The 57,671-nt window shown below is 70.2% G+C and carries 41 protein-coding genes (2 of these 41 cut by a window edge); 20 read left to right on the top strand and 21 right to left on the bottom strand.

Features of this window, described 5'->3' with window-relative positions; genetic code table 11:
• Positions 1–1,113: the 3' portion of a M18 family aminopeptidase gene (locus D7X30_RS14245; RefSeq protein ID WP_120563460.1), read on the top strand. It extends 198 nt beyond the left edge of the window; 1,113 of the gene's 1,311 nt are visible here — the last part of the coding sequence; its start codon lies off the left edge, out of view; its stop codon occupies positions 1,111–1,113.
• 78 nt (positions 1,114–1,191) lie between these two features.
• On the opposite strand, the gene D7X30_RS14240 is transcribed toward D7X30_RS14245, so the two are convergent.
• Complete coding sequence (locus D7X30_RS14240; RefSeq protein ID WP_120563459.1) at positions 1,192–3,324, bottom strand: M4 family metallopeptidase; 2,133 nt, start codon at positions 3,322–3,324, stop codon at positions 1,192–1,194.
• Positions 3,325–3,695: 371 nt separating this feature from the next.
• Between D7X30_RS14240 and D7X30_RS14235 the strand changes: the two genes are divergently transcribed.
• Positions 3,696–4,280 (top strand): DUF2378 family protein, encoded by a 585-nt coding sequence (locus D7X30_RS14235; RefSeq protein ID WP_120563458.1) that lies wholly within the window; start codon positions 3,696–3,698, stop codon positions 4,278–4,280.
• Between the two features lie 22 nt (positions 4,281–4,302).
• Here the strand turns inward: D7X30_RS14235 and D7X30_RS14230 are convergent, their stop codons facing one another.
• The gene (locus D7X30_RS14230) at positions 4,303–5,316 is read right to left on the bottom strand and encodes a serine protease (RefSeq protein ID WP_120563744.1); all 1,014 of its coding nucleotides are present in this window, start codon (positions 5,314–5,316) and stop codon (positions 4,303–4,305) included.
• 168 nt (positions 5,317–5,484) lie between these two features.
• Here D7X30_RS14230 and uvrA point away from each other — a divergent pair, with 168 nt between their 5' ends.
• The 3 genes from uvrA to D7X30_RS14215 all read left to right on the top strand — a co-directional run bounded on the left by uvrA (position 5,485) and on the right by D7X30_RS14215 (position 12,613).
• A complete protein-coding gene (gene uvrA / locus D7X30_RS14225) occupies positions 5,485–10,788 on the top strand; it encodes an excinuclease ABC subunit UvrA (RefSeq protein WP_120563457.1) in 5,304 nt (1,767 codons plus the stop codon).
• A gap of 121 nt (positions 10,789–10,909) precedes the next feature.
• A complete protein-coding gene (locus tag D7X30_RS14220) occupies positions 10,910–11,383 on the top strand; it encodes a glutathione peroxidase (protein ID WP_120563743.1) in 474 nt (157 codons plus the stop codon).
• A gap of 84 nt (positions 11,384–11,467) precedes the next feature.
• Positions 11,468–12,613, top strand: a complete 1,146-nt coding sequence (locus D7X30_RS14215; RefSeq protein WP_120563456.1) for a chemotaxis protein — start codon at positions 11,468–11,470, stop codon at positions 12,611–12,613.
• Between the two features lie 8 nt (positions 12,614–12,621).
• On the opposite strand, the gene D7X30_RS14210 is transcribed toward D7X30_RS14215, so the two are convergent.
• From D7X30_RS14210 to D7X30_RS14190, 5 genes are all read right to left on the bottom strand, one after another.
• Entirely contained in the window at positions 12,622–13,197 is a 576-nt protein-coding gene (locus tag D7X30_RS14210; protein ID WP_120563455.1) for a DUF4136 domain-containing protein, read from the bottom strand.
• A gap of 129 nt (positions 13,198–13,326) precedes the next feature.
• Positions 13,327–13,815 carry a hypothetical protein gene (locus D7X30_RS14205; protein ID WP_120563742.1) on the bottom strand — a complete coding sequence of 163 codons (489 nt, stop codon included), beginning with the start codon at positions 13,813–13,815 and terminating at the stop codon, positions 13,327–13,329.
• 5 nt (positions 13,816–13,820) lie between these two features.
• The gene (locus tag D7X30_RS14200; protein WP_120563454.1) at positions 13,821–14,360 is read right to left on the bottom strand and encodes a zf-HC2 domain-containing protein; all 540 of its coding nucleotides are present in this window, start codon (positions 14,358–14,360) and stop codon (positions 13,821–13,823) included.
• Positions 14,360–14,932, bottom strand: a complete 573-nt coding sequence (locus D7X30_RS14195) for an RNA polymerase sigma factor (RefSeq protein WP_120563453.1) — start codon at positions 14,930–14,932, stop codon at positions 14,360–14,362. Before D7X30_RS14195 ends, D7X30_RS14200 begins: the two co-directional genes overlap by 1 nt.
• Before the next feature lie 150 nt (positions 14,933–15,082).
• Positions 15,083–15,559: a peroxiredoxin gene (locus tag D7X30_RS14190; RefSeq protein ID WP_120563452.1), complete on the bottom strand. Its 477-nt coding sequence runs from the start codon at positions 15,557–15,559 to the stop codon at positions 15,083–15,085.
• A gap of 121 nt (positions 15,560–15,680) precedes the next feature.
• On the opposite strand from D7X30_RS14190, the gene D7X30_RS14185 reads away from it, so the two are divergent.
• The 4 genes from D7X30_RS14185 (at position 15,681) to D7X30_RS14170 (ending at position 21,362) form a co-directional block, all read left to right on the top strand.
• Positions 15,681–16,835 (top strand): YcaO-like family protein, encoded by a 1,155-nt coding sequence (locus D7X30_RS14185; RefSeq protein ID WP_120563451.1) that lies wholly within the window; start codon positions 15,681–15,683, stop codon positions 16,833–16,835.
• 74 nt (positions 16,836–16,909) lie between these two features.
• Complete coding sequence (locus D7X30_RS14180; RefSeq protein ID WP_120563450.1) at positions 16,910–18,079, top strand: TfuA-like protein; 1,170 nt, start codon at positions 16,910–16,912, stop codon at positions 18,077–18,079.
• A gap of 377 nt (positions 18,080–18,456) precedes the next feature.
• On the top strand, positions 18,457–20,331 hold the full coding sequence (locus D7X30_RS14175) for a serine/threonine-protein kinase (protein WP_120563449.1): 1,875 nt from the start codon (positions 18,457–18,459) through the stop codon (positions 20,329–20,331).
• A gap of 122 nt (positions 20,332–20,453) precedes the next feature.
• Positions 20,454–21,362 (top strand): DUF2381 family protein, encoded by a 909-nt coding sequence (locus D7X30_RS14170; protein WP_120563448.1) that lies wholly within the window; start codon positions 20,454–20,456, stop codon positions 21,360–21,362.
• A gap of 14 nt (positions 21,363–21,376) precedes the next feature.
• Here D7X30_RS14170 and D7X30_RS14165 read toward each other — a convergent pair whose 3' ends face one another.
• Complete coding sequence (locus D7X30_RS14165) at positions 21,377–22,249, bottom strand: DUF3396 domain-containing protein (protein WP_120563447.1); 873 nt, start codon at positions 22,247–22,249, stop codon at positions 21,377–21,379.
• Between the two features lie 92 nt (positions 22,250–22,341).
• On the opposite strand from D7X30_RS14165, the gene D7X30_RS14160 reads away from it, so the two are divergent.
• Positions 22,342–23,115 (top strand): DNA methyltransferase, encoded by a 774-nt coding sequence (locus tag D7X30_RS14160; protein WP_120563740.1) that lies wholly within the window; start codon positions 22,342–22,344, stop codon positions 23,113–23,115.
• On the opposite strand, the gene D7X30_RS14155 is transcribed toward D7X30_RS14160, so the two are convergent.
• On the bottom strand, positions 23,094–23,732 hold the full coding sequence (locus D7X30_RS14155; protein ID WP_120563741.1) for a hypothetical protein: 639 nt from the start codon (positions 23,730–23,732) through the stop codon (positions 23,094–23,096). The genes D7X30_RS14160 and D7X30_RS14155 overlap by 22 nt on opposite strands.
• A 71-nt stretch (positions 23,733–23,803) precedes the next feature.
• Here D7X30_RS14155 and D7X30_RS14150 point away from each other — a divergent pair, with 71 nt between their 5' ends.
• From D7X30_RS14150 to D7X30_RS14140, 3 genes are all read left to right on the top strand, one after another.
• Positions 23,804–25,081: a dicarboxylate/amino acid:cation symporter gene (locus tag D7X30_RS14150; RefSeq protein ID WP_120563446.1), complete on the top strand. Its 1,278-nt coding sequence runs from the start codon at positions 23,804–23,806 to the stop codon at positions 25,079–25,081.
• Between the two features lie 74 nt (positions 25,082–25,155).
• Positions 25,156–25,638: a peptidylprolyl isomerase gene (locus tag D7X30_RS14145; protein WP_120563445.1), complete on the top strand. Its 483-nt coding sequence runs from the start codon at positions 25,156–25,158 to the stop codon at positions 25,636–25,638.
• Between the two features lie 69 nt (positions 25,639–25,707).
• Complete coding sequence (locus tag D7X30_RS14140; RefSeq protein WP_120563444.1) at positions 25,708–27,603, top strand: OPT family oligopeptide transporter; 1,896 nt, start codon at positions 25,708–25,710, stop codon at positions 27,601–27,603.
• 10 nt (positions 27,604–27,613) lie between these two features.
• Here D7X30_RS14140 and D7X30_RS14135 read toward each other — a convergent pair whose 3' ends face one another.
• The 3 genes from D7X30_RS14135 to fusA form a co-directional block, all read right to left on the bottom strand.
• Positions 27,614–28,528 (bottom strand): flagellar motor protein MotB, encoded by a 915-nt coding sequence (locus D7X30_RS14135; RefSeq protein ID WP_120563443.1) that lies wholly within the window; start codon positions 28,526–28,528, stop codon positions 27,614–27,616.
• Positions 28,529–28,637: 109 nt separating this feature from the next.
• Entirely contained in the window at positions 28,638–30,560 is a 1,923-nt protein-coding gene (locus tag D7X30_RS14130; protein ID WP_120563442.1) for an ABC-F family ATP-binding cassette domain-containing protein, read from the bottom strand.
• A 104-nt stretch (positions 30,561–30,664) separates the two neighbouring features.
• On the bottom strand, positions 30,665–32,782 hold the full coding sequence (fusA, locus tag D7X30_RS14125) for an elongation factor G (protein ID WP_120563441.1): 2,118 nt from the start codon (positions 32,780–32,782) through the stop codon (positions 30,665–30,667).
• 157 nt (positions 32,783–32,939) lie between these two features.
• Here fusA and D7X30_RS14120 point away from each other — a divergent pair, with 157 nt between their 5' ends.
• Together D7X30_RS14120 and D7X30_RS14115 are read left to right on the top strand one after the other, a co-directional pair.
• Positions 32,940–33,302 carry a nuclear transport factor 2 family protein gene (locus tag D7X30_RS14120; protein ID WP_014398450.1) on the top strand — a complete coding sequence of 121 codons (363 nt, stop codon included), beginning with the start codon at positions 32,940–32,942 and terminating at the stop codon, positions 33,300–33,302.
• 10 nt (positions 33,303–33,312) lie between these two features.
• On the top strand, positions 33,313–33,651 hold the full coding sequence (locus D7X30_RS14115; RefSeq protein ID WP_120563440.1) for a hypothetical protein: 339 nt from the start codon (positions 33,313–33,315) through the stop codon (positions 33,649–33,651).
• A 13-nt stretch (positions 33,652–33,664) separates the two neighbouring features.
• On the opposite strand, the gene sthA is transcribed toward D7X30_RS14115, so the two are convergent.
• The 4 genes from sthA to D7X30_RS14095 form a co-directional block, all read right to left on the bottom strand.
• A complete protein-coding gene (gene sthA / locus D7X30_RS14110) occupies positions 33,665–35,068 on the bottom strand; it encodes a Si-specific NAD(P)(+) transhydrogenase (protein ID WP_120563439.1) in 1,404 nt (467 codons plus the stop codon).
• Between the two features lie 45 nt (positions 35,069–35,113).
• Positions 35,114–35,908 carry a pseudouridine synthase gene (locus D7X30_RS14105; RefSeq protein WP_120563438.1) on the bottom strand — a complete coding sequence of 265 codons (795 nt, stop codon included), beginning with the start codon at positions 35,906–35,908 and terminating at the stop codon, positions 35,114–35,116.
• 45 nt (positions 35,909–35,953) lie between these two features.
• Entirely contained in the window at positions 35,954–36,172 is a 219-nt protein-coding gene (locus D7X30_RS14100; protein ID WP_233591584.1) for a hypothetical protein, read from the bottom strand.
• A 101-nt stretch (positions 36,173–36,273) separates the two neighbouring features.
• Positions 36,274–37,005 (bottom strand): RNA methyltransferase, encoded by a 732-nt coding sequence (locus D7X30_RS14095; RefSeq protein ID WP_120563436.1) that lies wholly within the window; start codon positions 37,003–37,005, stop codon positions 36,274–36,276.
• Positions 37,006–37,277: 272 nt separating this feature from the next.
• Here D7X30_RS14095 and D7X30_RS14090 point away from each other — a divergent pair, with 272 nt between their 5' ends.
• Positions 37,278–42,992: an Ig-like domain-containing alpha-2-macroglobulin family protein gene (locus D7X30_RS14090; RefSeq protein ID WP_120563435.1), complete on the top strand. Its 5,715-nt coding sequence runs from the start codon at positions 37,278–37,280 to the stop codon at positions 42,990–42,992.
• Positions 42,993–42,997: 5 nt separating this feature from the next.
• Positions 42,998–45,358, top strand: a complete 2,361-nt coding sequence (gene pbpC / locus D7X30_RS14085; protein ID WP_120563434.1) for a penicillin-binding protein 1C — start codon at positions 42,998–43,000, stop codon at positions 45,356–45,358.
• 3 nt (positions 45,359–45,361) lie between these two features.
• Here the strand turns inward: pbpC and D7X30_RS14080 are convergent, their stop codons facing one another.
• Positions 45,362–47,200, bottom strand: a complete 1,839-nt coding sequence (locus D7X30_RS14080) for a CotH kinase family protein (RefSeq protein ID WP_120563433.1) — start codon at positions 47,198–47,200, stop codon at positions 45,362–45,364.
• Between the two features lie 358 nt (positions 47,201–47,558).
• On the opposite strand from D7X30_RS14080, the gene D7X30_RS14075 reads away from it, so the two are divergent.
• Positions 47,559–48,029: a hypothetical protein gene (locus tag D7X30_RS14075; protein WP_120563739.1), complete on the top strand. Its 471-nt coding sequence runs from the start codon at positions 47,559–47,561 to the stop codon at positions 48,027–48,029.
• Positions 48,030–48,074: 45 nt separating this feature from the next.
• On the opposite strand, the gene D7X30_RS14070 is transcribed toward D7X30_RS14075, so the two are convergent.
• Complete coding sequence (locus D7X30_RS14070) at positions 48,075–51,662, bottom strand: PD40 domain-containing protein (protein ID WP_120563432.1); 3,588 nt, start codon at positions 51,660–51,662, stop codon at positions 48,075–48,077.
• Between the two features lie 184 nt (positions 51,663–51,846).
• Between D7X30_RS14070 and D7X30_RS14065 the strand changes: the two genes are divergently transcribed.
• On the top strand, positions 51,847–53,295 hold the full coding sequence (locus D7X30_RS14065; protein ID WP_158619262.1) for an LVIVD repeat-containing protein: 1,449 nt from the start codon (positions 51,847–51,849) through the stop codon (positions 53,293–53,295).
• Positions 53,296–53,310: 15 nt separating this feature from the next.
• Positions 53,311–54,399, top strand: coding sequence for an EAL domain-containing protein (locus tag D7X30_RS14060; RefSeq protein WP_120563430.1), 1,089 nt, complete (start codon positions 53,311–53,313; stop codon positions 54,397–54,399).
• Here the strand turns inward: D7X30_RS14060 and D7X30_RS14055 are convergent.
• From D7X30_RS14055 to D7X30_RS14045, 3 genes are all read right to left on the bottom strand, one after another.
• On the bottom strand, positions 54,389–55,789 hold the full coding sequence (locus D7X30_RS14055; protein ID WP_120563429.1) for a hypothetical protein: 1,401 nt from the start codon (positions 55,787–55,789) through the stop codon (positions 54,389–54,391). The two genes, D7X30_RS14060 and D7X30_RS14055, sit on opposite strands and share 11 nt — an antisense overlap.
• Positions 55,790–55,874: 85 nt before the next feature.
• Positions 55,875–57,200: an NAD(P)/FAD-dependent oxidoreductase gene (locus D7X30_RS14050; RefSeq protein WP_120563428.1), complete on the bottom strand. Its 1,326-nt coding sequence runs from the start codon at positions 57,198–57,200 to the stop codon at positions 55,875–55,877.
• 132 nt (positions 57,201–57,332) lie between these two features.
• A protein-coding gene (locus D7X30_RS14045; protein ID WP_120563427.1) for a hypothetical protein crosses the window boundary here: on the bottom strand, positions 57,333–57,671 show its 3' portion. 246 nt of this gene lie beyond the right edge of the window; the window shows 339 of its 585 coding nt (coding positions 247–585); its start codon lies off the right edge, out of view; it ends in the stop codon at positions 57,333–57,335.

Genomic DNA, 57,671 nt, shown 5'->3' with positions numbered 1-57,671 from the left:
GCGTTCCAGCTGGGCACGAAGCCCGTGGACACCACCGGCTTCCGGCTGGTGGGCTCGCACACGGACTCGCCCAACCTGCGCCTCAAGCCCAACGCGCCCGTCAACCGCCACGGCTACCAACAGCTGGGCGTGGAAATCTATGGCGGGGTGCTGCTGCACACGTGGACGGACCGCGACCTGTCGCTCGCGGGCCGCGTGGTGACGTTGCACAACGGCCGCCCCCAGCACCACCTGGTGGACTTCCGCCGGCCGCTGTTGCGCGTGCCCAACCTGGCCATCCACCTGAACCGCGGCGTCAACACGGAGGGCCTGAAGCTCAACGCCCAGGAGCACATGGTGCCGGTGCTGGGCCTGGAGAGCGCGGGCCCCGCGGAGCTGAAGGGGCTGCTGGTGGAGGAGCTGGGCCGCTCGGGCGTGAAGGCCGCCGCGGACGACCTGCTGGGCTATGACCTGTGCCTCTACGACCTGCAGCCGTCCACGCGCTCCGGCCTGCACGGTGAGTTCCTCCACGCGCCCCGCCTGGACAACCTGGCCAGCTGCCACACCGGGCTCACCGCGCTCTTGAAGGACACTGGCCCGCGCGAGGCCACGGTGGGCGTGGTGCTCTACGACCACGAGGAGTGCGGCAGCCGCAGCGCGCAGGGCGCCGCGTCGCCGTTCCTGAAGGATCTGCTGGAGCGCATCGTCCAGGCGCACGCGGATGGGCGCGCGGACGCGTTCCACCGCGCCATCCGCCGCTCGTTCATGGTGAGCGCGGACATGGCGCACGCAGTGCACCCCAACTACTCCTCCATGCACGAGCCCAAGCACCAGCCGCAGCTGGGCGGCGGTCCGGTCATCAAGACCAACGTGAACCAGTCCTACGCGACGGATGGCGAGTCGTGGGCGCACTTCGCGGCGCTGTGCAAGGAGGCGGGCGTCACGCCGCAGCACTTCGTCACCCGCACGGACCTGGGCTGCGGCAGCACCATTGGCCCCATCACCGCGGGGCAGCTGGGCATCCGCACGGTGGACGTGGGCAACCCCATGCTGTCCATGCACTCCATCCGCGAGCTGGCCGCCGCGTCCGACGTGGCCCGCATGGTGGCGGTGCTGACGCGCTTCTTCGCCTGAGCGGGCAAAAGGAAGAGGCGGGCCCGGTGGTGACACCGGACCCGCCTCGGATGTTTCAGGAAGCTTTCAGCGCTGGAACTAGTTCACGCCCACCGCGGTCCAGGCGTCCTTCACCTTCTGCACCTGGACGGAGTCGGCGCCGTGCAGGTCCGTGGCGGCCTTGATGGTGGCCTCGCGGGCCTGGGCGAACGTCGTGCGCGGCGTCATGTACGTGGTGAGGGCGCGGGTGAAGATCTTCAGGCCGTCCTCCATGCCGATGCCGCCCTTCACTTCCAGGCCGGACGTCTTGTTCTTGCCGCCCTCGACCAGCAGGTAGAAGGCGTTGTTGGAGATGCCGCTGGAGCCGTGCACCTCCGTCTGCTTCGGGTAGTTCTTGTAGTTGTCGACCGAGTAGTTGTCCTTGGTCGGGTCGTTCATGTAGCGCAGGCCGTCCTCATCGCTGCCGTTGTTCGGCGTCCAGGCGGCCTCGCCCACGGTCCAGTTCCACTTGGCCTCGGGGTTGTTCTGCGCGGCGTACCACTCCACGCCCGTGCCGATGATGTCGGAGAAGGACTCGTTCAGGCCGCCGGACTCGCCGCTGTAGATGAGGCCCGCGGTGCGCTCCGTGAGGCCGTGCGCGATCTCGTGGCCCGCGATGTCCAGCGTGGTGAGCGGGCCGGACTGCTTCCCGTCGCCGTCGCCGTAGCTCATCTTCTCGCCGTCCCAGAACGCGTTCACGTAGTTGTTGCGCACGTGCACGTAGCTGGTGAGCTTCTCGCCCGCGCCGTCGATGGAGTCACGACCCATGATGTTCTTCATGAAGTCGTAGGTCATCGCCGCGCCGTAGTGGGCGTCGACGGCGGCCTTGGCGCGCGCCGGGTCGGTGGCCTCGCCCCACTTGTCGTTGTCGTCGGTGATCTTCGTCTGGCCGGACGCGGTGGTCTTGTTGTTCGCGTCGTAGGTCACCACGCCCTTGCCGCGCGTCGAGTCCTCCAGCGAGTACGTGCCGTCCGCTTCCTTCTTGGTCTTCAGGTCCACGTGGCCGCTGTACATGGACAGGTCGTCCGCGGTGCCCGCGGGCGGGTTCTGCGGATCCGTCGGCGGAGGCGTGGTCTCCTTCGCCTGGATGTTCAGGCTCCAGTTGTTGAGGGTGCCCACGTCACGCGCGGCCTTGTCCTCGACCTTGAGCGTCCACTCGCCCTTCGTGTTCTCGCCCGCGAACGCGGCGGACAGGTCGAAGGAGCCGGCGATGTCGTCCTTGGAGCCGCCCTTGCGGTCCTGCACCACGGCGGACTTGCCGGAGGGGCTGGTCAGCGTGACCTTCAGGTCGCCGCTGAAGGTGTGCTTGATGTTCAGGTCGAGCGACAGCTTGTCGACCGTCACGTTGTCCGGGAAGGTGATCTTCGACTCGACCTGGCCCTTGTCCGGGATGGACGCGTTGGGGCTGGCGGTGCCGTTGACCTGCATCGGCGCGGCGGCCTTCTTGCTCCAGCCGCCAATCTTGTTGAAGCTCTCCAGCACCGCGCCGGTGTTGGCGTCGATGATGTAGTTCTGCTTCTTGGGCTTCTCCTGGCCGGCGATCTGCGTCACTTCCACCTGGAAGGCGGCGCGGTACTTGCCGTCCGCGTCCTGGTAGACGACGCGCTCGGAAGAGGGCTGCTTGTCGGCCTTGCCGCCCAGCTCCTTCTTCGCGATGTCGATGGCCTGCTGCGGCGCCAGCTTCGTCTTCTGGGTCCCCAGGCCCGCGGGGATGGCGTTCTGCTCACCGGTGACGCTGGACACCTTGCCGTCCGTGCCCAGGTGGCTGATGACCTGCTCGCCGAAGACCTTCACGCCCTCGTGCATGCGGTCCAGGCGCACGTGGGTCATGCCCAGCTCGTCGCGCTCCACGCTCTTGGGAGCCAGCGTCGGGCCGGTCTTGTTCGCCGCCAGCAGCGACGAGGCCGTCATCGGCGGGGTGAGGTGCTTCAGGGACGTCTGGATGGCCTGCTGCGCCTCCTTGCTGTCCAGGGCGAGGCGGCCGGTCTGCGCGGAGGTGGCCCCCGTCGTGGACGCCTGCGACGTCGCCGCGGCGGCGGCCGTGGGCTGCGCGCCCGCGGCGGCGCCCGTGCGGGAAACAGACTCGAAGCCGTCCTTCACGCGAAGGACGTTCTTGGCCTTCGCCGGCGCGGAGGTGTCGGTGGTGGGACGGAGAGAAACGGGCGTCGAACCTTCGGTGCGGCGAATGGTCATGGATCACTCACGCTGCAAGGGGGATGAACAATTCTCGCACGATGAACACCGAGAGTTTCCGATGGGTTGAAGAAGATAACGCGGCAGCCCAGGAATCAGGGGATAGCGCCAGTGGACTTCCTGTGAATTCAACGGTTGACACTGAATTTTTGCTTTCAGTAAGGGTCTATTGTGACCCGAATTCCTGAAATCCCCGACGCGGGCCGTCATGGAGCAGCGCGGGCCGGGCGGGAAAATGCCGGAGAAATTGTTGGAAAAGTCCACAACAGCGGCAACCAGGCGGGCAGGCCCGGCGCGTGGAGGCTGATACAATGAGACACGGTTTCCCGGCCGGGATGGTGCGGGGGCTGGACCCTGGGGGGGTTGAAGACATGGAGCCGTGGATTCATCCGGAGACGCGGGAGGCGCCTGGCCTGCCGCTGCTGATGGTGCGGGTGCCGCGCCGGAACTTCGAAGGTCTGTTCGAGCACTCGCTGAGGCCGTCGGGCCCGTTCGCGCAGGCGCTGCGGGACGTGGGCTACGACCCGGACACGGTGGAGGAGCGCCTTCCCTTGGAGGTGTGGCGCGCGTCGCTGGCGGTGGCGCGGCGGCATGCGTGCCCGGGCCTTCCGAGCGAGGACGCCAACCGCGTGCTGGGTACGCACTACGTGGAGGGCTTCGCGCAGACGCTGGTGGGGCGCATCTTCGCCACGGCGGCGCCGCTTTTGGGCGCGGAGCGGTGCCTGGCGCGGCTGCCCACGTACCTGCGCGCGGGCCGCGAGGACATGAAGCTGATGCTGGAGCCGGTGCGCGCGCGGGAGTGGCGGGCGCGGGTGGTGGACGCGGATCCGCTGCCGGACTTCGTGGCGGGCGTGATGGAGCAGGTGCTGCGCCGCACGCGGGTGCTGCCGCGCGTGGACGTGCTGGAGCGCGCCGAGCACGCCTATTCGCTGCGGATCCGCTGGGACGAGGCCTGAGCGGCCCGCGCGTCCCCCGCCGCTAATTGAGGTACGTCTTCGGCGGGGGGCGCTTGTGGGCGGGGGTGAGCGGCGCCGGGCGCGCCTGGCGCCACCGGCCGATGACGTCCATCAACCCGTCGAACGTGTCGCGCAGGGCCCAGGCCCGGTCCTCCACGTCCTTCAGGCCCTCGCAGCGCAACAGGCCGTCGCGCAGCGCGCGCTGGACACCGGGGCAGTCGTCGCGCTCGTCGATGAGCTGTTCGGCGGTGTGCGCGTAGAGCCGGTAGCAGCCCTCCACGTCGCCCCGGTTGTAGGCGGGAGCGCCCACGTTGATGGCCTGGCCCAGCAGCGAGGCCACGGACTCCACGGCCGGCGTCGCGCAGCCCTCCAGCAGGCCCACGGGATGCTGCGGCACGTGACGCACGCGGGTGGCGCGCTGCCGGGGCGCGTCCAACGCGGACAGCGGTCGGGGCGGGCCGGGCGTCTTGAGGAGCGGCGCGATGTAGCGCACCGGGATGACCAGCCCCAGCGCGCGGCCGTTGGCGAGCGCCGCGGTGGCCAGCCCCACCACCTGCCCCCGCGTGTCCAGCACCGGCGAGCCCGACGCGTCCTCGGGCAGCGTGCGGGACAACTCCAGCAGGGTGAGCCATTCGCCCAGCACCTGGACCGCGCGGACCTCCAGGACCCGCCCTTCGGGGGGGCGGTCCGCGTGGGCCTGGATGATGTGCAGGGCCTCGCCTTCCGAGGGCAGCGTGGCCGGGCCCAGCGGGAGGGCGGGCACCAGCTCCGGGACGGACAGGCACAGGAGGGCCAGGTCGCGGCGCTCGTCCACGGCCGCCACCTGGACCACCGGGGAGCGCAGGCCGTCCGGCAGCACGGCGGTGATGGCGCGCGCGCTGGCCACCGCGTGGAGGCTGGTGACGACGTGGCCTTCGGAGGAGATGACGAACCCCGTGGCGGTGTGGCCGCCCAGGTCCAGCAGCACCAGGGAGGCACTCGTGCGCCGAAGGGCCTCTTCGGCCCGCGCACGGCGTGCCTGGACGTCGTCGGACATGGCCACCCCCGTTCGGCCGGCATTCCCACCGGGATACGTTCCATGTGACCGGCCGCGGCACGTTGTATCAGCCTGCCCGCCCCCCACCCAACCCACCCGGGCGGGGCGATGTTGGCCTTCATGTTGTGATTGGCGCGCGAGTGTCCGGTCGTTAAACCTCCGGCCGGCATGCACAAGACCCACCTCGTCGGCGCCCGTACCCACAACCTCAAGGATTTGTCCGTCGATCTCTCCGAAGGGGAGTTCGTCTGCGTCACCGGCGTGTCCGGAGGCGGAAAATCGAGCCTCGCGCTCGACACGCTCTACGCGGAGGGTCAGCGCCGGTTCGTGGAGAGCTTCAGCCCGTACGCCCGGCAGTTCCTCGAGCGGCTGGAGCGGCCGCCCATGGACGCGCTGGAGCCGGTGGCCGCGGGCGTCGCGGTGGACCGTCGCGCGCCGGTGAAGAGCTCGCGCTCCACGGTGGCCACGCTGGCGGACGTGGAGCCGTACCTCTCCGCGCTCTTCACCCGCGAGGCGATGCCGGTGTGTCCGGACTGTGGCCTGGAGGCGGTGCGCACCGACGCGCGCGTGGCCGCCCGGGCGGCCCTTCGTGAGCACCCGGACGCGCAGGGCGTCTTCACGTACCCGGTGCGCATCCCCGACACGTCCGCGTTCATCGACGCGCGGGCCCGCCTGCTGAAGGACGGCTACCACCGGCTGATGGTGCAGGGCGAGGTGAAGGAGCTGGAGACGCTCAAGCCGGGCGAGGCCACCGACCCCGCGGGCGTGGCGCAGGTGGTGGTGGACCGGGTGAAGCTGACGGACGCGAACCTGTCCCGCGTCACGCAGGCGCTGGAGGACGCGTGGGCGCGCGCGGACGGCGAGGCGCTGCTCTTCATTCCGGAGGTTGCACCGAAGCGGCTGCGCCGGGGCCTGGTGTGTCCCAAGTGCGCGCGGGAGTTCGAGCTCGCCCGGCCGGGCCTCTTCAGCTACCAGAGTCCGGTGGGCGCGTGCGCGCCGTGCCGTGGCTTCGGGCGCACCATCGGCATCGACTGGGGGAAGGTGATCCCCAACCCGACGCTGAGCCTGGCGGAGGGCGCCATCCGCCCGTGGTCCGGCCAGTCCACCACCTGGGAGCGGGAGATGCTCCAGCGCTTCTGCCGGCAGAAGAACATCCCCTTCGACAAGCCGTGGGAGAAGCTCACCGCCGCCCAGCGCGAGGCGGTGCTCCAAGGCGAGGGCGACTACGACGGCGGCCGCGTCTATCCGGGCGTGCGCGCGTGGTTCCGGTGGATGGAGGGTCGTACGTACAAGATGCACGTGCGCGTGCTGCTGGCGCGCTATCGCGCGTACACGCTCTGCGAGAGCTGTCATGGCGCGCGCCTCAACGAGCAGGCCCGCGCGTGGCGCGTGGGCGGCATTGATTTGCCGGCCTGGCACGGGCTGGAGCTGACGGACGCGCTGGCCCGGCTGGACGGATTGAAGACGCTGACGGGGCAGGGGGACCTGGCGCGGCGCGAATTGGCCGCGCGCCTGCGCTATCTCCAGCGCGTGGGCCTGGGCTACCTCACGCTGGACCGGCCCGCGCGCACGCTGTCGGGCGGCGAGGCGCAGCGCGTGTCGCTGACCGCGGCGCTGGGCACGTCGCTGACGGGCGCCCTCTTCGTGCTGGACGAGCCCACCGTGGGCCTGCACCCGGGGGACGTGCCGCCGCTCACGGAGGCCATCGCGGAGCTGGCGGACCGGGGCAACATCGCGCTGGTCATCGAGCATGATCCGCTGATCATTCGCTCCGCGCACCGTGTGCTGGAGCTGGGCCCGGGCGCGGGACGCCAGGGTGGCAAGCTGTGCTTCGACGGCACCCCGGAGGCGCTGGCGAAGCGGCAGGACCTGCCCACCGGCCGCATGCTGTCCGGGGGCGCGGAGGCGCCGCGCACGCCGCGCACCCGCACGGGCGAACTCGTCATCCGCGAGGCGCGCGAGCACAACCTGAAGGACGTGTCCGTGCGTGTGCCGCTGGGCGTGCTGTGCGCCATCACCGGCCCCAGCGGCTCCGGCAAGAGCACGCTGATGGACGAGGTGCTCTACCGGCACTTGGCGCGCGGGCTGGGCGTGAAGGACGTGGAGGCCCCCGGCGACGTGGCGGCGGTGGAGGGCGGGGCGCAGGTGGAGGCCATCACCTTCGTGGACCAGTCCCCGCTGGGGCGCACGTCGCGCGGCAACGCGGCCACGTACACCAAGGCGTGGGACCGGCTGCGTGAGCGCTTCGCCTCGGAGCCCGACGCGGAGGTGCGGGGCCTGACGTCCGCGCACTTCTCCTTCAACGTGGACAAGGGCCGCTGCGAGGCCTGCTCCGGTGAAGGCTACGAGACGGTGGAGATGCAGTTCCTCGCGGACGTGGCCCTGTTGTGCGCGGTGTGCCGGGGCCGGCGCTTCAAGGAGGAGGTGCTCGCCGTCCGTCACCAGGGCTTCAGCGTGGCGCAGGTGCTGGAGATGACGGTGGACGAGGTGCTCCAGCACTTCGGCGACGACTCCGCGCTCAAGCGCACGCTGGGGCCGGCGCAGCGGCTGGGCCTGGGCTACCTGCCCCTGGGCCAGCCCCTGTCCACGCTGTCCGGCGGCGAGGCGCAGCGGCTGAAGCTGGCGCGCGCGCTGGCGAGCGACGCGAAGGGCACGCTGTTCCTCATCGACGAGCCGAGCGCGGGCCTCCACGCGGAGGACGTGCGCCACGTGATGGCGTCGCTGCACGCGCTGGTGGACCGGGGCGCGAGCGTGCTCGTGGTGGACCACGACGTGTCGGTGATGAAGGGCTCGGATTGGATCATCGACCTGGGGCCCAAGGGTGGCCGGGACGGTGGCCGGCTGGTGGCGGAGGGCACGCCCGCGGACGTGGCGAAGGCGCAGGGCAGCGCCACCGCCGCCGCGCTCCGGGGCGAGGGCAAGCCGCTGGCGAAGGCGGTGAAGCTGCGCCGCCCGGGGAAGGAAGCGCCGCCCGCCATCGAGGTGGAGCACGCACGCGAGCACAACCTCAAGGACGTGTCCTGCCGCATCCCCCTGGGGAAGATGACGGTGGTGACGGGGCCCAGCGGCTCCGGCAAGAGCTCACTGGTGTTCGACGTCGTCTTCGCGGAGGGCCAGCGCCGCTTCCTGGAGACGCTGACGCCGTACGCGCGGCAGTTCCTGCCCACGCTGCCGCGACCGGACGTGGAGCGCATCAGCAGCATCCCGCCCACCGTGGCGCTGGAGCAGCGTACGTCGCGCGCGGGGTCCACCAGCACCGTGGCCACCGTCACGGAAGTGGCCCACTACCTGCGGCTCATGTACGCGAAGATTGGCGAGCCGCACTGCCCGCATGACGACACGCCCATCGGCGCCACCACTCCGGCCGCGCTCTTTTCGCAGGTGCTGGCGACGAAGGGCGACGGTCAGGTGCTGGCGCCGGCGGTGCGTTCACGCAAGGGCACGTACCTGGACGTCTTCACCGCGGCGGCGCGCGCGGGCATCACCCAGGCCATCGTCGACGGGGAGCTGGCGTCCACGGACGACCCGCCGCGCCTGGCGAAGACGAAGGAGCACGATATCGACCTCGTGATGTACGAGGGCAAGCTCGCGAAGCTGCCTCGCGAGGTGTTCGAGGCCTCGCTCAACTGGGGCAAGGGCGCGGTGAAGCTGCGCACGGGGAAGGCGGAGACGCTCCTGTCCAGCGAGCGCACGTGCCCGAAGTGCGGCACCGCCGTGCCGGAGTTGGATCCGCGCTGGTTCTCCTTCAACACGAAGCAGGGCCGCTGCGAGTCGTGCGAGGGCACCGGCGTGCAGGGCGGCGCCGCCGCGATGGCCGAGGGCGAGACGGCCCCGTGCCGCACGTGCGAGGGCACCCGCCTGTCCCCGGTGCCGCGCGCGGTGCGGCTGGAGGGCGCGCGCTACCACGAGGTGGTGCAGGCGTCGGTGACGGCCACGCTCGCGCGCGTGCGCACCTGGAAGCTCAAGGGCGACCGGGCGCTGCTGGGCGAGACGGCGCGGCAGGAGATGCTGCGGCGGCTGGAGTTCCTGGAGCGCGTGGGCCTGGGCTACCTGTCCCTGGACCGCAACGCCGCCACGCTGTCCGGCGGTGAGATGCAGCGCTTGAGGTTGTCCGCGCAGCTGGGCGCGGGCCTCACCGGCGCGATGTACGTGCTGGACGAGCCCACCATCGGCCTGCACCCGCGCGACACGCACCGGCTGCTCGACAACCTGCGCGCGCTGGTGGAGACGGGCTCCACGGTGCTGGTGGTGGAGCATGACTCGGACACCATCCGCGCCGCGGACCACCTGCTGGACCTGGGGCCCACGGGCGGCCGGGGCGGCGGTCACATCCTGGCGGAGGGCACGCCGGACGTGGTGCTGGAGTCGGACTCGCCCACCGCGCAGGCGCTGCGGGCCGCGCAGGTGCGGCCTCCGTCGGGCAGGGGTGAGCCGAAGGCCTGGGTGGAGCTGAAGGGCGCTCGCGCGAACAACCTCCAGCGCGTGGACCTGCGGCTGCCGGTGGGTCGGCTCAATGTCGTCTCCGGTGTGTCGGGCTCCGGCAAGAGCACGCTCATCCGGCAGGTGCTGTTCCCGGCGCTGCGCGACAAGCTGGGGCTCGTCACCGCGAAGGCCGGCGCGTTCGACGCGCTCAAGGGCACGGAGTCCATCAAGCGGGTGCTGTCGGTGGACCAGTCGCCCATCGGGCGCACGCCGCGCTCGGTGCCGGCCACGTTCCTGGGCATCTGGGACGAGCTGCGCCGCGTGTTCGCGGCCACGCCGGAGGCGAAGATCCGCGGCTTCGGGCCCGCGCGCTTCTCCTTCAACACGGCGGCCGGTGGCCGCTGCAAGGTGTGCGAAGGGCAGGGCGCCATCTCCCACGAGATGTCCTTCCTGCCGGACGTCGTCACGCCGTGCGAGGCCTGCAACGGAGCGCGCTTCGACGCCGCCACGCTGGAGGTGCGCTACCACGGGCTCACCGTGGGCGATGTGCTGCGCCTGTCCGCGGACGAGGCCAAGGACGTCTTCCGCGCGCTGCCCAAGGTCGCCGCGCCGCTGGAGTGCCTGGCGGACCTGGGCGTGGGCTACCTGCAGCTGGGCCAGGGCTCCAACACGCTGTCCGGCGGTGAGGCGCAGCGGCTCAAGCTGGCCGCGGAGCTGACGGCCACCTCCCGCCACGAGCCCACGCTCTACGTGCTGGACGAGCCCACCACCGGCCTGCACCTGGGCGACGTGGAGAAGTTGATCACCTTCATGGGCCGGCTGGTGGACCGGGGCGACACGCTGGTCGTGATCGAGCACCACCCGTCGGTCATCGCCGCGGGGGACCACGTGGTGGAGCTGGGGCCGGAGGGCGGCGAGGGCGGTGGCCGCATCGTGGGCGAAGGCACGCCGCGCGAGGTGGCGAAGCTCAAGACGCCCACGGGCCGCGTGCTCAAGTCGGTTTTTTCCACTGAAGAACCCAAGGCGCGTGTCGCCTCACGGGGACGGTGAATCCATGCGCTCCTTCCGGCATCCTGCGCCCGCCATGAGAACCTCCCTGCTGTGCACCGTCGCGACGGTGGTCTCCCTCTCCACGGTGGCCTCCGCCGCGGACAAGACCGAGAAGAAAGCCATGTCCCTCCACCAGCTCTCCGCCAACCGGCTCGACGGCAAGCCCGAGAAGCTGTCGGACTTCCAGGGCAAGGTCGCCCTCGTCGTGAACACCGCGTCCGAGTGCGGCTACACGCCGCAGTACAAGGGCCTCCAGTCGCTCTACGACAGCTACAAGGACAAGGGCGTGGTCGTCCTGGGCTTCCCGTCCAACGACTTCGGCGGCCAGGAGCCGGGCACCTCCGAGCAGATCGCGAAGTTCTGCGAGCTGCGCTTCAAGGTCTCCTTCCCCATGTTCGAGAAGGTGAAGACCAAGGGCGAGGGCCAGTCCCCGGTCTACGCGTTCCTCGCCAAGGACCATGGCGAGCCCAAGTGGAACTTCCACAAGTACGTGGTGGGCAAGGACGGCCAGGTGAAGGCCGCCTTCCCCAGCAGCGTCACGCCCGACAGCCCGGAGCTGAAGGCCGCCATCGACAAGGCGCTCGCGGAGAAGTGACGGACGTCGGACGTCCGACGTTGGCTCCGCCCCGGGGGACTGCTCGGCGGCGGGGCCGGGCGTGCGCAGCTTGGGTGCCGGCCCATGGTTCCGGCTCTCTTCCCCGTACGTGTCGTGACCGTGGTGCTGTTCGCGGTGCTGTGCGGTGGATGCGCGTCGCTGGCGCCGCAGCGCTCGGAGCTGACCACGCGTGTGGGACGCTCCGACCTGTCCGTGGCGGTGATGCGCACGCGGGTGCGGGACCTGGCCCGGCGCTTCTCTGGACTCATCGAAGCCCTGGCGGACGACCTGGCCGCGCGCTCCGGTTCGCCGCACGTGGCCTCGGCCATGCTGCGCTTCAAGGCCAACGCGGTGCCCGCCGTGCAGAGCGCGCTCTTCCAGCCGGATCCGGTGGCCGCCCTCATCGACACCTGGACGCTGCTGGCCCAGCTCGAGGACTCGCTGCCTCATACGGCGGTGGACGCATCGCCGGAGCTGCTGGCGCGCGCCCATGACACGCTCGTGGACCTGGAGTCCCAGGTGGAGGCCGAGTGGCGCGTGGTGACGGGCCTCGAGGATGTGACCGAGGCGCGCGACAAGGTGCACGCCTGGGCCGCGGCGCACCCGCTGACCGGGCCGCTCGTCACGCGCGAATCCACCACGGCCCTGCTGGCCTCCCTCACGGAGGTGACGGGCGGAGGACTGCGCTCCACGGCCGCCAACCTGGTCGAGGACACGCGCGACCTCACCGCGCGGGTGGACCTCTACGCGACCAGCCTGCCCCGGCAGGCGCGCTGGCAGGCGGAGCTGGTTGCGACGGATGCCATGCAGGCTCCCACCGTCCAGGCCGCGCTGGCGGAGTTGGGGCGCACGGTGGACCTGCTGGACAGGGTGGGTGCGTTGGCCGCGAACTCTCCCGCGCTCATCGAACGCGAGCGCCGCGCGGTGCTGGACTCGGTGCACGCCGAACGCCTGGGCCTCCAGGAGTTCGTCAACGGCGAGCGGCAGGCGGTGTTCGCGGACGTGGGACGGGAGCGGCAGGCGCTGGTGGACGCGCTGCACGCCGAGCGCGTGGCCACGCTCCAGCAGCTGGACGGACTGGCGCGCGGCTGGGTGGACCACGCGTTCGACCGGCTGGGCCCGTTGGTGGACCGCGTGTTCCTCTGGCTCACGCTGCTGACGGTGCTGCTGGGCGTGGGTGGCCTCCTGGGAGGCCTGCTGCTCACCCGGGCGTGGCGGCGCGCGCGCTGAAAGAGCGCCTACTTCTTCTCCTTCGGCTCGGGCGGGAAGTCCTTCAGCATCTTGTTCACGCCTTTTTCAATCTTGCCGCTGTCGGTCTGGGCGCTCGGGCTGTTGCCGATGTCCGACTTTGCCGTGCCGCGCCAGACGAGCTTCTTCTCCTTCGCGTCCACCACGTCGAGGATGAGCGTGCCCTCGTCGTACTCGCGCACGTACGTCTGCGAGGGCCCGTAGTACGAACCCCAGAACGGATCCCACGGGTAGCCCCAGTAGTTGTCCACCGTCTCCGCGGACAACCGCTTGTTGATGGCACCCTGCCACCCGATGAGGAAGTCCGGGTTCGCGCTCGCATCCACCCTCTGGTAGCCGCGGGCCTGGAGGTCTTGGTCCACCGCCCCGGTCACCTGGCTATTGGTGATGTCGTTGTTGATGCGCGTGTCCTTCGTCTGCTGGGGATGCGTCAGCCACGCATAGGTGTGGAACTGCTGGATGCGCTGGACGGCGGCGGGGTCGTAGTTGGTGCCGACATCGACGCCCGCGCAGGACGCGAGCCCAAGGCCCACGAGCACGGGAAGAACACGGGACAGCAGACGCATGGCGGACTCCAGGAGGAGGGGCGCATCCCTTGGGGAAGGGGCGCGGTCAACGCCATGACGTTGGGGATGTCCCCCGGGGATGCCCGTCCGTGCCCGCCCGTCCGCCTCCGACCGTCGGGAGGGACGTCCTCAGTCGCCGCGCGATTCCTTCGGTCCCTTGGTCTTCAGTCCCTTCATGCCCTCGGAGCGGGCCATGACCACGGCCAGCCGCGCGCGCTTCTCCGGGCTCAGGTCCCTGGCGAGCGCCTGGTACAGCTCCCGGTCCAGCGCGGCGATCTGCGCGCGGGCGTCGAAGACCTTCTGCGCCGCCGCGTCCACCTGACCCAGCGCCGCGCTGTCGCCCCGCGACGCCAGGTGGAGGATGCGCGCCGAGTCCCGCACCTGCTCACGCAGCGGGCGGCGCCGGTCCTCGAAGCGGCGCAGCGTCTCATCCATCTTCAGGGCCTGCGCGCTGTCCAGCTCCAGCGTGTCCGCCAGCTCCAGCACCTGCCGCAGCCGCTGCCGTTGCTCGGCGCGGGCCATGCGGTCGGCGTCACGCGCGCCCGGCGCCCTCGGCCCGGGCTGCGCAATCGCCATCATTGGCAGCGCGAACACGAGCGCCCAGGTCATCCGCTTCATCGTCTTCACAGTGTCTCTCCCAGGTCGAAGTCCCCGTCCAGGTCGGAGTCGTCCCACGACAGGTCCTCATCCACGCCGTACCCCGAGCCGTCGTCCTCCAGCGGATCCAACCCGGCCCAGGCCTCGAAGGCGGCCAGCGTCTCCGCGTCCACGTCGTCGCGGGCGCTCGCGGACGGCACGGAGGCCGGCGCCGTCACCGGTCGGGGCGCCTTGAGCCGCTCCAGCGCGGACGGTCCCAGCATCAGCGCCACCACCGCCGCCACGGCCGCGAGCGACCCCAGCGCCCGGCGGCCCATCCCCCGGCGCGTCTGCTCCCGGCGCCACGCCGCCAGCGTCCTGGCGCCCAGGCCTTCCTGCGCGCGCACCTCCACGGGCGTCTGGGGCGGCAGCGCCACCAGGCCCAGGACCTCGCGCGCGGAGGCCACCTCCGCCTGACAGGCCGCGCAGGACTCCAGGTGGGTCTGGAAGCGCGCGGCCTCCTCGCCCTCCAGCGCCTCCGCGGCGTGGAGGCTCGCCTGCTCCTCGTATTCCACGCACGCACCCATCACTGCGTCTCCCCGGCCACGTCGGCCTTCAAGCGTTTCACCGCGTGGTGGAACTGCACCTTCGCGTTGTTCTCCGTGATGCCCAGCGTCTCCGCGATGTCCTTGAACGGTAGACCGCCGTCCACCCGCAGCGTCAGCACCTCGCGCTGACGGCGGGGCAGGGCGAGCACCGCCTGCCGCACCCGCTGGCCCTGCTGGGTGCGCTCCAGCGACGCGTCCGCGCCCTCGCCCATGTCCATCGCCACGTCATCCGTCACCGACTCCACCAGCACCGGCCGCCACCGCAGCCCCTGGCGCGCGTGGTTCTTCGCCAGGTTGAGCGCCACCCGCACCAGCCACGAACGGAACGGCGTGGGCGTGGTGGGCGTGAAGCGCGCGAACACCCGCCGTGACGCTTCCAGGGCCCGGAGGAATGCCTGCTGTGTCAGGTCCGCCGCGTCCTCCGCGCTCACGGTGTAGCGGCGCATCAGCGAGAAGACGAGGCCCCGGTGCCGTTCGAAGAGCTGACCGAACGCCGTCGCGTCCCCCGCGAGGAAGGCCCCGCACAGGGCCTCATCCGAGAGAGCGCTCACGGCCCCACCGGGCCGCACCAGTCCTAGGACCCGTCCGCTCACAGGGGCTTGAACCCTCCAGGGGCCGGAAGGTTATTTTCCGGCCCGTTTTTCGCCTCCCGGGATGTGCGCAAGGCGTCCGGTACCGGGCAGGCGGGCGGGCGCAAGGCCTCAGGCGGAGGCGGTGTCGCTGCCCGGGGTGGGGTGGGCCTGGAGGTACTTCAGCACGTCATCCAGGTGGCGGTAGACGCGCACCTCGTGGTGGATGACGTGTTCCACGACGCCGTCCGCGCCGATGATGAAGGTGACGCGCCGGTCGATGTTGAGGATCGGCCACAGCACGCCCCAGGCGCGGCTGATCCGCCGCTCGTCGTCTCCCAGCAGGGCGAAGTGGATGCCCTCCTGTTCAGCGAAGTCGCACTGGGTGGTGAGCGTGTCCACGGAGACGCCGACGAGCTCCGCGCCCAGCGAGCGGATCCGCTCGTGGTTGTCCCTGAAGGCGCGGTTCTCGATGGTGCAGCCCACGGTGAAGGCGCGGGGGAAGAAGAAGAGCACGACGCGCCGGCCTCGCAGCTCCGACAATCGAACGGGCTGCCCGTGGCAGTCGGTCGCTGCGAAGTCCGGTGCGAGTTCTCCGACGGCAATCATTCGATGCGCGCTCCATCCCGATACGGCCGGGGCTGCCCTTCCCCTACCACGTTTTCCCCGTCATCCCATGCCGCGCCGCGCCGGGTGTCCGCTAAGGTGTCCCTCCGTGTCGCCTGCCTTGATGGATTCCATCTCCCCCTCCTTTCTTGATGCCCTGGCCCGAGGCCTGGGAGTCACCCGGGTCGCCCGGGTCACCGGCCTGGACCGCACCGGCGTGGAGGTCGCCTGCGCGGTGCGTCCGGGTGGACACGTGCTCCAGGTGTGTAATGGCAAGGGGCTGACGTACGAGGCCGCGGCCCGGGGCGCGCTCTTCGAGACCGCGGAGCTGTGGGCGGCGGAGACGGTGCGGCCGGAGCGGCTGCGCTGGGGCTCCCGGACGGAGCTGGAGCGGGGCGGCGACACGGTCTGGGGCGTGGAGGCGCTCGGGTCGGCGGGCGCGGTGGTGGCGCCGAGGCTCGCGGGGCCGGCGGTGCGGCTGGCGTGGTGCGAGGCGCGGACGCTGGCCGGGGACGAGCGGGTCTGGGTCCCGGCGCAGGGCGTGTACTGCCCGCCCGCGGGGACGGTGGAGCTGGGGCCGGTGTCGGTGGCGTGGACGACGAATGGCTCCGGGGCGCATCCGGAGTCGGACCCGGCGCTGCTGCACGCGCTGCTGGAGGCCACGGAGCGCGACCAGCTGTCGAGGGCGTTGCCAGAGGGCTGGTCGGAGGAGGGCGTGGTGGGGCGGATGCTGCGGCCGGAGTCCCTGGAGGATTGGGCACCACGCACGGCCGCGCTGAGGAACGCGCTGAAGGCCCAGGGGTTTCGGGCCTACCTCTTCGATGTGACGCCCGCGCCCCGGACGCGCGGGAGGGTGGGGCTGCCCGTGGCGGCGGCGGTGCTGGTGGACGCGGACGAGGGCCCGGTGCCGCTCACGGCCGGCTATGCGTGCGCGATGGACCGGGATGAGGCCTTGCTGAAGGCCTTGCTGGAGGCCGCGCAATCACGGCTGACGGACATCCACGGAGCCCGTGAGGACGTGGCCGCGGCGGACCGCGAGGCGGCGCTGGGGTTCGCGCAGGCCCTGGCGGAGGTGAGGCCCCGTCGCGAGGTGGCCGCGATGCCGGATGCGATGGACCGGCGCGCGAAGACCGCGGCGGCGAAGGTGCGCACGGTGTTGTCGCTGCTGGACGGCGCGGGGTTCAAACAGGTGGCGGGCGTGGCGCTGGACGCACCGGTGCCCGGGCTGCACGTGTGGAAGGTCGTGGTGCCGGGCATGCGCGTCTCGGAGCTCCTGTGAAGCGGCGGTCAGGTGTGAAGGGTTCAGGGGCCGTCCCGGATGCCGCGAGCAGTCCTGCGCGTGAAGGGGCTCGCGTGAAGCGCCGGCCCGAGGACCTGGTGGTGTTCCTGGGGCCTTCGTTGCCCGCGGCCGAGGCCCGGCGGATCGCGCCGTGCACGGTGTTGCCTCCCGCGCGGCAGGGGGACGTGTGGCGGGCGCTGTCGCTCAAGCCCCGCGCACTGGTGCTGGTGGACGGCGTCTTTGAAGCGCAGCCGTCTGTGTGGCATCACGAACTGCTCGCGGCGCTGGAGGCCGGAGTGGCCGTCTTCGGTGGGGGCAGCATGGGCGCGCTGCGTGCCGCCGAGCTGTCCGAGCACGGCGTGGTCGGCGTCGGCCACATCTTCGGCTGGTATCGCGACGGCGTAGCGGTGGACGACTCGGAGGTGGCGCTGCTGCACGCGGACGCCGAACACGGCTGGCGCCCCCTCACCGTGCCCCTGGTGAACGTGAGGCACGCGGCGGAGCTGGCGCGAAAGGCGCGAGTGCTGGGGCGTTCGGGGGCGCAGGCCCTGGTGGACGCGGCCGCGGGCATCTTCTACCAGGAGCGCACCTGGACCCGGATCCGCGAAGCCGTGGAGCCCTCGTGGACCCGGCCCGTGCGCGAGGCCTGGGACGCCTGGTTCGCGGGCGGAGTGGAAGACCTCAAGCGGCTGGACGCCATGGAGTGCGTGCGCGCGGGCGCGGAGTTCGTGAGTCGAGCGGCCCCGACGCAGCCGGGAGCGCGGCGCAATCCTTCGTCGCTGGTGAGGCGCCGGCGCCTGATGGAGGACGTGACGCGCGTGGGCTCACGCGCCGTGGACTCCGGGCGCGTGATGGAGCTGCTGCGCGGCGCGCCCGATGCGGCGGCCTGGGCGGAGGCGGGCCTGCGGCGGGCACTGCTCGCGGGCTGGGCGCGTTCGCTGGGCCTCGACGCGACGGAGGAGGAGATCGCCGCGGAGGAGGCCGCGTGGTGGAACGAGCGGAAGGTCCGGGCCTCGCGCCGTGAGGCCTTCCTCTCAGCGAACGGGCTCGATGCGCTGGAGTTGCGCCGCCTGTGCGAAGCCCGCGCGCTGGAGCGCCTGGCCTTGAAGCACGCGTCGAGGCTCCTTCCGGACGGTCCCTCCTGGGACGAAGCCCTGGCTTCCGAGGCGCGACTGGGAGGCCAGTGGGAGCAGGCCGCCCGCGCGCTGGCGGAAGCGGACGACACCTCCGACGAAGGCGAATAGCCGGCCGGAGACGGGCCCCACACAATCCCAGGCAGGCCCTCTGTCACATCCGGACGGGCTGAAACCTGTTTCACGAACCTCAGGCTGCCTGACGGGTTGGACGCCCGTTCAGGGGCGACCCCCCTGCTGCGTCACGAAAAAACGTGACAGCCCCGCAGGGCCAGATAGGGTCAACCCCGGAGGTTGTCCGCATTGAACACCGCTCCCTGGGTGGTTCCGCCAAGTGGGTCCGCGCCGTCATCGGCCGGGCACGCTCGTGGATTGCGGGGAATCCGACCTCCGCGGTGGGGTGTGGCAGGGAAGGCGCCCTCGGCGGTCCTGAAAACCCGGGTGGTCGTCCCCACCTCCCAGGTTGTGTCACGGCTTGAGTCAGGGTCATGACCACGCCGCTCCACCCGGACCAGCTTGAAGTCGGCCACAGTGTCGGTCCCTGGCGAATCGTCGGGACGCTTGGCGCGGGAGGCTTCGGCCGGGTCTTCAAGGTGGAGCGGGGCGGGAATGTCTACGCGCTGAAGCTCGCGTTGCGTCCGGCGAACCAGCACGCCAGCGATGAAGAGGATGTCAACGGGCGGATCACGCGGGAGGTGGCGGCGCTGCTCGCGTGCGCGCCGCATCCCAACCTGCCGCGCGTGCACGCCGTGGATCGCTGGCCGGAGCCACCGGACGGCTACCTCTTCCACGTTACCGACTTCGTGGACGGCGAGACGTTCCACGAGTGGCGCTGGCGGGTGAAGCCCTCCGCCGCGCACCTGCTGACCGTCTACACGGAGGTCGTGCGGGTGGTGGCGGATCTCCACCGCAGGGGCGTGCATCACCGCGACCTCAAGTCGGACAACCTGCTCATCCGCCGCCTGGATGAGCGTCCCATCCTCATCGACCTGGGCACGGCGCGCATCCCAGGGGCCTCCACGCTGACCGTGGGCGTGGCGCCCGCGTCGCCGCATCTGCTGCCGCCAGAGTGCGTGGCCTTCCTGCGCGAAGGCTCCTGGAAGTCCGGAGCGAACTTCGACGCAGGCATCCCGGGCGACCTGTATGCGCTGGGCGCGCTGCTCTACGAGTCCCTGACGGACGGCTACGCCTTCGACCCACGCCTTCCCTACGAACGGTTGCTGCCCGCCATCGAGACGGTGGTGCCGCGCGCGCCGAAGGACATCAACCCCAAGGTCCCCTCCAGCCTGTCGGACATCGCGATGCGGCTGCTCTCCAAGCGCCCCGAGGATCGCTACTCGGGGACGGAGACGCTGCTACAGGCGCTCTGGGACGCCGCGAAGGACAAGCGCCACGCGGACTGGAAGGTCTCGCTGGACGTCCCGGCGGATCCGGATGCGTCCGGCCTGGACCGGGGTGTGGTGTCGCTGTCGCAGTTCCCTGGGAGTTCCACGGAGCTGACAGCGCAAGCCCGGGAGTCAGCGCCTTCGGAACCGTCCGTACCCGCGGAGACCGTCCAGCCGAAGCGGCGCCGTCGTTCCGGCGCGGTGCTGGGCCTGGGAGCACTCCTGCTGGGCTTCTTGATCTTCGGGCTGGCGCGACTGACGCCAGACCGTCCTCCACCTGCCGTAGCGCCTGTGTCTGAGAAAGGAAGTTCGTCCGTGACACCAACCCCGAGTCTTCCCGATGCCGCCGTGCTCGCGGTGGCGTCTTCGCCGGATGCGGGTGTTTCCGCTGCGGCGGAGCCGGCTCCGACCGAGCCTTCCGAGGTTGCGACAACCTCCGTGAAGTCCCTGCGAGCGGACGGCGGTGTCATGCGGAAGATCGCTGGAGCGGCCGTTGCGGCCTGCGTGGGCGCGTCGTGCGCGGGCGGCAGCGCCAACACCATCAGGGATCGGGGCGAACCGTGCCCGGCGGGAGCCCAGGAGGCCATGGTGGAGGTGAAGTCCGGCTTCAAAATCTGGCACGGCCTCTGGCTGAAGGAGGCGGAGAGATTCGAGTTGGAGGTCCGTGAAGGGCCCATCCAGGGCATCGTCCATAATGCGGCGGCGAGGCGCGGTGCCTTGCCGATAGGGACGAAGGTGAAGGGCCGCGCGGTGTTCGATCCGCTGATCACCCGACTGCTCTTCACGGAGGCCACCCTACCTGACGGGAGGGTCGTCCCCATTTGCATGGAGTACATCGACGAGGAGATCGGTCAATTTGGTCACCGGGTGAACGACGAGGGCTACACCCCGGACACCGCCACGACCCGGTGGATCCCGAACCAGTTGTACGGTGTGGTGGGGGTCAAGCGTCTCAACGTGTACTACGAGCCCAGGTAGCAGGCACTTCGCCGCATCGACGCCTACTCGTGGAGGTGGGTCATCCGCGAACAGCGGGTACGCGTAACGCCCCGTGATAGAAGGGAACTCCTGCTGCCCCGGTTCGAGGAGCCCTCCCCACCGTGCCCTCCTGTCTGTTCGTCGCGCTTCCGGTTCTTCTCTGGTCGACCCATGTATTGGCGGCTCCTCCCGTCGGGAACGATGCGGTTGAGGGGACGCTCCGGATGGAAGTGGGAGCGGACGGCCTGGGGACGCGCCCCATCCACATCGGGCCTGGGGTCAGCACGACGCTCCTCTTCGATACCGACATCCAGCACGACCAACTGAGCCTGGAGTCACGAGCACAGTTCGCACGGGTGAGCACAGGCAGTTCCGTGCTCGTGCTCGTGCCGTCCAATGACTTGCAGGGCGGGGACAGCTTGAAGCTGTCCATTCCCTTCAAGGATCCGGGCTCGGCGCTTCCCTCAAGGTTGTCTTTGACCTTGGTGGTGGATTCAGGTGCCGTGGATCGGCAGGTGGAAGTCTACCGACGGGCGCGTTCCGCGGAGTCGTACCGCCAGGAAGTGCAGCAACTTCGCGCGGAACTTGAGCGCTTGCGTCAGGAACACGTTTCCTCGGGAGAGGGCGCGCGTGAGCCGATGGGCCTTCGGGGGCTCCTGATCGCCTCGAAGTCGCTTCCTGGCATTGGGGTCGACGGTAAGTGGATGCGCATCAAATGCAGGCGCCCGTGCTCATTCCATGTGGAGAGAGGATCTGTGTTCACGTCGGGCCCGCGGAGGGCCGTGCAGTTGATGCTGAGGACGGCTGACACGAAGCCATGGACCATCGGGAAGGCCGTGCTGGTGGACCGGCAGGGAAAGGAGTGGCAATCCTTTCCGCCTTTTCAGTCCGGACCCATCACGGCCGAGTCTCAGGCGACCTTGATCCTGGAATTCGATGTCAACAACGCGGAGCTGGATGGATACCAACTGCGCGTCACGGATGTGGATGGCACACGGACGGCGCAGTGGAGTGGCATCAACTTCCCCTGAGCTCGAAGCCTGACTCAATCCAGGAACCGGCGCTCCCATCTGCGTTGCTCTTCGGTGCCACGCCACGGGCGGGAGTCGCCCTGGAAGTACATCCAGGGCTCCAGGACGCGAGCCAGTTCACGATAGGCCGGTAGCACTGGGCTGTTCGTTACGTCTTCTGCGTCAGGTTCAATCCCCAGCGTGACGACCGCGCGTCCGTCGGACAGGGACTGCACGGTCGTGTCAGGACTCCGAAGCCGTTCACGAAGGGCCTCCACACCGCCCAGTTCCGTGAGCACCGGAGGACCCAGGAAGTTCATCCAATGGACGCCGCGGATGCGGTCGCCCAGGTGCAGGGACGCGGACTCGTCGGGAACATCCATTCCGGGATGGCGAAGGCGTTCGCGCTGGATCCATTCATCGACCTCCAGGAGGCCGAGCTCGGCGTTGAATGCAAGCCCCGCGTGCCCCGAGGCGAACGGGAGGTCCGCTGAGAGTTTCAGTGCCAGCTCGCGGACGGCGCAAGGCCCGTGTGACTCCAGGAACTCCGTGGGGAGCCAGAAGGTGACGGTGCTCGACAGCCGGGCCGCATCCGGGGAGCCGGGATTCTCCCGCCACTGGCCTGCATAGATGAACTTGTAGTCGCCGACTCCGTTGATGTGATCCGCCAGATGGACATGGGCGAACCGGGAGGCGTGGAACTCCTGCTCCAGGACCTCCTGCCCCTCTTCATCCAGTTCGTGGAAGTCCCCTTCGTAGTCGCAAGACCAATCCAGGGATGCCGGGGCAATGGCGTGCTGAAACACCTGGAGCGTGTGTTCAACCCGCTGGGTGATGTCCTGATGCGAATGCCTCAAGTAGAAGGCAATGCTGACGCCATCCCGGATGTGGGGATGAGAACGCGTCACGGTGCTACTCCAGGCCGAACACGCATACCCACCGAGCGTGCCAGAATCCCGGCACCCCCGTCCCCATGCCGGGTAGGGTGCGGCTCCACACGATGACCTCCGACCTCACGCCCGAATCCCTGCGCTGCGTCCGCGCCGACGCGCGCGAGCCCGAGGGCTACCGGGCCGCCCTCGGCGACACCCGCGCCTCGCTGCTCCACACGGATCCGCCCTATTGCCTGCTCACCCGGCGCCGCAAGGGCGGGGACCTGCGCGACCCTCGCGCGAACAAGAAGATCGACCGCAACCCCATCGTCCGCTTCGAGTCCGTGCGCGACTACCGCGTCTTCTCCGAGGCCTGGCTCACGCGCGCCACCGCGCACCTCACCCCGGACGCGCCCCTCATCATCTGGACCAACCTGCTGGGCAAGGAGCCCATCCTCACCGCCGCGCACGGCCTGGGCTACACCCACCTGCGCGGCGAATACGTCTGGGGCAAGCGCACCACCGACAAGAACGCCAACGAGCAGATGCTGCGCGTCTACGAGGTCGCCCTCGTCATCGCCCGCACGCCCGCGCCGCCGCTCGCACTCGGGGACGCCCCCACCGTGTGGGCCGTCGTCGGCGGCTACGACGATGACGCCGAGGCCGTGCAGTGGGGCGGCCACCCGCACCACAAGCCCTTCTCCGTGCTGGAGCCCCTGGTCCGCACCTGGAGCCGCCCCGGGGACACCGTGTTGGATCCGTTCGCCGGCAGCGGCTCCATGCCCTCCGCCGCCCTGCGCCTGGGCCGCCGCCCCGCCTGCATGGAGGTCGAACCCGAGTGGGCCGAGCGCGTCACCCACCGCCTGCGCGAAACCGCCCGTCAGCTGGCCAGCGCCCGGTAGAAGCGCGTCTCGCTCCACAGGGGCACGTCCGTGGGACGGTGGCCCCACCAGTTCATCACCAGCGTGCGCCGCTCGCGAGAAGGCCCCGGCAGCTTGCCGTCCGGGACCTGGTTGTCCGCGTCCAGCACCCCGTGTGTCAGCGTCCCGTCGAACACCACCAGCCGGTTGGGCCGAGGCGCCACCAGCGTCAAATCCTCCAGCCGGTCCGGCGCGAGCGACGGGTTGTCTTCACACGGCAGCTCCCGCGTCACCGCCAGCGCGCCGCCCCGCACCCGGTTGAGGAACAACACCGACGAGCGCACCGGGTGCACCAGCTTCCCCGTGGCCAACGCCAGCCGCTCGTCCCGGTCCTGGTGGAAGTCCACCCGCACGTCCGTGGCCCGCATCCGCGAAAGCCACCACTCCACGCCGGCGATCTTCCAGCCCTTCGTCACCCGGGGCCGCAGCGTGTGGATGACCTCCTCCACCACGTTCTCCGGAGGGCCAAAGGCGTACCAGAACGTCGTCTGGTACGTGTGACGCAGGCGCTCTCCCTTCAGGTCTCCCACGCGGCGTGACAGCCGTTGGAAGAGGGTCGGGGGCAGGGCGGGCTCGGTGAGCTGGACGAGGGATTCCACGATGGGGCGGAAGCTTTCCCCTGAACGCGAGGTGGGCGCCACTCCCTTTCGCCGGTAGGCTTCGCCCCCTCATGAAGCCCCATCAGAAGATGCTCCTCGGCATTTCCGCCGGCGCGGTGGCCGGGCTCGTCTGCAACGCCGTGTTCGGGAGCGCGGACTGGCTCATCTGGCTCGTCGAGCACGTCACCAACCCCCTGGGGCAGATCTTCATCCGCCTGCTCCTGATGCTCGTCGTGCCGCTCCTGTTCTCCGCGCTCGTCGTGGGCGTGGCGGAGCTGGACCTGAAGCAGGTGGGCCGGCTGGGCGCCCGCACGCTGGGCTACACCGTCGTCTTCTCCGTCATCTCCGTGCTCATCGGTCTGTTGCTCGTCAACACGCTGCGGCCCGGTGACGGCTTGAGCGACGAGGCCCGCGCCCTGGCCCGCACGGGCACGACCATCAAACCCGCGCCGCCCCCTGGAGACACCTCCGCGGGCGCGCTCTTCATGTCCATGGTGCCCACCAACCCGCTGAAGGCCGCGGCGGACGGGGACATGATTGGCCTCATCGTCTTCTCGCTCATCTTCGGCCTGGGCCTGGCGCTCACCCCGGGCGAGCCCGCGCAGCGGCTCAAGGACGTCATCCAGGGCCTCTATGACGTGATGATGAAGCTCATCGACGGGGTGCTCCAGCTGGCCCCCGTGGGCGTGGGCGCGCTCTTGTTCTCCATGACGGCGCGCCTGGGCTTCCACATCCTGGGACAGCTGGCGTCGTACGTGGGCGTGGTGCTGCTGGCGTTGGGCATCCACATGTTCGTCATGTACTCGCTGTCCGTGCGCTTTTTGGGCGGACGCAATCCGGTGGAGTTCTTCCGCTCCTGCCGGCTGGCCATCGTCACCGCGTTCTCCACGTCCTCCTCCAGCGCCACGCTGCCCACCGCCCTCAAGGTCGCGGAGGAGAACCTCAAGCTGCCGCGCAACGTGTCGCGCTTCGTGCTCACCGCCGGCTCCGCGATGAACCAGAACGGCACCGCGCTCTTCGAGGGCGTCACCGTCCTCTTCCTCGCGCAGGTGTATGGCGTGCAGCTGGACCTCACGCAGCAGGCGACCATCATGTTCATCTGCGTGCTGGCGGGCATTGGCACCGCGGGCGTGCCGGCGGGCTCCATCCCCGTCATCGCCATGATCCTGGGCATGTTCCATATCCCGGTGGAGGGGCTGGGCCTCATCCTGGGCGTGGACCGCTTCCTGGACATGTGCCGCACCGTGCTCAACGTCACCGGAGACCTGGCGGCCGCGGTGTACGTGTCACGCGGCGAGCCCCCCGACCAGCCGGTCGGTGAGGAGGCGGCGCAGTCCCCCACCGCCTGACGTGGCGTCACCCCGGTTCCACCTTTGACCGAAGTCCCCTCCGCCGTCTTTCGAATCCAAGGAGCTTCAGCCGCATGAAAGTCGCCAACGGTCGCGTCGTCGCCCTCGATTACCGCCTCCACCTGGGAGACGGGCAGATCATCGACCAGAGCGCCCCGAACCAGCCGCTCGCCTATCTGCACGGGCACAAGCAGATCGTCCCCGGCCTGGAGGGCGAACTGGACGGCCTGGGAGTGGGGGACAGCAAGCAGGTGGTGGTGACGCCGGAGCAGGGCTACGGCATCCACAAGCCGGAGGGCGTGCGCAACGTCCCCCGCACCATGCTGCCCACCACGTACCTGCCCCAGGTGGGCGGCACGCTGATGGCCCAGACGGAGGACGGCGACGTCCCTCTGCGCATCATCGCCGTGAACCCGGACTCCGTGGTGGTGGACCTCAACCACCCGCTCGCCGGCAAGACGCTCCACTTCGACGTCACCGTGCGCGAAGTGCGTGACGCGACGCAGGAAGAGCTGGCGCACGGTCATGTCCACGGGCCGGGCGGCGCGCACGGGTAGCGCTTTTCCCAGCCTCCGGGCACGGAGCGTTTCGTGACCCCGGGGGGCGTGCACTATCTTGCGCCCCCCATGGTTCCTCCCGTCCCGAACCCCAGCCAGCTCCGCGTCCCCGCGCCCGATCCCGGCGCCGTCCCCGAACGGCCCGGTGCCTCCGCGGCCATGGATCCGGAGCTGTACTGGCGGGAGCACGTCTACCAGGGCGGCGCGCGGCAGCTCACCGTGCGCGCCGTCATCGCCGGCATGCTCATTGGCGCGGTGATGTGCCTGTCCAACCTCTACGTCATCCTCAAGACGGGCTGGAGCCTGGGCGTCACCATCACCGCGTGCATCCTGGCCTTCGCGGTGTTCGGCACGCTGCGCTCGCTGAAGCTGCTGCGCAACGAGTTCACCGACCTGGAGAACAACGCCATGGGCTCCGTGGCGTCCGCCGCGGGTTACATGACGGGCGGCGGCAACATGGCCGCGGTGCCCGCGCTGCTGATGCTCACCGGCACGCTGCCGTCGTCCGGCTGGCTGATGGTGTGGTTCGCCGTCATCTCCGCGCTGGGCGTCTTCGCCGCCATCCCCATCAAGCGCCAGCTCATCAACATCGAAGCGCTCCCGTTCCCCACGGGCACGGCCACCGCGGAGACCATCCGCGCGCTGCACGGCCACGGCGCGGTGGCCCGCCGCAAGTCGCGCCTCCTGGGCCTGGCGGGGCTGGTGGGCGCGCTGCTGGTGCTGGTGCGCGACGCGCGCTTCACCTGGCTGAAGAACCTGCCGGAGAAGGTGAGCCTGCCGTTCAGCATCCTCGGACGCGAGGCGGGCAAGTGGTCCCTGTCGCTAGACTTCAGCCTGCTGCTCATCGGCGCGGGCGCGCTGGTGAACTTCCGCACCGGCTGGTCCATGTTGCTGGGCGCCATCCTCAACTACGGCTTCCTCGCGCCGGCCATGGTCTCCCAGGGCGTCATCCCGGAGGTGACGTACAAGGCCATCAACAGCTGGTCGCTGTGGACGGGCTCCGCGGTGCTGGTGTCGTCCGGCCTGCTGTCGTTCGCGTTCCAGTGGAAGAGCGTGGTGCGCTCGTTCTCCGCGCTGGGCGGGCTGGTGGGGATGAAGCCCAAGGAGGGCGCTCGCGAGGATCCGCTGGCGGACATCGAGTGTCCCCCGGCCTGGTTCCCCCTGGGCTTCGGACTCCTGGGCCCGGTGGCCGTCTTCCTCATGGCCTACCTGTTCCAGATTCCCTGGTGGGCCGGCGTGCTCGCGCTCCCCCTGGCGGTGGTGATGGGCGTCATCGCGTCGCGCGTGACGGGAGAGACGGACACCACGCCCACCAAGGCGCTGGGCCCCGTCACCCAGCTCATCTTCGGTGGCCTGGCGCCGGGCAACATCCCCGCCAACGTGATGAGCGCCAACGCCACGGGCGGCGTGGGGCTGCACTCGGCGGACCTGCTCACGGACCTGAAGTCCGGGTGGCTGTTGGGTGCTTCGCCGCGTCAGCAGTTCTTCGCGCAGCTGTTCGGCGTGGTCGCGGGCGCCCTGGTGGTGGTGCCCATCTTCAAGCTGCTGGTGCCCACCGCGGACGTGCTGGGCACGGAGCAGTTCCCCGCGCCCGCGTCCATGGTGTGGGCCGGCGTGTCGAAGATGCTCGCCTCGGGTGTGTCCGCGCTGCACCCCACCGCGCGCGTGGGCGCCCTGTGTGGCGCGCTCCTAGGCATCACGCTGGTGCTGCTGGAGCGCTGGGCCCATCCGAAGGTGAAGGCCTTCATCCCCAGCGCGTCCGGCCTGGGGCTGGCCATCGTCATCCCCGGCTCCAGCTCCATCAGCCTCTTCGTGGGTGCGGCGCTGGCGGCGTTCCTCCGGCGCGCGAAGCCGAAGCTCGCGGAGGACGCGGTGCTGCCCGTCAGCTCCGGCTTCATCGCGGGCGAAAGCCTCCTGGGCATCGCCATCGCGATGGTGAAGGCCTTCGGCTTCATGCCGAAGTAGGGGCTGTCCGTCAGTCCACCTTGCTGGTGGCCCAGGACACGCCCGCGACGAAGCGGAAGGTGGGCGTGTCGAACCCCGCGCCCACGCCCGGGCCGCCCATCACATACAGGTCCAGGCTGGACAGGGCATGGCGGCGGATGGCGATGAGCAGCTCCGCCCCCACCCGGCCTCCGTTCAGCGGGATGCCCGTGAGCACGCTCACCTCGCCGCGCGTCGTCTCGCCGTGGAGCGACGTCACCGTGGCGCCCAATCGCAGCTCATTGCCCGCGATGTCGCGCGGGTCGTAGGACACGGGGCCCAGGTCCTGGCGCTTGCGCAGGAAGATGCCGGCCTCGCCACCCACCTGGAAGCCCTCGCCCACGTAGCCCAATTGCAGACGCGGCTGCCACGCGTATTCCTCGTGCGCCTGCGCCTCGCGGCTGCCCACCGGCAGTCCCGCGGTGAGCCCCACCGAGAGGTTGATGGGGGCGCCTTTCGACTGGCGGAGCACGGCGGCCCGGGCCGTCAGCCACGGCGTGGCGATGCCCCCGGAGTTCGGCCCGAAATACTCCAGCGTGGGCTTTCCCCCCTGCGTCAGGACGAAGGGCAGCTCTCCGCCCACCTCCAGCCACGACAGCACGCCGAAGGCCACCGTCATGTGGGCGGTCATCTTGTTCTCTACCAGGCCCGTGCCCTCGCCGGGCTCCCAGCGCGTCTGGAAATGCATGGGCAACTGCTCGTAGTGGTAGTTCAAACTCACACGCAATTGCCCGGACTCCAGCGTCCGGCCCGTCCCCACCACCAGCGAGCCCAGCGCCGCCGGGTCCAGGCGCAGCCGTTGCAAGTCGAACATGGGCAGCGGGCTCTTGGGGCCGCTTTCCAGGGCGTGGGCGGAGAAGGGAAGGGACAGCAGGGCAGCGGTGATGACCGAGGCCGGACGGAACACGTGACGACTCCCGAGGCGGAGGGACGCGGACTCTAGCCAGAGTCCCCCGGCCCGAAAATCATGCACGGGTGCCACCCATTGATGTTTGCCCCGCGCAAATATCGCCGCGTCAGGCAGTTCCAGCCGCCAGGTCCTGCAATTCCTGCCATCTCGTATAGAGCCGGTCCACTTCGGCGGTGGTGGCTTCCAGGGCCTGATTCACCTCCGCCACCTTGGAGCCCTGGCTGTAGACGGCGGGGTCGGCCAGCTTCGCCTCCAGCTCCGCCTTGCGCTTCTCCGCGGCCTCGATGGTGGCCTCCATGCCGTCCAGCTCGCGCTGGTCCTTGTAGGAGAGCTTCCCGGGCTTCTTCTGCGCGGGCTTCTGGGCGGATTCCTCGCGGGGCTCGTCCTTCTTGAGCGCGGCGGCCTTGAGCGCGGCGGCCTGCGACTGCTCGCGCAGCCGCTTGTACATGTCGTAGTTGCCCTCGTAGCGGGTGACCTTGCCCTCGCCGTCGAAGGAGAGGATGGCGGTGGCCACCTTGTCGAGGAAGTACCGGTCGTGCGTCACCAGCAGGGTGCTGCCCGCGAAGTCCAGGAGCAGGCGCTCCAGGATGTTGAGGGTGACGATGTCCAGGTCGTTGGTGGGCTCGTCCAGCACCAGCACGTTGGCGCCTTCCAGGAACAGCCGCGCCAGCAGCAGCCGGTTGCGCTCGCCGCCGGACAGCGCGCCCACCTTCATGCGCTGCATGGGCACCGGGAAGAGCAGGTCCTCCAGGTAGTCGCGCAGGGCCACCTTCCGGTCCGCCAGCTCCACGTGGTCCTCGCCGTTGGAGGCCGCGTCGTACACCGTCTGATCCGGATCCAACTGGGCGCGCTGCTGATCGTAGTAGGCGACCTTGGTGTTCTTCCCGATGACGAGCTTGCCGCTGTCCGCGGGAATCTCCCCCAGCATCACACGCAGGAAGGTCGTCTTGCCCACGCCGTTGGGCCCCAGGAAGCCCACGCGCTCGCCGCGCTGGAGGCGGAAGTCCACGCCGTCCAGCACCTTGCGGTCGCCGAAGGACTTCTTCAGCCCTTCAGCCTCGATGACGGTGTGGCCCAGCCGGGGCGCCGCCACCACCTTCAAATCCGCCACCTTGGGGCGCTGGAAGCCCTTCTCCGCCAGCAGCTTCTGCGCCCTTTCGATGCGGGCCTTGCTCTTGGTGCGCCGCGCCTCCGGGCCCTTGCGCAGCCACGCCACCTCCTGGGCAATCCAGCGTCCGCGCTTGTGCTCCGCCGTCTCCGCGTTCTCCTGGGCCACGAGCTTCTGCTCCACGTAGGCCGCGTAGTTGCCGGGGTAGGAGATGAGGCCGCCGCCGGGCTGGATTTCGACGATGCGGTCCACCAGGTCGTCCAGGAAGTAGCGGTCGTGCGTGACGAGCAGCAGCGCCCCGGGCAGCTTGTCCAACTCGTCCTCCAGCCAGTCCACGGTGTCCGCGTCCAGGTGGTTGGTGGGCTCGTCCAAGAGCAGCAGGTCCGGGCGCGTGAGCAACGCGCGCGCGATGGCCACGCGCTTGCGCAGGCCTCCGGACAGCTGCGCCACCGGCCGGTCCCAGTCCTTCACGCCCAGCCGGTCCAAGAGCGTCTTCGCGTGGTGCTCCGTGTCCCAGCCGCCCGCCTGTTCAATCCGGTCGCTCAGGGAGGACAGCTGCTCCAGCATCTTCTGGGTGGCGTGCGCGGGGTCCGCCTCCAGCTTCCGGGACAGCTCCGCGTGCGCGTCCAGCGCCTCCTTCAGCGGCGCCTGGGACACGGCCAGCTCGCTCTGCACGGTGGCGCCTTCGGGGAACTCCGGCTCCTGGGGCAGGTAGGTGACACGCGCGCCCCGGCGCAGCTGCAGCTCGCCCAGGTCCGGCTTCGCCGCGCCGGCCAATATCTTCATCAGGGACGACTTGCCGGAGCCGTTGACGCCCACGAGGCCCACGCGCTCGCCCTCCTCGATGGTGAAGGTGAGGCCCTCGAAGACGGTGCGGCTGCCGAAGGCGAGCTGGACGTTGGCGGCGCGAAGCAGCGTCACGGAAAGGAACCTTTCGAAAAGGGGGACGGAAGAAAGCGAAAGGGCGCCCCCCACTTGAAGCGGGGAGCGCCCTTCCTACAGCCAGTGCGGCGTGGGCACCCGGACTACTTGCGGGCAGCCTGCTCCGCGGCCTGCTTCTCCTTGTACTGCGCCATCAGGGCCTCCGCCTCGTTGCGGGGGACCGGCGAGTACCGGGCGAACTCCATCGTGAACTCGCCCTTGCCCTGGGTCGCGGAGCGCAGGTCGGTGGAGTAGCCGAACATCGTGTTCAGCGGCACTTCCGCCACGGCCGTGACGTAGCCCTCGGCGGTGCCCGTCTCCAGGATGGTGCCGCGGCGCTGGTTCAGCTGGCCGACGACGGAACCCTGGAAGTCTTCCGGAGCCGTGACTTCAACCTTCATGATCGGCTCGAGGATGATCGGCTTGGCGGCGGCGTAGCCCTCGCGGAAGCCCATGATGGCGGCCGTCTTGAACGCCATTTCGGACGAGTCCACCGCGTGGAACGCGCCGTCGTTGATGACCACGCGCAGGCCCACCACGGGGAAGCCGATGAGGCTGCCCTTCTTCACGGCCTCCGTGAAGCCCTTGTCGCACGCGGGGATGAACTCGCGCGGGATGGAGCCACCGACGATGTCGTCCACGAACTCGTACTGCTGCACGGCGTCCGAGGGCAGGGGCTCCACGTAGCCGCACACGCGCGCGAACTGACCGGAACCACCGGTCTGCTTCTTGTGCGTGTACGCGAACTCGCCCTTCTGGGAGATGGTCTCGCGGTACGCCACCTGGGGCTTGCCGGCGACCACTTCGCAGTCGTACTCGCGCTTCATGCGCTCGATGTAGATCTCCAGGTGCAGCTCGCCCATGCCGCTGATGATGGTCTGCGCGGACTCTTCGTCACGGTGCACGCGGAAGGTGGGGTCTTCCTTGTGGAAGCGGTTGAGCGCCTTGGAGAAGTTGGTCAGCTTGTCGCGGTTCTTCGGCGTCACCGCCAGGGAGATCACCGCGTCCGGCACGAACATGGACGTCATCGTGTAGTTCACGGTGCCGTCGGTGAACGTGTCGCCGGAGGCGCACTCGATGCCGAACAGCGCGACGATGTCGCCGGCCGTGGCCTCGCTCACGTCGTGCATTTCCGACGCGTGCATGCGGACGATGCGGGGAACCTTGACCTTCTTCTGGTTCACCTGGTTGAAGATGAAGTCACCCTTGCTCACCTTGCCCTGGTAGATGCGCATGTAGGTGAGCTGGCCGTAGCGGCCGTCTTCCAGCTTGAACGCCAGGCCGACGAAGGGCTTGTTCGCGTCCGACTCCAGGATGACCTTGGCCTCGTTGTTCTTCTGGTCGAGGGCCTCGTTGGTCGCTTCCTTGGGGTTGGGCAGGTAGCTGCACACCGCGTTCAGGAGCAGCTGCACGCCCTTGTTCTTGTACGCGGAGCCGCACATCACCGGCGTCATCTTCAGCGCGATGGTGGCCCGGCGCACGGCGGCGCGGAGCTGCTCCTCGTTGATGGCGCCCGGGTCCATGAGGAACGCCTCGCCCAGCTCGTCGTCGACGTTGGCGATGCCCTCGATCATCTCGTCGCGGCGCAGCTTCGCCTCGTCGAGCATGTCCGCGGGGATGGCCTCCTCGCGCACGTTCTCGCCGTTCTCACCATCGAAGTAGAACGCCTTCATGGAGAGCAGGTCGATGAGGCCCTGGAAGCGGTCCTCCGCGCCGATGGGGTACTGGAGCTTCACCGCGTGGTGGCCCAGCTTCTCCTTCAGCTGCGCGGCGACGCGGTCGTAGTTCGCGCCCGAGCGGTCCATCTTGTTGATGAACGCGATGCGCGGAACCTTGTAGCGCTTCATCTGGCGGTCCACCGTGATGGACTGCGACTGCACGCCCGACACGGAGCAGAGCACCAGGATGGCACCGTCGAGGACGCGGAGCGCGCGCTCCACCTCGATGGTGAAGTCCACGTGTCCCGGGGTGTCGATCAGGTTGATGTTGTACTCGCCCCACATCGCGTACGTGGCGGCGGACTGGATGGTGATGCCCTTCTCACGCTCCAGGTCCATCGAGTCCATGATCGCGCCCACGCCGTCCTTGCCGCGGACCTCGTGGATCTCGTGGATCTTGCCCGTGTAGAACAGGATGCGCTCGGAGAGCGTCGTCTTGCCCGAGTCGATGTGGGCAGAGATACCGATGTTACGAATCTTCTCGATGGGTACGTTGGAGGCCACGATCCGGTCCTTCTTCTATTGAAAAAATTGCCTGAGGGAACAGAGCAGGCGGGGCCCTTACTTCCCACAGGACCCAGTTACCAGACAAATCCGCATGACGCGGGGCGTACATCCGCCTACTTTCCGCTGTCCCTGTTCCGACTGAGGTCTCATAACAATGAGCGCGAGCGAAAACTTCTCCCTGGCACGGGCCTGGCTCCAGGCCTTCAACGCCCACGACGTCACCGCCCTGGTGGCGCTGTACGCGGAGGATGCAACACACACCTCGCCCAAGATTCGCGTCCTGCACCCGGAGACGGGCGGGCGCCTGGTGGGCCGGCCGGCCCTGGAGCGGTGGTGGAGGGACGCCATCGCCCGGCTGCCGGGCCTGCGCTACGAGGAGACGGCGCTCACGGCGGACGGGGACCGGGTGTTCATGGAGTACCTGCGCCACGCGCCCAACGAGGCCCCCCTGCCGGTGGCGGAGGTGCTGGAGGTGAAGGGCGGGCGCATCGTCGCGTCGCGCGTCTACCACGGCTAAGGTGCCCCCCATGGCGACCCCCAATTTCGACCGGGACTTCGGATACCTGGCTCCCTTCATGGACAAGGTGGCCGCGGCCGCCGAGGACCTGCCGGACGCCTCCGCCCGCGAGGAGCTGGTGCGGCTGGTGGCGGAGGAGAAGGTCCGCTGGGCGCGCATCCGGGAGCTGCTCCAGGGCGCCGCGGGACAGAGCGGCGCTTCCAAGGGGTCCGCCCCCAAGGCTTCTGCCGCGAAGGCCCCATCGCCCGCCGCCGCGCCCCCGCTGGCCCGGGTGTCCGCGGACGGCGTGAACCGGGTGGCCCGGCGCGAGGCGGGCTTCACGGTGGGAAGCCTCAAGGACTCGCGCTAGTGGGTCTGGTGGATCAGGTGCTGCTCACGCGGACCTGGTCCAACGCGTCGTAGGTGGCGGCCTTGTAGGCCTCCGACAGCGTCGGGTAGTTGAAGCAGGTCTCCACGAAGAGCTGCGCGGTGGAGCCGGTGAGCAGCGCGGTGAGCCCCACGTGCACCAGCTCCGAGGCCTGTTCGCCCAGCACGTGCACGCCCAACAGCTTCATGTCGTCGCGGTGGAAGAGCAGCTTCAGGAGTCCCTGCCTCTCCCCGATGATCTGCCCACGCGGGTTGCTTTCGAAGGTGGCGCGGCCGACCACGTAGGGGATGCTGCGCGCGCGCAGGGACTCCTCCGTGTCGCCGGCCATGGACACCTCCGGGATGGTGTAGATGCCGTAGGGCAGGATGGGCGTGAGCGTGCGCTTGCCCGGGCCGAACGCGTGCTCCACCGCGATGCGGGCCTGCTCCATGGACGTGGAGGCCAGCGCGGGGAAGCCGATGACGTCCCCCACCGCGTAGATGTGCGGCACGGCCGTCTGGTACGCGAGCCCCACTTCAATCTGGCCGCGCTTGCCCTGCTTCACGCCCAGCGCCTCGATGCCCAGGCCCGCGATGTTCGCGGTGCGGCCGGAGGCGACCAGCACCTGATCCGCCTCCAGCACCTCGCTGGTGGACAGCTTCAGGCGGATGGGCTCCTCGTGGGACTCCGGCACGTGCGCGGACTCCACCGTCTGGCCCAGGCGCAGCCGCACGCCCAGCGTCTCCATGCAGTCGCGCAGCACCTGCCCCACCTCGGCGTCCAGGAAGGACAGGAGGTCGTTCTTCACCTCCACCAGCGTCACCGGGATGCCCAGCGCGGCGAACATGCACGCGTACTCGCAGCCGATGACGCCGCCGCCCACCACCACCAGCGTGCGGGGCAGGGTGGTGATGTCGAGGATTTCATCCGAGTCGTGCACGCGCGGGTCGCCGAAGGGATACATCGGCGGGCGGTACGGGCTGGAGCCGGTGGCGATGAGGACGGTGCCGGCGGTGAGCCGGGCGACCTCCGCGCCGTCGCGCTTCACCGCGACGGTGTGCGCGTCCACGAAGGAGCCGGCGCCCTGGAACAGCGTCACGCCGTGGCGCTGGAGGTTCTTGTGGATGCGCTCGCGCTCCATCTGCTTCACGCGGCGCTCGCGGAAGAGGAAGTCGGAGACGGTGGCCTCGTGGCGTAGCGTCGCGTCCACGCTGTAGAGGCCGCGCGCCTTGAAGCCGGACAGGTGCAGCGCTGTCTCTCGCAGCGTCTTGGAGGGAAGGGTGCCGGTGTTCGCCGCGGTGCCGCCGAGCACCGGCTCCCGCTCCACCACCGCCACCCGCTTCCCCGCGAGCGAGGCCTGCACCGCGCCCCATTCACCCGCGGGGCCTGATCCGATGACCACCAGGTCGAAGTCCGCCATGGGCCGCACCCTAACCCCACCCCGGGGGGCCAGGGCACCGGGAAGTCAGTCCCGGCCCGAGTAATTCAGCTTCTCGCGGACCTCCTCCTCGGTGAGCAGCCGGAAGCCGCCCTCGGGGATGTCGTCCAGGGTGATGTCGCCCACCGCCTCCCGGTGGAGCGCGCGGGCGGGCAGCCCCACGGCGCCCAGCATGCGCTTCACCTGGTGGTGGCGGCCTTCGGTGAGAATCACCTCCACCGTGTGCTCGTCGCGCACGCGCACCACCGCGGGGCGGGCGGGGCCGTCATCCAGCATCATCCCCTGGCGCAGCGGCTCCACCTTCGCGTCGTCCGCGGTGCTGAACACCGTGGCCACGTAGCGCTTGGGCAGGTTCGTCTCCGGGGACGTGGCGTGGGCCACCAGCTTGTCGTCGTTGGTGAAGAGCAACAGGCCCGTGGTGTCCACGTCCAGCCGGCCCACGGCGTGCCAGGTGAAGCGGTTCAGCTCCAGGGGCAGCTGGGGCAGGAGCAGCTCGAACACCGTGCCCGTGCGGTGCTGGCGCGCGGTGGAGGTCAGCACCCCCGCGGGCTTGTGGAAGGCCAGCACGTGCGTGGGCGCCCCCTTGCGCACCGGCATCCCGTCCACCTTGATGACGGCGTCGGGCGGCACGGGAGTCAGCGGCGTGGTCGCCACGCGGCCGTTGACGGTGACTCGGCCCGCCTTGATGGCGGCCTCGGCCTCGTCCTGGGGCATGGCGCCCGCGCGGGCGAGCGCGCGGGAGAGCCAGTCCGGCTTCTCCTTGCCCTCCCAGCGGTTGGGGCGGGGCGGGGACTTGGGGGGCCGTTCGGGCTTGCGAGGCATGGGCGCGGCACTGTAGCCGCGCTCGGGCGGCGGCGTGTCCCTCAGTTAGTGCCGGGCCGGTTCGTCGGGGTCCTCGCCCTCGGCGGAGCCCGGCGTCCTGCCCGGCTCGTCGCCGTCCGCCATGCGGTGGGACTCCTCCTCCAGTCCGCCGTCCTCGGCCGTCTCGGGCGTGCGTCCGGGTTCCTCCAGTGCGTCCTCGTGGGATGGCGCCTGACGGCCAGGGCCGGGCTCGGTGCCTCCCACGATCATCGACTCGTAGGGCATGTGGTTCACGCGGTGCTCCTTTCCGTGAGGTTCGGACGTTCCAGGAAAGGTAGCGACGCGCACGCATCCCGCCGCGAGGGGTGGGGTGTCCCCCTGCCTGCTCAGGGGTCGTCCCTGCCCGGGAAGTGCTTGCGCACGGTGTGCAGCGCGGCCAGCCAGAGCCGGGCTTCGTTGCGCGTGAGGCGGGAGCGGCGCAGGGGCGCGACCAGGTCCCGCACCGCCGTGCGCCCGGGCTTTTCGTCCACGAGGAAGCCGCCCGTGGTGAGGAGTGCTTCCAGTGTGGCCTCCACGCGGGCCAGCTCCTCGTCCGTGGCGGCCAGGGGCAGGGGGCCCGGCGGCGGCGCGCTGTCCGCGAGGTGCGCCATGCGGACCTCATAGGCGTAGAGCAGCACCGCCTGCGCCAGGTTGATGGAGGGCTGCTCCGGCGCGGTGGGCACAGCGGACAGGTCGTGGCAGCGCTCCACCTCCGCGTTGGTGAGGCCGCTGCGCTCATCCCCGAAGACGAGCGCCACGGGCCCCTGCTTCGCCCGCGCCACCAGCTCCTCTCCCACGGCCCTCGGAGACAGGCGGCGCTTTCCCTCCACCTTGCGGGAGCTGGTGCCCACCACCCAGACGCAGTCGGACACCGCCGCGTCCAGCGAGTCCGGCCGCTTCACCCCACCCAGCACGTCCTCCGCGTGCACCGCCAGCCGGTGGGCGGGGCCCAGGTCCTCCACCTCCGGCGTCACCCAGGCCCAGTCGGACAGGCCGCAGTTCTTCAGGGCGCGGGCGGCGGCACCCAGGTTCTCCGCGTTGCGCGGGCGCATGAGGACGAATCGGACGGGCAGCACCATGGGCGCGCACCCTACCGCCGCGTGCCCCGGGCAGGGACCCCTGTTGACCGCCGAGGTGTCTCACCGCCAGTCTGCACCGCGAAATCCCGCGTCCCGCGCGCGTCCAGCAGGCCACCCGCGAGTGTGGCTGCCCGGACACCCTGTGGGCCCGCGGACGCGCACGGGGGAGCGCCGGCATGTGGTCGCCGGGCCGCACTTCCCGTGCGCCTCCGAGGAGCCCACGCGCGGCACGCGGCATGAAATCGGTTCCGCCGACACCTCCTGGAGGAAACATGTCCCCGCAGTCCGCAGTCCCGCCGAAGGCCGCGCGCGCTCCCCGTGCCCGCTGGCTCTTGCCGGCGTTGCTCGTGGGCGCGCTCGCCGCCGGCTGTAAGCAAGAGCCCGCGAAGACGCCGCCCGCCGCCACCTCGTCCGCCACGGCGCCTGATGCCGGCGCCACGTCCCCGTCCACGACCGCGCCGGTGCAGGCCGCGAAGCTCACGCCCGTCATCCACGAGCTGGCCAGCGAGAACGCCCTGCCCACCGGCGTCGTCATCGAGTTCGCGCTGCCGGTGCGCCCGCGCTACGAGAGCGTCGACGGCAGCGTCGTCACGGTGTCTCCGGAGGTCGGGGGCAGCCTGCGGTGGACGGGCCCCTCGTCGCTGCTCTTCACTCCGTCCACGGGCTTCGCCGCCGGCACGACGTACACGGTGTCCGTGGACGCGGTGAACACCGACGCGGGCGTCATCAAGCCGTCGTCCGCGCGCGAGTGGCGCTACAACTTCACGACCTACGCCTTCAAGTTCTCCCAGATCTACCCCACGCGCATGGACCTGCCGAAGGGCCGCGTGGAGGCGAACGTGGACTTCTCCGGGCCGGTGGACCTGGCCGCCGTGCGCTCCCGCACCAGCTTCCGCGTGGGCGACACCGTCATCAGCGACGTGAAGTGGAGCACCCGCGCGGACACGCGCAGCTCCCTGTCCGTGGCGCTCACCCACCCGAAGCTCAAGCCCGGAGCGACGTTGCAGTTCTCCCTGCGCGAAGGGCTGACACCGGTGGGCGGCGCCTCCACCGTGCAGGCGCCCGCGGCCACGAGCAGCTTCGGGCTGAACGGCGGCAAGCGGCTGGACATCACCTACGTGAGCCTCCAGGAGGGCTCCAGCGGCTACTTCTACGAGGTGAGCTGCCGCGATGTGGCGGCGGACGCCCCGGCGAGCCCCACCGACGAGCAGTGGGATTCGTACTACTACGACGACGACAACAAGGGCTGCTCGCTGAGCGACGCGGTGGCCCAGGACGCCATCCGCTTCAAGCCGAAGGTGAAGTTCACCGTGGCCCCGTCGCGGCGCGGCTTCCGCATCTTCGGTGACTTCAAGCGCGGCCCGCACACGCTCTCCCTCGCGGAGGGCACGCTCTCCGTGGGCGGCGGCACGCTGATGGGCGCCTGGTCGCGCGGCTTCTCCGTGCCCGCGCGCCAGTCCCAGGTGCGCTTCAACGCCAACGGCCGCTACCTGCCGCGCAGCGCGTGGCGCAACCTGCCCCTGCAGCATCTCAACCTGGAAGAGGTGACGCTCACGGTGCGCAACATCCCACCGGAGAACCTCGTCTTCTGGATGGGCAGCGACTACTCGGAGACCGCCGACGAGCGCACGAGCAACGTGCTGGTGCGCAAGGCGGTGCCGCTCAAGTCCACGCCGGACGCGCTGCTCACCACGTACATCGACGTGGCGTCGCTGGTGCCCGCGAACACGCGCGGCCTGGTGGAGATCCTCGCCGAGCGCGGCGACTACAAGGCCGCCGCCCGCATCCTGCTCACCGACCTGAGCCTCGTGGCCAAGCGCGGCGGGCCGGCCGTCGGCTCGAAGGACTCGGGCGAGGTGTGGGTCTGGGCCCTGGGCCTGGAGAGCACGGAGCCCCTGTCCGGCGTGGAAGTGACGCTGGTGAAGAAGAGCGGACAGGCCGTGGCCCGCTGCACCACGCAGGGCGAGGCGGGCTGCCAGCTGAAGGTCCCCGCGCCCGGCGTGGATGAGAGCGCGCCGTTCGCGCTGGTGGCGCGCAAGGGCGACGAGCTGACGTACCTCAAGTACGACGAGCTGAAGACGGAGATCGCCAACTCGGACGTGCAGGGCGAGCCGTACCGCGCCGAGCAGCCCTACCGCGCCTCCATCTGGTCCGACCGAGGCGTGTACCGTCCCGGTGACACCGCGCACGTGGCCGCGGTGCTGCGCGGCCAGGACAACCTGGCACCGCCCGTGGGCATGCCGGTGGAGGTGCGCGTCATCGACCCGCGCGAGCGTGAAATCCGCAAGGTGACGCTGAAGACGAACGCGGCGGGGCTCGTGGCCTTCGACCAGGCCTTCGCGGCGTTCCAGGACACCGGCCACTACTGGGTGCGCCTCAAGGTGGCGGACCGCGACCTGGCCTCCTACGCGGTGAACGTGGAGGAGTTCGTCCCGGAGCGCATGAAGGTGACGGCCAGCACCACGGCGCCCGGCTACGTGCAGGGCACGGAGATTCCGGTGGGCGTGGAGGCCGCGTACCTCTTCGGCGGATCCGCGGAGGGCAGCCCGGTGGAGATGACGTGCCGGCTGGAGTCCGTGCCCTTCAAGCCCAAGCTGAACGCCCAGTACACCTACGGCGTCTGGCGCCAGGACGGCAACGCGCCCCGGCCCGTCACGCTGGGGCAGGTGAAGGGCACGCTCGACGCGAAGGGGCAGGCGCTCCTCAACTGCCCGGCGCAGGCGGCGTCCGGCCCCATGAAGGGCGCGGCGCGCCTGTCCGCGGTGGCCAGCGTCTTCGAGTCCGGCAGCGGCCGCTCCACCATCGGTGAGGCGACGGTGCCGGTGCACCCGGAGGCGTACTACCTGGGCCTCCAGGCCAACACGCAGAAGGTGAAGGCGGCCACGCCCTTCACGCTGACCGGCGTGGTGGTGGACTGGAACGGCCAGCCCGTCACCGGCGACAAGGCGCCGAAGACGGTGCAGCTGGAGTACCAGCTGCTCGAGGAGAACTACGGCTACTACTACGACGAGGAGTCCGGCTACGAGCGCTACCAGCGCTACCTGCGCCCGCAGCGTGAGGGCGAGGCGACGGCGAAGGTGGAGAACGGCCGCTTCACCGCGACGGTGCTGCCGGGCCGCGACGGCGCGGGCTACCTCGTGCGTGCTCGCGCTGGCAACACCCAGACGGACCTCGCCATCGAAGGAGAGGGCCGCTACTACTGGTGGGGCGAGGGCTCGCGCGTGGACCAGACGCCGCGGCCCCTGAAGCCCACGGCGCTGGACATTTCGCTGCCCGCCAAGGGCAAGGTGGGCGAGGCCCTCACCGTGAAGATGAAGGCGCCCTACCGGGGCCGCGTGCTCTTCACCGTGGAGACCGACCGTGTGCTCACCACCGCGTGGAAGCAGGTGGAGCCGGGTGAGGTGACCTGGTCGTTCACGCCTTCCGAATACGCGCCCAACGTGTACGTGAGCGCGTTCCTGGTGAAGGACCCGCACCTGGAATCCGCCCAGGCGTTCATGCCCGACCGCGCCTTTGGCGTGGGCAGCATCGCGCTGGAGCCGGTGGACTTCACCCAGGCCGTCGCGCTGACGGTGCCCAAGGAGGTCCGCAGCAACGACACGCTCACCGTGGACGTGGCGGTGGAAGGCGTGGAGGGCCCCACCTTCGCCACCGTGGCGGTGGTGGACGAGGGCATCCTGTCCCTCACGCGCTTCCAGAGTCCGGATCCGCTGAAGGAGATCTTCACGCGGCGCGCGCTGGGCATCCAGACCTACGAGACGGTGGGCTGGGCGCTCCTGGTGCCGCCGGGTGGCAACTCCAGCTCCACCGGCGGTGACGAGGGCGGCGCGGAAGGCCGCGTGCAGCCGGTGAAGCCCGTGGCCCTGTGGAGCGGCGTGGTGGAGGTCCCCGCCAACGGCAAGCTGAAGGTGCCCTTCAAGCTGCCGCAGTACCGGGGCGCGGTGCGGGTGATGGTGGTGACGGCGGGCGCGAAGCGCATTGGCCGGGCCAGCGCGCAGGTGCTGGTGCGTGACCCGCTGGTGCTCCAGACGACGCTGCCGCGCTTCCTCACCCAGAACGACGAAATTCAAATCCCGGTCTTCGTCACCAACCTGTCCGGCAAGGCGCAGGACGTGAAGGTGTCGCTGTCCGCGGAGGCGCTGGCGGTGCCTGGGCTCGCGATGCCGGAGGGCCTGGGCTCGCCGCTGGAGCTCAAGGGCAAGAGCGAGGGCCGCGCGAAGCTGGAGGACGGCAAGTCCCGCACCTTCGTCTTCCAGGGCCGCGCGGTGCAGTCCGTGGGCGCGGCGCGGCTGGTGGTGACGGTGGAGGGCGGTGGCTACACGTCGCGCGAGCAGCTGGACGTGCCGCTGTCTCCCGCCGGGCCCCGTGAGCGCAAGATTCAGCAGGTGGAGCTGGCGGAGGGCACCACGGACCTGAAGGCGCTGCTCGCCGGTTGGGTGCCCACCACGGAGCGCACCAGCGTCTGGGTGACGAACAATCCCTACGCGAAGTCGCTCCAGCACCTCTCGTACCTGGTGCGCTACCCGTACGGCTGCATCGAGCAGACGACGTCCTCCACCCGCCCGCTCTTGTTCGTGAGCCAGCTGGTGGAGCGCGTGGATCCGACGCTGGTCTCCACGGCGAAGGTGGAGGACATGGTGCAGTCGGGCATCAACCGGGTGCTGGCCATGCAGACGGCCTCGGGCGGCTTCGCGTACTGGCCGGGCCAGACGGAGCCGGTGGCCTGGGGCACGGCCTATGCGACGCACATGCTGCTGGACGCGCGCAAGCTGAAGTACCCGGTGCCGGACGACCGCGTGGACAGCGCGCTCGCGTGGATGGGTGACGAGCTGACCCGGAAGGAGGGCCGCGTGGGGCAGGACGACCACTACGGCCAGCACTCGGAGGCGTACATGCACTACGTGCTCGCGGTGGCGGGCAAGGGGCGCAAGGCGCGGGCGCAGGCGATGGTGAGCGCGCTGGAGACGGCGGCGAAGAAGGCCGCGCTCGGCGGCGAGGACCAGGAGGACCTGTACCTGCTCAAGGCCGCGCTGTGGCTGTCCGGCGACCGCCGCTACGAGAAGGAGCTGCGCAACCCGGACGTGTCCACCGTCACCGATGACCGCCGCAACAACTGGTCGTTCTATTCGGACCGGCGCCGGCGCGGGATGATGCTCAGCACCTTCCAGGACCTCTTCGGCGACGCGCCGGAAGGGGAGCCCCTGGCGCGCATGGTGGCGACGGCGCTGTCCGCCCGCACGTCGGCGTACTACTCGACGCAGGAGCTGGTCTGGGGCATCACCGGCCTGGGCAAGCGGCTGCAGGGCACGGCGACCAGCTTCTCGCCGCCCACGCTCACGGTGGCGGGCAAGACGGTGACGCCCGTCGCGGAGAAGGACGCGCGCGTGTCGGACCGCACGTGGGCCCTGGCCCGCGCCAGCGAGCGCGCCAGCGTGTCGCTGGACCTGAAGGAGAAGGGCGGCGGCAACGTGTACCTCATCCTCAACAGCGAGGGCGTGCGCACCACGCCCGAGGTGAAGGTGGGGGGAGAGGGGCTGACGCTCAAGCGCACCTGGCGCTCGCTGGACGGCACCGCGCTGGACATGAAGGCCCAGCCGGTGAAGCTGGCGGACCTCATCTACGTGGAACTGGAGGTGACCAACACCCGGGGCGAGCGCGTGCAGAACATCGCGCTGGTGGACCGGCTGCCGGCGGGCTGGGAGATCGAAAACGCCCGCCTGGGGCGCGGCGGCAGCGTGGACTGGGTGGACGCGGATTCGCTGTGGGCCGCCGACTACGTGAACGTGCGCGATGACCGCATGGAGGCGTTCGGCGCGCTGCAGGCCCATGAGACGAAGAAGCTCGTCTACGCGGTGCGCGCGGTGACCGCGGGCAGCTTCACCCTGCCGTCCGCGGAGGCCGAGGCGATGTACGACTCCTCGCTCTGGGCCCGGGATGCCGCGGGCACGGTGCAGGTGTTGGGCCCCTGGAAGGACGACCTGCTCTAGGCCCCATGCGTCGCGTGCGTCTCAACGTGAGGAAGTGGGCGGGGGTGGCGCTGGCGGGGCTCGTGCTGTTGGGCGCGGGCCTCGTGGCGGCCTGGTGGGTGCCGCTGCCGGAGCGGTTGGCGGCGCCCCCCTCGGTGGTGATGGCGTACCGGGACGGGTCGCCCGCGTACGTCTTCCTCGCCCCGGACGAGCGGTGGCGCATCCCCGCGCCGAAGGACCGCGTCGACCGGGCCTATGTCCGCGCCCTCCTGGCGCTGGAGGACAAGCGGTTCTTCCAGCACCCGGGCGTGGATCCGCTCGCGGCCCTGCGCGCCCTCGGGCTCAACCTGAGCCGGGGGCGGCGGGTGTCGGGCGCCTCCACGTTGACGATGCAGCTGGTGCGCGTGCTGGAGCCCCGTCCCCGCACGTTCACCTCGAAGGTGATTGAGTCGTTCCGCGCAGCCCAGTTGGAGGCGCGGTTGTCCAAGCAGGAGGTGCTGGAGGCGTACCTCCAGTTCGTGCCCTACGGGCGCAACGTGGAGGGCGTGGAGGCGGCGGCGCTCGCGTACTTCGGGCACACCGCCCAGCACCTGAGCCCGGCGGAGATCGCCACGCTGCTGGCGGTGCCGCAGAACCCGAACCGGCGCTTCCCGTCGCCGGAGAACCAGGAGCGGCTGCGCTCGGCCCGGGACGACATTGCCCGGAGGCTCCTGGAGTCCGGAGGGCTGGCCGTGGAGGGCGTCGCGTCCGACACGGTGCTGGCGGAGGTGCGGGCGACGGCGGTGCCGAACGTGCTCACGCCATTTCCGAGGGAAGCGCCGCACGCGGCGGTGTGGCTCAAGGCGCAGCGGCCTGGAGAGACGTGGCTGGCGACGACGCTGGACGCGGGCACGCAGCGCTTCGTCGAACGCACGCTGGGGGAAGCGGCCCGGCGGTTGGACCGGCAGGGCATCCACAACGGCGCGGCGGTGGTGGCGGACCGGGAGACGGGCGAGGTGCGCGCGCTGGTGGGGAACTTCGACTTCTTCGATGCCCAGCACGGTGGGCAGATCATCGGCTTCGCCACGCCGCGCTCGCCGGGGTCCGCGCTCAAGCCGCTGTTGTATGCGCTAGGGATTGATCAGGGCCTGGTGGGACCGGAGACGCTGGTGCCGGACATCCCCGTGGCGTACGGCGGCTACCAGCCGCGCAACTTCGACGGGCGGTTCCTGGGGCTGGTGCGGATGGAGTCCGCGCTGTCGCAGTCGCTCAACCTGCCGTTCGTGAGGCTGTTGGAGCGGCTGGGCGTGGAGGGCTTCCTGGGTTCGCTGCGGCAGGCGGGCGTCAACAGCCTGGATCCGCGGCCGGGGCACTACGGCCTGTCCGCGGCGGTGGGCGGCTTGGAGCTGACGCCGCTGGAGTTGACGGGCGTGTACCTGGCGCTGGCGGGAGATGGTCAGGTGCGTCCGCTGCGGGTGCTGGCGCAGGACACGGCGCCGAAGAAGGCCCAGGCGTTGGTATCGCCGGGAGCGGCGTGGCTGACGCGGCAGGCGTTGGCGTTGAGGGATCGGCCGGACTTCCCGGAGCGAAGGCGGCTCACGGGGCTGCCAGCGCGGGTGCACTGGAAGACGGGCACGAGCTTCGGCAACCGGGATGCGTGGGCGGCGGGCTCCGGGCCGAAGCACACGGCGGTGGTGTGGCTGGGCAACTTCGACCACGCGTCGAGCGTGCACCTGGTGGGCGCGGAGAACGCGGCCCCGCTGCTGTTCGACATCCTGGAAGGCATCGGCCCGCGAGGCACGGCGTTGCAGGAGGAGGACGCCGCGCCGCCGAAGGACCTGGTGAGCGTGGAGGTGTGCGCGTATTCGGGGCACCTGCCCACGGACGCGTGCACGCAGCGCAAGCGGGTGGACGCGGTGCGCACGGCGGTGCCGACGACACCGTGTCCGTACCACCACCGGGTGGAGGTGGACGTGGCGACGGGCCTGGCCGTGGGGCCGGGGTGCCGGGACGGGCGCAAGACGGAGTCGCGCGTGTACCTGACCTGGCCGTCCAGCCTGCGCCGGTGGCTCGCGGAGCAGCAGCGTCAGTTGCCTGAACCGCCGCCCCTGGCACCCGGCTGCGTCGCGGGAGGCGAGCGCGACACGCCGACCATCCTATCGCCGCCGGAAGGGACGGTGGCGCTGCTCATCCCGGGCATGAACACGGAGGAGCAGAAGATCCCCCTGGAGGCGGAGGCCGCGCACGACCGGGAGCTGACGTGGTTCGTGGACGGAGCCGTCCTGGGAACGGCGAAGGCCGCGGAGCGCCTGTGGTGGAAGCCGAGCGTGGGCACGCACGACATCCTCGTCACCGACGACCGCGGCCTCACCGCTCGGCGCACGTTGGTGGTGCGCGAGCGGCAGTAGGGCTCAGCGCACCTCCCAGCCCTCCGCGCCGCGGGCGTAGTGCTTGCCCGCGGGCAGCTGGCCGTAGAACAGCGCGTCCTTCATGCCCACCACCGACGTGCCGTCGAACAGGCCCACCTCGCCCTTGGCGGGGAAGGTGATGCCCAGAGACGCGGCCGTGAGCCGCACCGTCTGGCCCGGCGCCACCGTCGTGTTGCCCAGCACCGCGCCCATGGGGGCCTTCACGATGGTGGGCGCGTAGTCACCGCCCGCCAGGCTCACGCGCAGGTTCGTGGTCAGCGTCATGCCCTGGAGCGACACCGCCTGCGTGCCGTGGTTGGCCACCTCCACCCAGCCCTCGCGCGGGTCGAACGCCTCCATCACCAGCGTGGACCGAGCCGCCTTCAGCCGCTTCACCTCCGCCATCACGAACTCGCGGCGCACCTTCACGAAGCGCTTCATGTACGCCTTGCCCGCGCTGAACTTCGCGTAGTCCATGTACGGGTCCTGCTGCATGGACGCGTTGAGCAACGCATGGAGTTGGTCGATGTACGGGTCCATCACCTTCGAGGTGAAGACCTCGTCCAGCGCCTTGTCCAGCCGAGCCTCCAGGCGGGAGCGCAGCACGGGGTTCAGCACCACGCGCGTGCCCATGTTGGAGAACGTCGGCAGGTAGCCCGGGTAGCTCCCCTGTTCCAGCTTGCGCTGCTGGTACATCTTCTCCACCCAGCCATCCAGCAGCGTGAAGTTGAACAGCGGGTGCTTCATGTTGCTCGTGGAGGCGGACTGGTCCTCCACCGTGTTCGTGTACCACCAGCGCGCATCGACGTTGTTCAGGTCCCAGGGCACGTAGCGCCAGCGCCCGGTGATGTCGTCGTGCATGAAGTAGCTCTCGGAGTCCTCCACGAAGTTGTTGGACATCAGCGCGTCCAGCACCATGGAGCGCACGTAGGACTCAATCTCCAGGTTCTTCTCCAGCGCGGCCACCAACTGCGGCTCCGGCGTGTGGTTGATGACGTCCAGCACCTCCCACAGCGCGTCGTCGGGCTCGCTCTCGTTCGTCTTCTTCACCCAGTCGCCCTGGTAGGGCACCTTCCACGTCTTGAACTCCGTGTCCTTCCAGCCCGCGCGGTAGATGGACGCGTCGTCGTCCGGGAACTGCCTCGCCTTGAGGAAGGCCTTGTTGACCTGCTCCACCTCCAGGAACACGCCCTCGTAGTTCCCGTTCACGGAGAGCCGCACGAACGTCGCCTTCGACGCAGGCACCCGCATCGCCGCCAGCAGGTCGTAGGAGATCTTCTCCGCGATCATCGACGCGTCGGCGTACTCAGCGACGAGGTTGAGCGACGTGCGGCCCTCGAACTTGTCCTTGTCCGCGAAGCTGACGTTCCAGCTCTTCTTGTCGAAGAAACGCGCGGAGGCTCCGCGCAGCCGCACCTTCACCGGGAACGTCTTGCCGTTCGCCTGGAACGTCGCGTCCTGCTCCTCCGTCCACGGGTCGTTGATGAACTTCTCCAGCACCTCCGGAGGCATGATCAGCGCGTACTCCGGCACCGTCGTCTGGAGCTTCGGCAGCGTGTAGGGCCGCTCCACCTCCGGAATGGGCTGCGGATCCGTGCCGGCATCCGCGCTCCCGCCATCCACCGGGTCGGTGCCCGCATCCACGGAGCCGCCGTCGGAAGCCCCGGCATCCGGGGTGCCCGCGTCCGAGGAGCCCGCGTCAGGTGCACCGGCGTCCGGCGTGTTGGGGTCCGTGATGCCGGGGTCGGTCTCGGAGGGCAGTGGGTCATCGGGATTCGACGTTCCGGCACCACATGCCGCCAGCAGCATCGAGAGGCTGATCAGGAGTCGTAGGCGCATCATCGTCCGACCCTTGAGCAAGCCCCATGCCTCTCCGCCAGGACGGTGGAAGCCCCCGCCTGTCGTCTGCGAGGAAGTTCACGGGGGCGACGCATGGGCCCTGGATCACCCAGCGGAAGGAAAACTCTTTCCCTTCCCGGAATGCTCGCCTGCCCTCCCTGGGGGCCGCTGACGGACCGCGTGAGGGGCCGGCGCGGGCCTGCCCGCCTGCCCTCCGGAACAAAGAGCCAGGCGTCATCGCCCCCGAGGCGAGCAGCCGGGCAACGGCCACGGAACGCCGCGCTGTGCACGGACACGACCGCCGGACCTAGCTTTTCAGGAGCAGGCTGGAGGACGGCCCAAGTCCGTCAAGGGAGCGATGATGGAGTCCTGGAACCAGACCTCGACCGATGCCGTGCGCGCCCATGCGCCTTCCACGATGAACCGGCGCATCGACGCCCATGTGGAGTCGTGTGTCCGCTACATGGCGGAGCAGGGGGACCGCTCGGAGATGAGCCGGTACCTCGACAAGCTGGAGCACGAGTGGGACGTGCACCGGACGCTGGTCGTGAGCGTCCCCGCGATGGCGCTCGGAGGCCTGCTGCTCGGCCGTAGGTCCGGCCGGGGCTGGCGCATGCTCGGCGGCGTCACCCTGGCCCTGCTCCTCCAGCATGGCCTCACCGGCTTCGGGCCCCTCTCCGTGCTGGTGCGAACGCTGGGCGTGCGCACCCGCCGGGAGATTGACCTGGAGAAGTTCGCCATCAAGGCCCTGCGCGGGGACTTCGAGCGCATCCCCAACGACGGGGGGCCGCTGGCTCGAGCCAACGCCGCCCTCGTCGCCGCGCAGTCCTGACACGGGAGCGCGCCTCCCCGGGAAGAGAGAAGCGCGCCCCTTTCTTCAGTGCGCCATGGGCGTGGTGTAGCCGCCGCCCAGGGCAGGCATCAGCGCCGGGCCCGGAGTGGCGGAGCCCGGCCTGCGGTCGCCCCTGGTGTCGAAGAAGCCGTTGAGGCCGGCGACGCCGATGGAGAAGTTCGTCACCCAGCCCTCGTCGGGCATGCCCGCGGCGGCGTTGATGTCGAAGGGCCGCGCGAAGTGCAGGCGCAACAGCAGGGGCCCCAGCGACAGGTTGAAGCCGACGACGGCGTTGAGCACGCGGTGGTCCCACAAGTCCCTCGCGCTTTCGCCCACGCCGCCCATGTCCACCGCGGCGATGGCCTCCAGGTCGCTCAGGAAGGCCACCCGGATGATGTCGTTGAGGGGCAGCTGCGCCTCCAGCGTGGAGTAGACGAAGTGCTGGCCCAGGAGCCACCGCTCGTCGCCGAAGTTCACGCCGCGCAGGGTGTCGAAGCTGGACAGGTAGTAGGAGCGCGCGTAGCGGCCGCCCGCCGTGGTGCCCGCGCCCAGGCGCGCGAAGAAGTTGGTGCGTCCGTAGATGGGGAAGTACCGCTCCGCGTCCAGGCGCAGGTTGCCGTACGCCTGCCCGTCGAAGGGCTGCACGCCGACGGTGGCCTCCAGCAGCACGGAGCTGCCCGCGAGCGGCCCCGTCGCGTAGTGGTACTTGATGCTGTCGTAGCCGACGCGCCCGCTCAGCTCCGTCTGGAAGCGGATGTGCTGGTTGTCCGCGCGCCACGCGGACAAGAGCTCCATGTTCGACTCGTTGCGCTCCGGGAACGCCAGGTAGAACTCGCTGAAGTCATCCAGGAAGTACTTCGTGCCGCCGATGCTCAGGTCGCCCTGGAGGTAGAAGAAGGTGCTGAGCGGGTAGCGCAGGCTGCCCAACGCGCCGAAGTAGCGCTCCGACGACACGAAGAACGGACGCTGATTCGCCGGCAGGTTGTCGAACGTCTTGTCCACGCGGAAGCGCAGCGACTGGAACAGACCGGCGCCCCACGTCGTGCGCTTCTCGTCGTTGACGTAGAGCAGCAGGCCGTCCGTCAACTCGAAGGAGCCGTACACCGCCAGCGTCAGGACCATCTGGTGGTCGCGCAGCCGGTCGGACGCGGACGCGAACACCTGGCCCACGAAGCCGCCACCGCCCGCGCCCGCGAAGCCGAAGATGGGCCCCAGCTCGATGTTCTCCCGCGTGAAGGGCCTGTAGGCCTGCGCGTCGGTGAGGGGCCGGAGCGCCAGCGGTGAGGGCGGATCCGCCGCCGGCTCCTTCGCGCTCTCCATCGACAGCATGCGCGGCGGACGCAGGAGGGACGGCTTCCGCTCACCGCTCATGTGGAAGAGCATCCACAGGCCGCCGTCGGGGCCGGGGCCCGGTTCGAAGACGCCCGTCGTCAGGTCGGTGCGCCGCACGATGCGGCCATCCGCCAGCCGCTCGTGCAGGTCGGAGCTGCTCTTGTTGTAGGCGACGAAGAACACGCGGCCGTCCGGCAGCGCCAGCGGATCCGCCTCGTCGCGGTCCTCGCTGGTGAGGCGCTCGGCCTGTCCCGCCGGCGCGTCCGGCTTGATGCGGAAGAGGTTGTACTTGCGGTGCGACGTCGCGTCGGACGTGTAGATGATGCCGGACGGGCCCCAGGTGACCTGGCGCTCCGCGAAGACGTCATCGGTGAGCTTGCGGATCTTCGCGTCCTCGCCCTGCGTGAGGTCCACCAGGTACACGTCGCGCAGGCCCGCGTCGTTGATGCCGATGAACGCGATGTAGCGGCCGTCCGGGGAGAAGGCCGGCGAGTAGATGGCCAGCACGCCCTGCCTGTCGACGCGGTACGAGCGCCGGTCGCCCGTCTCCAGCTTCACGTTGAGGCCCACCTCCGTGCCGATGCCCGTGCGCACCGCCGAGCGCCGCACCAGCACGTCCGTGGCCCGCTTCTCGGAGAGGTGCACGTAGTCCTGCACGTACAGCACGTCGCGCCCGGTGCGCTCCGCCACGAACGCGACCTTGTCCTTGGTCAGCGCGAAGTTGCGGCCGGACACCGGGTGCAGGGACTCCACGCCCGGCACGCCGTCACCCGCCACCTTCACCGTCTTGCCCGGGGTGCGCGGATCCGTGAGGTACAGCCGGCTCTCGCCCGTCTCCGGAATGATGGTGCGCAGCGCCAGCACGTTGCCGTCCGGACCGCTGGCCATCGCCGTCACGATTCCCGGCGTCTCGCCCAGCGAGTCCAGCGCGGGCGCCGTCTGCGACGAGTCCAGGTACGTCTTGAACGCCCGGCGCTTGAGCCAGTTCTCGAATCGCGCGGAGATGCGCTTGGGGTCATCCCCCGTCAGACGCTCCAGCAGCTCCTCGAACTTGAGCGACGGGGAATCACGCGAGCCGCCCACCAGCCGGGGCGCCTCTTCCAGCAGCCGCTGGGTGATGCCCGCGCCGTACTCGTCCTCCAGGAACGCCACGCGCGCCTGACCGACCTTGTAGATCCACAGGTAGCCGTACGGCCCGGGGGAGAAGAAGTCGAGGAAGGCATAGCCCTTCATCAGGTCCGGGTTCACCAGCAGGTCCCGCACCATCATCTCCGCCTCGGGGTCCAGGCCGCGCTTGGCGTAGAACTCCGCCAGGCCTTCGATGAACCACAGCGGATAGCCGCCCAGCGGGTCGCCAAACGTCTTGGCCTGCTCGGCCACGGTGCGCACCTTCTGGATGGTGAACTGGTGCGCCAGTTCGTGCGTGCTGACCTCCTCGAAGAGGTGGTGGTCGCCCAGGTACGGCAGGGACAGCTTCAGGTCCTCCGTGGAGGTGACGCCCAGCGTGCCCTCGGAGACCGCGAACACGTTCGTCTGCAGGAACTCCGCGTAGCTGCTGTAGAGGATGTACGGGAACGTCTCCGTGGGCACGTACTTGAACTGATCCACCAGGTACCGGTACGCCTCCTCGATGATGGGCGCGGCCCGCTCGGCCACCTCGCGCTCGCGCTCGTAGAAGTAGAAGCGCACGCCGCCCGTCTTCGCGCCCAGGTCCTTCGCGTAGGTGTATTTGAATCCGCCGTCCGTGCTGCCTCCCAGCATCAGCGGCGCGCCGGAGAACACCGTGCCGCCGTCCTCGCTGGTGACACCCGCGAGCGCGCCCGCGTCGCCCACCGTGCCGCCGTCCGCCAGCGCCACCACACCCGGGGGCGGGATGCCGCCGTCGGCAAGGCCCGTGACGGTCGGAGGGATGCCGGCGTCGGACGCGCCCATGTCGAGCGCGATGCCATCGGCCGGGGGCTTCTGCTCACCCGGCGGCGCCATGGTCACGTTGCCGGAAGGGGTGACCTCCGGGCCGCCCGGCGGGGACTGCATGTCGCCCGTCTGGGACGACGTGGTGGGCGCCTGCGGATTGGCGCCGCCCTGGGTGCCGGGCGGGTTCTCATGCGCGGTGTGGTCCGCGGGCTTCGCCAGGCCGGTGGCGGCGGGACCTACGAGGATGTCGACATGCCGCCACTCGAACTCGTAGCTGTTCACGGGCGTCTTCCCCGCGCGACGGGGAACGACGAAGACCTGGGCCAGCGCGAGCTCCGGCAGGAGCAGGGCCAGCAGCACGGCGATCACGTGCGGACGGGGGTTCAAAAAGCACCTCGGTACGGCGAGGAGACAGGCTATCAGGGGCCTGGCGGAAGGCTCCCTCTCCCACCGGAAACGCACAAGCGGTCCTTTTGTTTCTTTGCGTTGCGGTGGACGTCCCGGCTCTTCTCCCTCTGTGCACGCCGGGGGGACTTGGCGGCGGTCGGGATGGCCCGGTATGGAGGAGGGAATGAATCGTCTTTCTCTCGTCGCTGCTACCGCGCTCCTCGCCTTCGGTTGTGGCAAGGACAGTTCCGACAACAAGGCCGAGTGTCAGCTTGAAGCCATCGACCTGCCCGGTTGTGACCGGTCGACGTTGAGTGTCGTCCAGGCGGAAGGCATCTGGAACACCAACATCAACCTGGATGACGGCTACTCGGGCCCGTCGTCCATCCGGTTCTCGCCCGGCGATCCGCTCCTCGTCGGCCTGACGATGACGACGAAGCAAATCACCCCGGACACCTTCTTCCTGACCAGCGACCTGGCGGGCGCCAACGGCTCGACGCTGCGCTACGCGTTCGCCGGCTGCAAGGCCTCCGGGCCGGGCGAGGTGCTGGGGGTGGTGCGCGTGTGCGGCAACGGCGAGATGTTGAGCCAGGGCACCTTCACCGCCAAGCGCGTCGCGCGCCGCGAGGGCGAGGCCGAGTCCGACCGCGTGGAGCTGCTGGGCCAGGGCGTGCTGCCCCGCGGCGCCGCCCGCGGCCTGTCGGTCGCGAACGGCTACGCCTACGTCATCGCGGGCAGCGAGGGCCTGTTCGTCTACAACGTGAAGGACCCCGCGCACCCGACGCTGGTGTCCGAGCAGAAGATCCCCACGGAGACGTTCACCAGCACGCTCATCAGCGGCACGACGCTCTACCTGGGCACCTACGCGACGGGCATCCGCATCTGCGACCTCGCCAACCCGGAGATCCCCACCTGCGACAAGACAGTGCTGGCGGACCTGCCGGTGCGCGTGGACGGCATGGTGAAGGACGGCAACCTGCTCTACGTGGCGTCGCCCCTGCCCAAGTCGGACATCGTCATCCTGGACGTGACCCAGCCGTCCGCGCCGACCCTCGTGGTGCGCTACTCGGTGGAGGGCGCCTCGCCCGCCCTGAGCGAGTACCCCTACGCCCTGGCGGTGCAGGACAACCGCCTGTACGTGAGCAACTGGAGCTACGGCATGACGGTGACGGACCTCGCGCCCCTGGCGACGACGGCGAAGTTGCCCAAGCTCCTGGGCCGCTTCGCCGGGCCCTCCACCAGCGCCCTGGCGGTGGGCAAGCTGGGGGACTCCACGGTCGTCTACCAGGGCTCTGACGCCTGGGGCTCTTCCATCCTGGCGCTGGACGCCACGAACCCGACGGCCATCGTGCAGCGCGGCGAAGTGCCGCTGCGGCCCGAGGCGACGCTGGCCGGCATGGCCCTGTCGGGCACCACGCTCTACGTGGCCAACTACCAGGACGGCCTGCGGGTGTACGACGTGGCCACGCTGGGAACGCCGAAGGCGGCCGGGTACTTCAACACCTGGACCGAGACGGACGCGGGCCGGGGCAAGAGCTACTTCGACGGCCTCCAGGGCGTTCATGTCGCGGACGGGCTGGTGTATGGGTGGGACACAACGCGCGGGCTGCTCATCTTCCGCCACACCCCGTGACGCCAAGGCTGTGTCATGACCCCGTTGAACGGATGTGGCCGCTGCCAGACCCTGCCCGAGACGCCGGACGCACCGGGGCGTCTCTTCCTGTGGCCGCCGCTGGGCCACAGCCTGGGCAAGCTGGTGGCCCACCTGCGTGATTCGGGGGGCACCTTCCAACTGCGCACCGACGTTCAGTGTGTCGTGGTGGGGATGGGGGAGGGCGGCCTGCGGAAGCTCTCCGCGAACCTCCCCAACGTGCTGACGGCGGAGGAGGTGCGGGGCACGCGCGCCCTCTTCGTCGAAGGCGACGGCGAGCCCGGCCTGGCGGACTTCCCGCGCGTGGACTCACTGCAGCGGCTCACCATGCTGCATCAGTCCGGGTGGCTGGTGGACATGCTGGCGGAGTCGCGGCTCACCACGTTCTTCCAGCCCATCGTCCACGCGCAGGACACCTCCCGCGTCTTCGCGCACGAGGCGCTCCTGCGAGGCCGTGACCGGGACGGGGCGCTGGTGCCCCCGAATCGGCTGTTCGACACGGCGCGCGAGGCGGACCTGCTGTTCCAACTGGACCTGGCCGCGCGCACCACCGCCATCCGCGAGGCGGTGCGGCACCAGCTGAGCACGCACCTGTTCATCAACTTCACGCCCACGGCCATCTACGATCCGGCCTACTGCCTGCGCTCCACGGTGGCGGCCATCCGCGAGTCGGGCATCCCGGAGTCGCACGTCGTCTTCGAGATCATCGAATCCGACCGGGCCGCGAACGCGGCGCACCTGCGCGCCATCGTGGACTTCTACCGCGCGGCGGGCTTCAAGGTGGCGCTGGACGACCTGGGCGCGGGCTACTCGTCGCTGAACCTCATCCACCAGCTCCGGCCGGAGTTCATGAAGCTGGACATGGAGCTGGTGCGGGGCGTCCACGCGGACCCCTACAAGGCGTCCATCGTGCAGAAGCTGCTGGAGATCGCCCGGCAGCTCGGCATCCAGACGGTGGCCGAGGGCATCGAGACGCCCGAGGAGCTGTCCTGGGTGCGCCGGCACGGGGTGGACTTCGTGCAGGGCTACCTCATCGCGAAGCCCGCGGGCGCACCGGCGAGCACCACCCCGCGCATCACGGATTGAGCAGGGAGTTGGACGTGCCCGAGCGCTCCAGGCTCGCGGCGCGCGCCAGCCGCAGCTCATTGCCCGCGCTCTGCAGGGCGATGCGCGCGGCGTAGATGTCCCGGCGGTTGGCGGCATCCCGGGCATAGGCGATCTGCGCGCGGATGCGCTCGGCCTGGACCACGACGCCGCCCTGCCCGAAGGCCGATGCGCTCTGGCGAACGACCGAGAAGTCCTCGTCGGCGATGTCGAGGGCGTTGTCCACGTCCAACTCGCCCTGCTCCAGCGCCTGATCCGCCGCGAGCATCCACTGGCCGCCGGATTGGATGCGTGCCAGCCGCTGCTGCCGAGCGCGCTCGGCCTCGTAGGCGCGCTGCTCATGCGTGTCCACCTGGGTCTGCACGGCCTGGGTGCGCTTGGTGGCGCGTGTGTCGCGGGCTTCCATCTCCTGCTCCAGGTCCGCGATGCGCTGGCGCAGACGCGTCACTTCCTCCTTGGCAGCGGCGGTGTCCTGCGGCGTCTGGGCCTGTCCCTGCGCTCCCTGGGGTGCCTGTGCTGGCGCCGTCGTGCCCGACGGAGCGGTGGTGCCAGTTCCCGCCGTACCCGCGCCACCTGTCGCGGGCGGCGTGACGGATCCGGTTCCTGGAGTGCCAGCCGCACCCATGCCGCCCGTCGCGGAGGGCGGTGTGGCGGTTTCGGTTCCAGTCGTACCGGCCGCACCCGCGCCGCCCGTCGCGGTCCCCGGCTCCTGCACCGTCACGCTTGATGTATCCAGCGGTGCCTCGCCCGTGCCACCCGGAGCGACGTTGCTCGGAGCCGCGGAGGAGGTCGCGCCGGTGTCATAGGCGCCGCCGCCGAAGCCAGGGGCATTCGCCTCCGTAGTGCCAGAGGCCGGCGCGGTCCCCGCGGCACCCGCGCCCGTGGCGGGCTGCCCCGCGGTCGTTCCACCCGTGGTCGAAGGCGTTCCGGCCGCTCCCGAACCCGTGGCGGGCTGCTCCGTCGGGCTCCCAGCGGTGCCAGCGCCTCCCGTGCCCGTCTGGGGCTGCGCGGCCTCCGTCTCGGTCGCCTCACCAGCGGCGGGCTGCTGCTGCTCGAAGACGGTGGGGACGGGCGGCGGCACATACGTCTGGGACTGCTGGACCGCGACCTCGCCCGAAGTGACCGGCGGGTTGCCATCGGGCATCAGGGGTGTCAGCGAGTAATAGCTGCCCTCGGTCGGATCCGACGGGGCCTGGATGACGTAGCCCTGCGGAGGCCGCGCACCATTCCGGTCGTCCGCGGCCTGCTCATAGGCATCCTGCAGGGCTGCGGCGGCGGGGTCCCTCACGGACGGATCTTCCGGAGGCAACGGCTCCGGGTCGTACGCCTGACCCATGCTCAATCCCGCGACGATGGCGATCCAGAGGCGCATGCCCTGAAGATGTCCACGCGCCAACGCTCGCACATCACCACCAGCGCCCCTCCGCCCGCTCCCCCGCCAGGAGGACGGAAAGGGCTCAAGCCTTCGAGCGCCGGGCCAGCAGCTCGTCCGCCGCGCGCCGTCCCGTCTCGAGCGCACCATGCACGGTGTCCTCATCGCCGCCCGCGTGCGTGGCCTCGCCAGCGAAGAAGAGCGTCCGGCCCACGGGCCTCGCTAGCGCTCCGACGGCGTCCATCGCGCCAGAAGGGATGACCGCATAGCCGCCGCGCGTGTACGGCTCGGTCTGCCAGTCCTGCACGTGCCACGCTTCCAGCCGCGCGTTCAGCTCCCGCACGGAGAGATGGAAGAGCTGTGACAGCCCCTGGAGCGCGCGTCCCAGCACCGCCTTCTCGCTCGAGCGGGACAGCGACGCGGCGGCAGGGCCTCCACTCCAGCCCACCAGGTGCCGCGTGCGTCGGTGAGGCGACAGCGTCCACCACGTGGGGAACGCGGAGGCGGGCACGTGGAAGAAGCCGAAGCGCGCGGTGGCCTCCTGCTCGCGCCAGAACGCCGTGCGGAAGCGCAGGATGACCTTCACCAGGGAGCCCATCGCCAACCGGTTCCAGGCCCGCTCCTGCTCCCGCACGCGAGGCACGAAGCGCACGGCACCCGGGGCGGGCGGCTTCGCCTGCAACACACCCACGGGAAGCGTCACCACCGCATGCTCCCCCCGGAACGTCCCGAGCGGAGTGCCCTGCCGGGTCCGGGCCCGTACGAGGACCGAGCCCGGCCTCCAGCGCACCTCCTCGGCCACGGCGTTGAGGAACAGCGTGTCCGGCTTCGCGAGCAGCTTCGCGGCCATCGCGTGCGGCACGCGGTCATACCCCTCCAGCACGCGCGAAGGCGTGGTGCCCCCGGACGTGTCAGCGGTCCGCTCCATCCGCGCGATGGCGAGCGTGCTCGCGACGTCCGGATCCGCCGCGTAGAAGCCCCGGACATACGAGCGCGCCATCGCGCACACGACGGGCGGCCACCGGTGGATGCGCGCCTGCTCCGCCACCCACGCCGCCATGGGGCGGTCCGGTCCCTTCGCGGACATCAGGGGCTCCTGGAACGCGAAGGCGTCCTCTCCATCACCCAGCTTCCCGCGCCACAGGAGCGCATGCGTGTCGTTGCATGGGCTCACCGTCAGGCCAGCCCGGTGGATGCGCCTGATCAGCCTGGCGGGCTTGCCATGGACGAACTCAGCGCCCAGCTCCAGGGGCACGTCCGCCACCGTGTCCCGGAGCGTCGCCACGCGGCCGCCCACGCGGTCGCGCGCCTCCAGCACGATGACCCGCAGGCCCTTGCTCATCAATCGTTCAGCCGCGGCGAGCCCCGCGGCGCCGGCCCCCAGGATGACGACATCCGCCTCGTGGTCCATGCCGCTCCTGCTTCCGCCGCGCGGAAGCGCCCATCACGGAAGACGCCCGCGGCCCGCCGACGAACGGAGGGCCGCGAGCCGGGGTTCCCCTCCCGTGCGGGAGAGGAACAGGGGAGGGGAGTGGCGGCGGTGCTAGTAGGTCTTCGGCGAGCTGCTGGAACCCGTGTTGGAGCCCGTGTCCGGGTTCATCGTGGAGTCGTTGCCGGTGCCCATGCCCTGGTTCTTGTCATCCATGCCCGAGCCGCCCGTGCCCTCGTTGATGGACGAGTCCGGCGCCATCGGGTCGGTGCCCGAGCCGCCCGTGCCCGAGCTCGGCGAGATGCTGGTCGCCATGTTCTTCTCGTCCTTCACCTGGAAGCTGGCGCGGACCTCCTGGCCCTCCTTCAGGCTCTTGGCGTTCTTCATGCTCGGGTCGGTGAACTGCGTCTTGCTGTCGATGTCCAGGGGCACCACCGCGCCGCTGGCGCTGCT

The organism is Corallococcus sp. AB011P (assembly GCF_003611605.1).
GTDB classification, from domain to species: Bacteria; Myxococcota; Myxococcia; order Myxococcales; family Myxococcaceae; genus Corallococcus; species Corallococcus coralloides.
Note: the sequence above shows the minus strand (reverse complement) of the source record. Positions and strands in the feature narration are given on the sequence as shown.

Excerpts from the sequence above, each read along its gene's own strand:
- D7X30_RS14090 (WP_120563435.1), top strand. The coding sequence starts at position 37,278 with ATGTCCCCGCAGTCCGCAGTCCCGCCGAAGGCCGCGCGCGCTCCCCGT.
- D7X30_RS14050 (WP_120563428.1), bottom strand. The coding sequence starts at position 57,200 with ATGGACCACGAGGCGGATGTCGTCATCCTGGGGGCCGGCGCCGCGGGG.
- D7X30_RS14145 (WP_120563445.1), top strand. The coding sequence starts at position 25,156 with ATGAAAGTCGCCAACGGTCGCGTCGTCGCCCTCGATTACCGCCTCCAC.
- D7X30_RS14190 (WP_120563452.1), bottom strand. The coding sequence starts at position 15,559 with ATGATTGCCGTCGGAGAACTCGCACCGGACTTCGCAGCGACCGACTGC.
- D7X30_RS14080 (WP_120563433.1), bottom strand. The coding sequence starts at position 47,200 with ATGATGCGCCTACGACTCCTGATCAGCCTCTCGATGCTGCTGGCGGCA.
- D7X30_RS14200 (WP_120563454.1), bottom strand. The coding sequence starts at position 14,360 with ATGGGTGCGTGCGTGGAATACGAGGAGCAGGCGAGCCTCCACGCCGCG.
- D7X30_RS14115 (WP_120563440.1), top strand. The coding sequence starts at position 33,313 with ATGGCGACCCCCAATTTCGACCGGGACTTCGGATACCTGGCTCCCTTC.
- D7X30_RS14060 (WP_120563430.1), top strand. The coding sequence starts at position 53,311 with ATGACCCCGTTGAACGGATGTGGCCGCTGCCAGACCCTGCCCGAGACG.
- D7X30_RS14100 (WP_233591584.1), bottom strand. The coding sequence starts at position 36,172 with ATGCCCTACGAGTCGATGATCGTGGGAGGCACCGAGCCCGGCCCTGGC.
- D7X30_RS14185 (WP_120563451.1), top strand. The coding sequence starts at position 15,681 with ATGGATTCCATCTCCCCCTCCTTTCTTGATGCCCTGGCCCGAGGCCTG.
- D7X30_RS14105 (WP_120563438.1), bottom strand. The coding sequence starts at position 35,908 with ATGCCTCGCAAGCCCGAACGGCCCCCCAAGTCCCCGCCCCGCCCCAAC.
- D7X30_RS14230 (WP_120563744.1), bottom strand. The coding sequence starts at position 5,316 with ATGTCCGACGACGTCCAGGCACGCCGTGCGCGGGCCGAAGAGGCCCTT.
- uvrA (WP_120563457.1), top strand. The coding sequence starts at position 5,485 with ATGCACAAGACCCACCTCGTCGGCGCCCGTACCCACAACCTCAAGGAT.
- D7X30_RS14175 (WP_120563449.1), top strand. The coding sequence starts at position 18,457 with ATGACCACGCCGCTCCACCCGGACCAGCTTGAAGTCGGCCACAGTGTC.
- D7X30_RS14120 (WP_014398450.1), top strand. The coding sequence starts at position 32,940 with ATGAGCGCGAGCGAAAACTTCTCCCTGGCACGGGCCTGGCTCCAGGCC.
- D7X30_RS14150 (WP_120563446.1), top strand. The coding sequence starts at position 23,804 with ATGAAGCCCCATCAGAAGATGCTCCTCGGCATTTCCGCCGGCGCGGTG.
- D7X30_RS14215 (WP_120563456.1), top strand. The coding sequence starts at position 11,468 with ATGGTTCCGGCTCTCTTCCCCGTACGTGTCGTGACCGTGGTGCTGTTC.
- D7X30_RS14055 (WP_120563429.1), bottom strand. The coding sequence starts at position 55,789 with ATGCGCCTCTGGATCGCCATCGTCGCGGGATTGAGCATGGGTCAGGCG.
- D7X30_RS14235 (WP_120563458.1), top strand. The coding sequence starts at position 3,696 with ATGGAGCCGTGGATTCATCCGGAGACGCGGGAGGCGCCTGGCCTGCCG.
- D7X30_RS14095 (WP_120563436.1), bottom strand. The coding sequence starts at position 37,005 with ATGGTGCTGCCCGTCCGATTCGTCCTCATGCGCCCGCGCAACGCGGAG.
- sthA (WP_120563439.1), bottom strand. The coding sequence starts at position 35,068 with ATGGCGGACTTCGACCTGGTGGTCATCGGATCAGGCCCCGCGGGTGAA.
- D7X30_RS14160 (WP_120563740.1), top strand. The coding sequence starts at position 22,342 with ATGACCTCCGACCTCACGCCCGAATCCCTGCGCTGCGTCCGCGCCGAC.
- D7X30_RS14205 (WP_120563742.1), bottom strand. The coding sequence starts at position 13,815 with ATGAAGCGGATGACCTGGGCGCTCGTGTTCGCGCTGCCAATGATGGCG.
- D7X30_RS14240 (WP_120563459.1), bottom strand. The coding sequence starts at position 3,324 with ATGACCATTCGCCGCACCGAAGGTTCGACGCCCGTTTCTCTCCGTCCC.
- D7X30_RS14065 (WP_158619262.1), top strand. The coding sequence starts at position 51,847 with ATGAATCGTCTTTCTCTCGTCGCTGCTACCGCGCTCCTCGCCTTCGGT.
- D7X30_RS14075 (WP_120563739.1), top strand. The coding sequence starts at position 47,559 with ATGGAGTCCTGGAACCAGACCTCGACCGATGCCGTGCGCGCCCATGCG.
- D7X30_RS14140 (WP_120563444.1), top strand. The coding sequence starts at position 25,708 with ATGGTTCCTCCCGTCCCGAACCCCAGCCAGCTCCGCGTCCCCGCGCCC.
- pbpC (WP_120563434.1), top strand. The coding sequence starts at position 42,998 with ATGCGTCGCGTGCGTCTCAACGTGAGGAAGTGGGCGGGGGTGGCGCTG.
- D7X30_RS14210 (WP_120563455.1), bottom strand. The coding sequence starts at position 13,197 with ATGCGTCTGCTGTCCCGTGTTCTTCCCGTGCTCGTGGGCCTTGGGCTC.
- D7X30_RS14220 (WP_120563743.1), top strand. The coding sequence starts at position 10,910 with ATGTCCCTCCACCAGCTCTCCGCCAACCGGCTCGACGGCAAGCCCGAG.